Here is a 57,671-nt window from a genome sequence, read left to right on the forward strand (position 1 = left end):
TCTGTTTGTGGAGGGAAAACGCACTGGTGATAAGGAGTATGCAGAGGTTCTTGTTGCCATTACTGAATATGTCAATGCTCTGCGAAGAGACTTAATGGGACGCTGAGATAACTGCTGATGAATGCCATTATTCCGCACAAAAGACGTGACGGCAGGTCTTCCTTTGAAGACCTGATTGCGTACACGTCTGTGCGGGATGATGTGCAGGAAAATGAGCTCACAGAAGACAGCGAAATCAAGAGTGATGTCCCTCACCGCAACCGTTTCAGACGGCTTGTTGATTATGCAACACGCCTGCGTAACGAAAAATTTGTCTCCCTGATTGATGTGATGAAAGACGGCAGTCAGTGGGTAAATTTCTATGGCGTAACCTGTTTCCATAACTGCAATTCACTGGAAACAGCTGCTGAAGAGATGCAGTACAAGGCGGACAAAGCTGTTTTTTCCCGTAATGATACAGACCCCGTTTTCCACTACATTCTTTCCTGGCCTGCGCATGAAAGCCCGCGTCCTGAGCAGCTTTTTGACTGTGTGCGTCACACACTGAAATCTCTTGAACTCTCAAAACATCAGTACGTGGCTGCCGTTCATACGGACACGGATAATCTGCATGTGCATGTTGCCGTGAATCGTGTACATCCTGAAACTGGTTATATTAACTGGCTTTCCTGGAGCCAGGAAAAACTCAGCCGTGCATGTCGTGAACTTGAACTTAAGCACGGATTCGCGCCGGATAATGGCTGCTTTGTGCATGCACCCGGCAACCGTATTGTGCGCAAAACAGCACTGGTACGTGAGCGCCGTAATGCCTGGCGACGCGGGAAAAAGCAGACGTTCAGGGAATATATTGCGCAGATGTCGATTGCCGGGCTGCGTGAAGAACCCGCACAAGACTGGTTGTCTTTGCATAAACGGCTGGCCAGTGATGGTCTGTATATCACGATGCAGGAAGGGGAACTGGTGGTGAAGGATGGCTGGGACAGAGCGCGGGAAGGTGTTGCACTCAGTTCGTTCGGACCGTCATGGACAGCTGAAAAACTGGGGCGGAAACTGGGGGAATATCAGCCTGTACCGACAGATATTTTCAGTCAGGTGGGGACACCCGGTCGTTATGATCCGGAAGCCATAAACGTTGATATCCGGCCGGAAAAAGTGGCAGAAACGGAGAGTCTGAAACAGTACGCCTGCCGTCATTTTGCCGAACGCTTACCGGAAATGGCGAGAAATGGTGAGCTGGAAAGTTGCCTGGATGTGCACAGAACTCTGGCAAAGGCTGGATTATGGATGGGGATCCAGCACGGGCATCTGGTACTGCATGATGGATTTGATAAACAACAGACACCAGTACGTGCAGACAGTGTGTGGCCGTTAATGACGCTGGATTATATGCAGGATCTGGATGGTGGATGGCAGCCTGTACCGAAGGATATTTTTACTCAGGTTATACCCGGAGAACGATTCCGGGGACGTAATCTTGGTACTCAGGCTGTCAGTGATTACGAATGGTATCGTATGCGGATGGGGACAGGTCCACAGGGAGCAATAAAGCGCGAACTGTTTTCTGATAAGGAAAGTCTGTGGGGGTACACGACTGTTCAGTGTGAGTCGTTGATTGAAGATATGATCGCGGGCGGGAATTTCAGCTGGCAGGCGTGCCATGAGATGTTTGCGCGTAAAGGGCTTATGTTGCAGAAACAGCATCATGGTCTTGTGATTGTGGATGCGTTTAATCATGAGCTCACACCAGTGAAGGCCAGCAGTATCCACCCGGATTTGACGTTATCCAGGGCTGAGCCGCAGGCAGGGCCATTTGAGATTGCAGGTGCAGATATATTTGAACGGGTGAAGCCTGAATGTCGCTACAATCCGGAACTTGCTGCCAGCGATGAAGTGGAGCCCGGCTTCCGGCGCGATCCTGTACTGCGTCGTGAACGCCGTGAAGCCCGTGCAGCTGCGCGGGAAGATTTGCGCGCGCGTTATCTTGTATGGAAGGAGCACTGGCGTAAACCCGACTTACGTTACGGAGAACGGTTACGGGAAATTCATGCTGCCTGCCGTCGGCGCAAGGCGTATATCCGTGTGCAGTTCCGGGATCCACAATTGCGTAAGCTGCATTACCATATTGCGGAAGTGCAGCGTATGCAGGCGCTGATCAGGCTGAAGGAGAGTGTGAAGGAAGAGCGGTTGTCACTGATTGCGGAGGGTAAGTGGTATCCTTTGTCCTACCGGCAGTGGGTGGAGCAACAGGCGGTACAGGGAGACAGAGCTGCATTATCACAGTTACGTGGCTGGGATTATCGTGATCGTCGCAAAGACAAGCGACGAACAACGAATGCCGACCGCTGCGTGATTCTCTGTGAACCGGGAGGAACTCCACTTTATGAAGACACTGGCGTTCTCGAAGCCCGTCTGCAGAAAGATGGCAGTGTGCGTTTTCGTGATCGGAGGAATGGCGAGTTAGTCTGTGTGGATTATGGGGACCGTGTGGTGTTCTACCATCATCAGGACAGAAATGAACTGGTGGATAAGCTGAATCTGATTGCTCCTGTATTGTTTGATCGTGAGCCAGGAATGGGTTTTGAACCGGAAGGCTCATATCAACAGTTTAATGATGTATTTGCGGAAATGGTGGCCTGGCATAATGCAGCTGGAATAACCGGAAATGGACACTTTGTAATCAGCCGCCCGGATGTGGATTTACATCGTCAGCGTAGTGAACAGTACTACCACGAATATATCAGGCAACAGAAAAGCATATCCGGGGGGCATGGCGCATCTTATGCTCCAGTTCAGGATAATGAGTGGACGCCACCATCACCTGGAATGTAGGGATGAGGAGTGGATATTAAAAATCTTAACTTGTATTAGTTAAGATTTTCTTTGCTCTGACAGAGCTATGGTACTGAGATCTATATGGATTGAGGAGCAATATATGGGGGTAAAGAAAATCGTTATGCTGGCTATTTTAGTCAGCTTTGTGGCGGGATGTGCGCCATTACATCCTTCAAATTGCCATAAAACTACAGCCCTGGGTAGTTGCAGTTCAGGACGTTGGGATGATCAGGATGAATGGGGGGAGCAGGCACGGGGAATCAGGGATGCAATTAATGCTAAACTTGATGATCCGCAAAAATGGAAAAGGAAAAAATGCAGGTTGCATATGGAATTCTCCCGGGATGGCACGGCGTTAAAAATATCAACCAGTAATGGCGATAAAGCCTATTGCGAAGCGATAAAGTCAGCAGCCCATAAAGCTAAATTCCCGGCCTTCAACAATCCGGAAGTTTATAGAGATTTTCAAAAATCCGGCTTTGACATGCGCGGTTAGCTCCACGACATATCTGTAGGGCTAACAGAAGACTGTCAGGTTGGCTGATTACTACACTGGAACCTGAGGTACTTTGCCTCAGGTTATGTTGACATACTCAAAAATAGATTCTTACATTATCCCGGTAACGGCGTCCTTCATCGGCCTGCCAGTTACCATCAATGGTATTGGTACCCTCGTTCTTTCTGTCTGTGATGTTAATAAGGGCAAAATTAATCAGCATGTCTGGCAGGATCTGGGAATTCATATCAATATCCATAGAAGTGAATCTATTAAGAACGTGGGGAACCCTGGCACCATTTTTTGTGCTGCCCATATTTGTTTTCATGTATAATTCATAATCAAAGCGTTCATCCTGATTTAGCTTAACTGAGTAAAATCAGTAGATTATGATTTTATCAGTGTTGTGACTTTATTTATTATGGGGAGCTTACCCAGTATTTCGAAATTATCGGGAGAACACTTGTACCATCTGTTTGAGCCTGCAAGTATTTCTCTGTCCCATCGTCTGACCCTCTCCCCGTTTCTGAGTATGCATATCATATAGTTTTCGGGCACCATCAGTATCCGGGCTGCCAGAAGACTATTTTTAAACGTCAGGGAAGTGATATTGATATCTTCTCCGGAATTTTTACGATAAATAACAGACCATGAGTTTGTTTCCGGGCTACTAATACACATTTATTGTACCTCTGATGATGGATTGAAATCCTGAATCCTCCGCTTACTATGGTGAGCGGAGGAGATTAATAATCGCGTAAAGGTTGTTATTAAGGTTGTTATTAAAATCAGCCATACAGGTGTTATCAGAATCTTTTTTTACGACTCTCTTGTTTTCCACCTGATGGTGTCTGAGCGACATTTTTTTTATGGGGCGGGGATGCAGTTAGATCCGGTACAGGTAACAGCATCTCCAGGGGGAGCAGAGTATTCAGAATCGCCTTCACTGAAGGTATATCTTCAGGACCGGAGTGTTCCTCTTCAGGACGATTCAGTGTGATATAACATACCCGGCGTTCTTCCCTGGTTGTGTTATTGATAGTGTGCACAGCCTTTTTCCACAGTTCGTTTGCCCGGGATTCGATATCTGTATCATATTGCGGAAGCAGATCCAGTGATGTCTGCGCTGTTGCCAACCGGCGCTGGAATGTATCAATGATACGGTAAGGCTCTGTACGGTTTTTACGACGTTTACGGGATGGTTTTGCTGTCAGTACACCGATGATGCTGCTGACATGCTCCGGTGTGGGGAGCCTGCGCTGCACTGTCCTGGGGACGAGACGGCGGAGACGCTCCAGCCGGGGGGCTTCAACGGAAATATAGCGGTTGATGACCACCGGATCACTGTCGCAACTTTTCTCGCTGTCCGGAATATACACAGAGGCTGACGGCACCACATCCCCCTGGAAAACGGTAAAGAATTCACCGGCATTCAGTCTGATCAAATCCTGCACGTCGATTTTGCTTTCCATCTGGATGGTGATCTGGTTACCGTCCACCCAGGACTCACCCATCACACCATCGTGGCGCAGCAGGCTGCCCATTCTGGCCCGAGCCTCTTCACCGGCGGCATTTTTCACCGTTCTTGCCGTTTTGTCGTCACTGACAATGCGTCCGGCGAATTTGGTGCCGGCGTTCTGCATCAGTGTGGCGGTGTTGGTGGCGGAGGTCTGCCCTTCAATTCGCTCCTGATCCTGCGCCATCATTATCAGGGAAAACTCCAGTGAACGTACCTGGGTGGCCTCCACAGCAATGCGGTCTGTGTAGTAGGCACCGACTTCGTCAAGGATACAGATATAGGGGAAGCTGCCTTTGTATTTTTTGACTTCCAGGGTCTGTGCATCTGTGCCTTCCAGGCGGTAGCCCAGGTCACGGGCGAGGATCATGCTCTGCTGGGTGACGAACATACGACCGAGTGCCGACGTGGTATGGGCCGATGTGTCCAGTGCAGGGATCATCACAATCAGAATGCGGTCGCTGTGAATACTGTCGCGAATATCGATGTCGCCGGCATCTGCCGCAAAGACGTCCCCGAAGGTTTCGGCAAAGGTTGTGAACGTTTCCGAGAACTGACCGGAGAGATAAGCATGCTGTTTACGGGGCTCCTCAGTCCATGCTGACGGCGTTCTCACCAGTGACATATCGAATCCCGGAACGTCCTGCAGGTAATTTCTCAGTGGTGCGATGGCTTCTTCCGGCCACTGGTCATCAAGCCCACGGCAATAGAGTTTTGCCATACCTTCCAGCGTCATATGCTCCCGTAACATCTGCAGGGACATGGTTTTTCTTTCCCGGACGCACCAGAATTTTGTGCCAAAGACCAGGGCTTTGTTCATGGCTATCGCCCGTGACTGCCATTCTCCCCCCTGAACGTTCTGGGGAAGCATGGACTGCATGGTTTCGGCGGTGAAGGCTTCTGTGCTGAATGCGAACGGGTTCCAGGTGTTTGACTGTGGGCGGGATTTTTCGCCGCTCTGAATGATTTCACTGCGGGATTTTCCGCCGTTCATGAAGTTGATGACCTCGATATCATCCTCCCGGCCAAAACGTCGGGAGAGATACCAGATTGTCCTCGTGGTATCGTTCTGTGCCTTTCCGTCAACAAAGGTAAAGCCTCTTCCCCAGCTGAGCGGGTTGAGCAGCCAGGCAAAGGTGGTTTCTGTTTTACCGCCACCGGTGGTGGCAAAAAACATGACATGCCGGGTGAGGTCATCCATGCTCAGCCAGAGCTCACGACCGATATCATTGATACGGCGGTAACCGACATAAAAAATCCCCCGTGCGGGGGATGTTTCATCTGCTTCATACTGAAACAGGGTGGGCCAGAAGCTGAAGAGGCTTCGCCTGACCTTTCTGTCCTGGGAGGGGTCATCAAGGCTGAGCGTCATGGGCATACGCAGGGGGCATCGCCAGCGTTGCAGCGTGAATATCACGGAGGTGACCAGGGTGAACAGCAGACAGACAGGAAGGGCCAGTGGCCATATCAGGGCCGTAATGATACTGCCGGCCAGACACAGACCAATGATGTTCAGGTTGTGCAGTGCATTCCACAGCGGGTTTCCCCAGGCCGTGCGGTGTATGAGGTCAGGATTAACGTGATGCTGGCTCATTGTGATTATCCTCGGTATCTGTGGCTTTCAGGAACAGGCTGACGGTAGTGGCGTCTTTCAGGATGCCGGACGGCAGGTGCCAGCCGGTATCGGATAACACCCATGGGGTACCGCCAAAACCGAACTGGCGGAAAGCCTGGTTATTGACATCGATGGCAGCACGAGCAGCGGTCAGACACTTTTCATCCGGTGCAGCCGGTGCATCGCCGGTGGGTGCCATACCACCGTCTGCGGAATACAGCTGATGCCATCCGGTCGCCCGTTTTTGTGCGTCCGGTTCACACAGCAGTGGCGCAGTCCGGTTTGTGCTGGCCTCTCCGCCGATTACGGAGACCGGATAAATCACCACGCTGAATTCCCGGGCCAGTTGCTTAAGCGCGGGCTCCAGAAGACGGCAGTTGATGCATGCGGGGTCAAGGAAGGCGTAGAGTGTGCGTTCATGACCAGTGGAGAGATTAATGGTGAACATACCCCGGTCCGCGTTGCGTTTAAGTACAGTGGCCAGATTACGGCGGGCTTCAGCGACCAGAGTCTTTTTGTCTGCTGTTATCGCCGGGGTAGCGGATGTCTCCTGCATTTCCTGTGGTGCCGGGTGAACGATTTCATTTTTCGTCTCTGACGGGGCTACTGACCGGACAATTTCCTTGTCGATGTGTAATGGTGCTGTTTCTGTTACGGATTCTGTGACAGGTACCCTGAGAGGGGAATCGCTGTCCGGTTTCAGTAAAATATATCCGGCTGTTACCGCTGTCAGAAGTGCCAGCACTAATCCTGCACCGTATATCAGCCCTCTCATGAAGCTGGTTTTCCGGGCAGGAAGTTCTGCATATGCCGCGCTCAGACAGCTGTCAATCGCGGAGAGCATTCTGCCGATGTGATGTCCGGGACGTTCAGTATCAACGGTATCAACAAGCAGTGTTTCGGTTATTTCACGAAAAGGGGTGCTGAAGGACAGGTGCATCAGCCTGTTATTACGGTTAATCAGTGCGCCCAGTTCTGTAACCGGCAGGATGGCAATAACCTCCTGACCACCGTCAGGGTACAGGGCGGTCAGGGACAGGTGTTTATTGTTCAGTGTTGCAGTGTAGCGGATGGTCATTGTGCTTTTTCCTTGTCGGCGGGATGCCGGGTTTCAGTGGTTTCAGTGGTTTCAGTGGTTTCGGTGGTTTCACCAGTATCTGAGCCTTCATCGTTATCATGGCGGCGTGGTATCACGTCATCCGTGAGTGACCAGCGGGTCCTTATCTGACGTCTGCGATCGCGGTCTGGCTGAGGTTCGTCCCATATCAACCCCAGTCTCAGCATGTCCTGCCGCAGCCCTTCAATGGCTTCTTCCACACAGGGTTCCGGGCAGGGCAGGCCGAGACGACACGCTTCATTTTCTGCCCGGGCAACGGCCACCACGCCGGCCCCTTCGATGAAGCCTTTTGTGGTGTTTGCCCGGTGAAGGGCATAGAAGAGCGTCCGGTCAACGCCCTTGAGCCACAGCCAGTTCGGAGGCGTCAGGCGCAAATCATGTGCGTAAAGCCAGACCAGACCGCTGCGAACGTAACGGTGCTGCCTGAGCCACTTTTGTGCGCCTTCTGTTTTGATGACCCGGATAAAGGCGTTTCTGGCCAGTGAATACACCGGCGTGCTGAAACGCCCCTGGTCCCGTTTACTTTTGAGCCTGCAGGAGAGATTGAGGTTGTTCATCAGGGCTACCGCTGCTTTCCGGTCACCGAGGAAGAACTGCAGGCCAAAGATGGCAAAGAGCGCTTTTTCATGTGGGGCCATGTCTTTCCAGCTGGTCAGTGGTTGCCCCAGTTGCGCCATGAAGCACTGGCGTGTGGACGCAACATCGAGCTGCATGTTGCGGATAAGGTTGTTCTGCTCCACAAAGGCTTCGGGGGTTAGTGCGACACGGCGCTCGGGACGTTTTTGTCCGTGGAAGAGTCTGTTGTTGTCTCCATCAGCCAGAACGGGGGCGATCGCCGGTGACAGAGCTGAAAAAATATGGGGCAGTGTGTGGATATTCAGTGGCCTGCGGGTAAAACGGGGCTGGGCCGGATGGTGAAACCACATCCACAGAAAGCCGAATGTCATGGGAAGCAGAATCAACCAGAGGATCCCCACTGTCCGGGACATAACATCCAGCCACTGGCTGAAAGTGATGGTTGCCGCGTTGTTAGCAGTGATGGCCAGCAGGTTGTAACGGGGGGCGGCAAAGTTGTGAAAGGGCCCCCAGTCAATCATGCCCCACAGTGTGTGCAGGATCAGGCAGGAGGCGAAGACGATTTCAGGTAAAAAGCGCCAGATGATAATCGCAAAGAGCAGGCATATGGCACCGACGATATACCATATAGCCATTGGATCTTCGGCGGCAGACGTCTGTTGGTAAGACACGGGGATTCCTCCATCGATAAATAGATAAATTTCGGGATGAGGCTGAGTGGAATTAATGCGAACAATCGCCGGTAATGACCGGGCAGGGATGAAATAACCAGGGTATTTTCACAGGAACAGCAGAAGGCAGTGAGAGACAGGCACAAAAAAACCGACTGGTGAGGTCGGTTTTTTTGCGATTCCGGGGCGGAGTTGGTGACTCTGACCGAAAGGGAAATCACTCTACATCTAACACCATCATAGTAGGCTGCGCTTCTCTTTTTTGCAATCAGAAAAATGACTATAATCGCTCCGTTAGCTCTGTCTGGTGATGCTTCTGCCGTGATCTCCAATGGGACGATGAACGCGAGATTTTAAGTCCTGGCTGATCGAACAGGTGGTGCTGTGTTCAGTGCTCTGGCTGGAGAGAAATCACTTTACATCTAACAATGAAAGAGCTGTTGTGACAGGCAATGTAAGAGGTAACCGGCTCATTTAAACCGTCTGGTCTGTTTCCTCCGGCTCTACAAAAATAATGTCCATCATTTTTAATGGACACTATCGTATGAAACACCGGACCTGGATCACTGAAGCTTTACGTCTTCACTTTGAAGAACATTTACCCCGGGTTGTGGCCGGGCGTCGCCTGGGTGTACCAAAATCAACAGTTTGTAGTATGTTCGTGCGCTTTCGGAGAGCTGGCCTTTCGTGGCCTTTGCCCGCAGGCATGTCGGAGCAGGAACTTGATGCCTGCCTTTACGGACAATTTTCCACGGTACCAGTCGTACGTCCTGAAAGCACCGTTATATCCGAAGCCCCCGTGGTAAAAAAACGTCCCCGGCGGCCCAACTTCCCTTATGAGTTTAAAATCGCCTTAGTGGAGCAGTCACTGCAGCCCGGAGCCTGTGTGGCGCAGATCGCCCGGGAAAACGGAATCAACGATAACCTGCTCTTCAACTGGCGCCATCAATACCGGAAAGGTGGCCTGCTGCCTTCCGGAAAAAATATGCCGGCACTGCTTCCCGTGACGTTAACGCCGGAGCCGGATAATAAAATCCCGGCCCCCGCACAGGAACCAGAGCAGATAAATACACCGTCCGACAGTCTGTGTTGTGAGCTGGTTCTGCCGGCCGGAACTCTCAGGCTTAAAGGTAAACTGACGCCGGCGTTATTACAGACACTTATCCGCGAAATAAAAGGGAGCAGCCACTGATGATATCTCTCCCTGCAGGTTCGCGTATCTGGCTGGTTGCAGGTATCACCGATATGCGAAATGGCTTTAACGGCCTGGCATCAAAAGTTCAGAACGTCCTGAAGGATGACCCGTTCTCCGGACACCTGTTCATCTTCCGCGGACGTCGGGGTGACCAGATAAAAGTGTTGTGGGCTGACAGTGACGGACTGTGCCTCTTCACCAAACGCCTGGAGCGGGGCCGCTTCGTCTGGCCAGTCACCCGTGACGGCAAGGTGCACCTTACTCCGGCTCAGTTATCCATGCTTCTTGAAGGTATCAACTGGAAGCACCCGAAACGAACGGAACGCGCTGGAATCCGCATATAACCCGTTGTAAAGTGAGGATATGGACACCTCACTTGCTCATGAGAACGCCCGCCTGCGGGCACTGTTGCAGACGCAACAGGACACCATCCGCCAGATGGCTGAATACAACCGCCTGCTCTCACAGCGGGTGGCGGCTTATGCTTCCGAAATCAACCGGCTGAAGGCGCTGGTTGCGAAACTGCAACGTATGCAGTTCGGTAAAAGCTCAGAAAAACTTCGTGCAAAAACCGAACGGCAGATACAGGAAGCACAGGAGCGAATCAGCGCACTTCAGGAAGAAATGGCGGAAACGCTGGGTGAGCAATATGACCCGGTACTGCCATCCGCCCTGCGCCAGTCTTCAGCCCGTAAACCGTTACCGGCCTCACTTCCCCGTGAAACCCGGGTTATCCGGCCGGAAGAGGAATGCTGTCCTGCCTGTGGTGGTGAACTCAGTTCTCTGGGATGTGATGTGTCAGAGCAACTGGAGCTTATCAGCAGCGCCTTTAAGGTTATCGAAACACAACGTCCGAAACAGGCCTGTTGCCGGTGCGACCATATCGTGCAGGCACCAGTACCTTCAAAACCCATTGCACGCAGTTATGCCGGAGCGGGGCTTCTGGCCCATGTTGTCACCGGGAAATATGCAGACCATCTGCCGTTATACCGCCAGTCAGAAATATACCGTCGTCAGGGAGTGGAGCTGAGCCGTGCCACACTGGGGCGCTGGACAGGTGCTGTTGCTGAACTGCTGGAGCCGCTGTATGACGTCCTGCGCCAGTATGTGCTGATGCCCGGTAAAGTCCATGCTGATGATATCCCCGTCCCGGTCCAGGAGCCGGGCAGCGGTAAAACCCGGACAGCCCGGCTGTGGGTCTACGTCCGTGATGACCGTAACGCCGGTTCACAGATGCCCCCGGCGGTCTGGTTCGCGTACAGTCCGGACCGGAAAGGTATCCATCCACAAAATCACCTGGCCGGTTACAGCGGTGTGCTTCAGGCCGATGCTTACGGTGGTTACCGGGCGTTATACGAATCCGGCAGAATAACGGAAGCCGCGTGTATGGCTCATGCCCGGAGAAAAATCCACGATGTGCATGCAAGAGCGCCCACCTACATCACCACGGAAGCCCTGCAGCGTATCGGTGAACTGTATGCCATCGAGGCAGAGGTCCGGGGCTGTTCAGCAGAACAGCGTCTGGCGGCAAGAAAAGCCAGAGCCGCGCCACTGATGCAGTCACTGTATGACTGGATACAGCAACAGATGAAAACACTGTCGCGTCACTCAGATACGGCAAAAGCGTTCGCATACCTGCTGAAACAGTGGGATGCACTGAACGTGTACTGCAGTAATGGCTGGGTGGAAATCGACAACAACATCGCAGAGAACGCCTTACGGGGAGTGGCCGTAGGCCGGAAAAACTGGATGTTCGCGGGTTCCGACAGCGGTGGTGAACATGCGGCGGTGTTGTACTCGCTGATCGGCACATGCCGTCTGAACAATGTGGAGCCAGAAAAGTGGCTGCGTTACGTCATTGAACATATCCAGGACTGGCCGGCAAACCGGGTACGCGATCTGTTGCCCTGGAAAGTTGATCTGAGCTCTCAGTAAATATCAATACGGTTCTGACGAGTCGCTTACTGTAAGAGTAAACAACAGTGATTTCCTCCATTGACGGAGAAACGGATGATTAACCTGTTAATCATCGTTCTCAGGGCAGTTGTTGCTGTGGTCAATGCAGTGATAGCTCTTCTGGAACTGTTCCGGGAACTTATTGACTGATAATCCCGGAAACGTACTTAAGGGCAGAGGGGCACCGCCTTCTGCCCTTTAATAAACAGGATATTATTACCCCCACAGGACTGCCAGTATCAAAAATGCACCTGCAGTAAGCATGGCAAGTTTTTCCCATATCATGGGATTGTCATCCCTCTTTTGTTTTCTTTTTCTCATATAAATGATGGTGTTTACTCAGACGGAAGAGTCTTTCGTCTGTGTCTGTATGTCTGATTATTTTGCTCATTTGATTACGCATCAGAATGCGCTTAGCACAGAAGTTGATTTTAGCGGTTGCCAGGTTTTTATTAATAGTCAGCGTGGCGGCATGATATGCATGCCGCCACAATATTAACGCCCGGGCATAATCATGATGTACTGTCGACTCTTCCGCGGCTTTTGCCAGCTGAGACCAGGACATTCGGTGCAGATCAGCTTGTATAAGGTCCGGGGATGTCATAGCGGACTCCGGTTGCGCATGTCTTGTTTATTCTCCGGCGGGGACGCAGACGCCACGGAGAGCAAATTCCCCCACGTTTTCTTTTTTCAGCGCGGTGAAGGCATCCCGACAGGCTTTTTCAGTACGGAACGCCTGACTGTGAACAGCCAGTGTGGGTTGCCGGGCATCGCCGGAGGAGACATTAAAGGGGGATGAGAGCCAGAAAATCAGGATCCACATAGAACAGCCTTATTATTTTGTGCGTTTGTATTTTTCCAGGATGCCGATAGCCTGCAGGGGGGCTTCGTGGATTTCACGAATACATTCTGCATCATGGATATTTTCTCTGTACCGGGTTCGTTCCAGCAGTATGTGGTGCATATGGAGCATTCTGGCCAGTGCGGCGCTGAGTTCATTTATATGGTGTTCCCGGAAAACGGGACCGTCATGCATACGGCACAGGGGGATCACTTCCACATCGTCACAATGTGCCCGCAGCCATTCTTTTGTGACGGCTGCGTCATCGGTGTAAAACCATGTGCCGGGTGTACCGTTCGCCAGAAACCGGATTTTCCATGCCTCGGGGGGCGGAGGCGTCTGTCTGCCATCATTCATAGGGGTTATCTCATTCTATGGGCTGAATGCTGCTCAGAATCAGCCTGCTGAGACTGTCAGGGCTGCCGCAGCGGCGACCGGTCGTTTTGCTGTAGCATTCCCGGTGCGTGTGGCACCAGGCAGTGGGTGTTTCATGAAGACGAACGCGCCGCGTTTGTTCTTTGTGGATAAGGAGTCCGGTGTGAGTTTTGATGTTTTTCATGTGCTTTCCGTTTCTTTCCCGGTGACAGCTGTGCCACACATGACGGGGGAATGTAACCTTCGCTATCTTACTGAAAATGTGCCATTTGCAGGAACCGGCGGTCAATCCTGTATGCAGGATTTGTATCACAGTTCCGGATGAGAGGAAGACGTGTGCGACCGTAAAAAAGCCGGCATTACTGCCAGCTTTAACCATCGCAGTTAAGTAAACCAGTCGACAGACATCCCGGAAATGTCTCTCAGACATATCAGGGCGGCAGGCACTGAGCGTAAAGGGCCCGCAGGCCCTTTTGAATACGGAGTATCAGAACGAGTAACGGAAGTTAGCGTTGACTGCATTATCAACGTTGTACTTACCAAAGGCGGATTTCTCAAACTCCAGTCCAAAGCGGACGTTATCCCTGATTTCTGCATTCAGGCCAACGGACATCAGCATACGGCTGTCCTTTTCACCTTTGATGCGTTTTTCACCAGATGCATCCCGCAATACGGTTTCGCCGTTAGCCAGCAGGTCGAACTGGTAGCCCAGACCGGCACGGGCTGTCACTTTCCAGTCCTTACCAGAGAAGGATTTACCCACATCCACACCAGTTCGGCCAATCAGCGGATTGTAGTCCTTGTCCTTCATGGACAGATGCATTCCCTGGTCCTTCCATGCAAACTGTTTACCGGATACAGAACCGTAAACCAGCTCAGCCTGTGGCTCAATCCAGGCATCCTCAGTGACATGATAGCGGTAGCCCGCTTCTGCACCGGCATACCATGAATGCGTGCTGTAATCACGGGTTCCGAGTCCGGCAAAGGTTGCAGTGTACTCATTATCATGGTGAACATACTTGCCAATCAGGTCGATATAGGCACCGGAATCAAACATGGCGGAAGCATACAGGCCAGCCCCCACAGACTTCGTTTTACCACTGAAAACATCGGCGGAGGCACTGCTGTCAGTGTGTGTGACAGTGAAACCGGTAAACAAATCCAGTCCGTCCAGCTCATGTTTTTTGTCGACCCCGACCTGAACGTGCGTGTAGTTGTCACTGAAACCACCACTGGCAGAGCCGGTACCGCTCATGATGCGTGCCCATGCACCGGCTTCGCCGTTGATGTCACGCAGGTCCCCCATACGTTTGTTCAGGTTGTTGACCTCGTTCAGAAACGCTTTATAGTCAACAGAGAACAGGGCGGCGGCATTCCGGGTTGCTTCCTTGTTTGCAACCGTGTTATAGCCTGTCAGTGACCATGTTATTTTGTCATCGGTTTCCCGGGTTGTAATGACCGGCGTTACATTACTGAAACCTATCGCCTGTTCACTTCCTTTAAAGACATCTTTACTGCTGTTCCCCGGTGCACTCACCAGTTCAATATCCAGTTTTTCTCCGGAGGGTTTGTTCAGAAAATCAACCAACAGAATATTGTCCTTACCTGACAGCTTTTTGTTTACTACCAGCTTATCCGCATTTTTCAGGTCCGTACGCATGGCATACGCAGTGCCATTCGTCGTCAGCTCATCAACCGTCAGTGTATGGAATGCTTTATTCGCTGCACTTCCTGTAAAATATGTCATGCTTCCGGTATTTTTTAACGAGCGAAGTGAGGAGTCTCCTGTCAGTTGCCACCAGGTATTGTTCACAGTGGCAGATGCAGACGGGGCATGAATTGCACCGCGGTATGCCGTATTAAAACCACTCAGTAATCCGACCGCCAGTCCCCGGGATGCCTTCTCAGACAATATGCCCTCTTTACCTGATTCAGTTCCGAAGCTGATTGTGGCCTGTTTATCAGAAATAATATCACCAACAACAGATGCCTGGTCTCTGGCTTTCAGTACTGATGAATCAGACATCAGGTTAAATCCGCCATCAGCCATATTGATGGTCGGTAAAAAAGCAGCATCATCTGAATTCACTGGTGTACCGGTAAGCAGAAGGGAAGCGTCACCAATATCAATGCTTCCACTTGTAAACAGCCCTCCCTGAGCGGTCAGCGCTCCTCCTTTATGAATATTCAGGGAGCTGTTTATAAATGACGATGCATCTGAGAACAGGACTGAAGATGAAGAAACATTGATATGACTGTCTTCAGACGTAACCCCGCCACGAAAATTATCGCGGATATCCAGTGCTGATTTTTGCTCCAGAGTGATATGCCCTGTATAGGAGGATGTTCCTGCGGCAGCAGATTTCCCTTCAACACTGATGACATCATTACCTGTTCCGTCATTTTTATCAGTAAAGACTGTATCTCCGCCGATAATAACAGTGCTCTGGTTAACGGCCCTGATATTCCCGTTCATAAATGCATTACGGGACAGACTGAAGTCCGCATTATTAAGATTCAGATTGTTGAGTGAGAACTCCCTGTTCTCCCAGTCACTCTGCGATGCAGAAACAGTTTGCCCTGCATGAATAACCGGGTGTCCCTGGAAGATAAGAGCACCGTCCTGTTTTGACATATCTCCTGATATACTGACAGAACCATCAAGCGTTAAAATATCATTGCCTGTAAGCTCCGGAATGACAATATCCATATTCCCCAGGAGCTTACCGTGATAAAGATATGAAGCCTGTGCACTTGATGTCAGTTTATTATTCTTTGCCATATCAACGGCCTGATTCAGGTCTGTTCCTGCAAATTGCCATTCGCTGGTGTTTTTCAGTGACCCCATCAGCACACTGCCAAATTTGGGCTTTTTCAGCAGATAATACTGTGTCGGACCGTAAAAAGTTGTTTTATACAAATCTCCGGCTGTCCCGTGTCCCCCCTGAAAGATGGCGTTCATATCTAACGCCTTCACGCTTACAGCTATTTCATCTTTTTTCAATGGTGACAGATTTAAAGTCAATAATGACTTGTCTGTGCTGCTGTTAATAATTGCAGCCCCATAATCAACAGCCTGTAAGCGGGAGAACTCTGTGTTTTTTCCGTTTATATCTAAATATCCACCCCGGAATCCCCAGGAAACATTATCAGGTATAATCTGATTATCTCCTGAGAGTTTAACACGCGAGTTTCCCCCACTGATGTTAATGGAAGAAAAAGCCGTTGAATCGTTGTTTTTCGCTTTTTGTTCAAGGATTACAGTACCAGCCCCAATCTTCAGTCCCCCTTCATTTTTCCCTGTGCCATTAATAATAAGCGTTCCATCCCCAACTTTATGAAGGTCATCTCCGGAAACCCCGTTTATACCCCATTTTACAGTTGTACCATAATTGACAATAATGCCTCCTCCGGACCATGAACTGTCATTGCTCGTTGTTACTGTATAATCATCAGCAAACTGAAGATATCCGGCCCCCTGATTAACATTATCTTTTAAATCAATAATGCCATTTTCGCCTGTAAAATAAAGATTTTTACCTGCATTCAGATTACCATTCAGGTTACCATGCATCACAAACTGTTGGTCATCCTGCTGAATACGGCCCACGCCTTTGGCTGCATCATATGTCCATGACATATGTTCTTTACTGTTTTTATTAAATGAAATAATGGGATCGAAATCGGCTGTAATAATATTTTTAATATAATCTTCAGGTAATAACAACCAGTTGTTTTTTTGGCCATTAACACCATTATTATGCAGGGTGACTCCAGCCAGAGACCATTTTTCACTGAGAGAATCATAAGCAAATAATGGCGACCCGCTGTCACCCATCTGCCCATAACTGGCTAATGGTCCCTGTGATTTATTATAGGTGTCACCTGGAGAGCTTGATATTAAATTATTTCCTGAATACCATGGGGTGCCTACTGTTCCACCAGTTAAAAATGTTCCCGGGATATGAGTCTGTTTACCTGAGCGTTCTTTAATATACTGTGTGCCAGCGCCTGCTCTGTAAAAAGCAGTATACTGTGACGAATCACTAAGTTGTCCGGATATATTTATATCAGCAGGTGCAGCCTCTGTGATGAGTTTGCTGAACCGATGCAGAGAAAAATCAAGGCCCGAATGTTTGTTGTTCTTTACTACAGTATAATTATTTTTATCATAGCCAAAACTGGCATTGTTTACATCACCAAGGCCTCCGTGTTTTGCTGATACACCATATCCCTGCGACAACAGGGTCAGTGAGCCCCGCCGAGACACGCTGCTGAAGTCAATCATTGGCACATCAAGCGTACCAACTGCATTTCCATTTTTGTCTTTTATTTCAATTCCGGTTGCACCAGGTGTAAATACGCCTTTATTTTCAGCAAAATCACGGAAAGTCTGATATGGTATTTCAGCGCTGACCGTTGATGCCTCTGCGGGTAAGGCTGAAAGACTCACAGATAAAGCAACGGAAGCAGTCATTAATTTTCTGCCTGTTTTTCCTTTAACTTTTTTACTTAACTCTGATACAGCTATAAGCCCACCAGTAAGGCTACTATATTTTAGTGAGTAAATTTTATTCATGTTGTATCTGCTAATCTGCTGTTTAATAGATAGTTTCGTGATAATATCCACTTTATGAGTGATGTGATACATTCACCCATTTTGATATTTTAAAATCAACAAAATAACATGTCCATGAAAAAAGAAGATTCTACAAGGTGAAAAAGTTAAGTGAATCTTATGTTTTTGCCGGGGCTTTTCCTTGTGAGATAAGTATCATCTTTATCTGTTTATTTTTCATTGTGGTTACTGTATTTTCCATAAGAGGAAGGATTCATTTTTGTAATGGATGCATCGGGCAGGTTTATTATTCGTGTTTGTTTTGCTTCGGACGTTTTTTTGCTGACTGTAAACAGGGAAGATAATGCAGCAGAAAAAATACATATTACGGTAAGATGTTGTTTATTTGTAATTCTGTGTGGTCATTTTTATTTTCTTTTCGCCACAGCCATGGAGGAACAGGTTTTTTATCTGCCCACAGACCCCGCTTCATTGTTCTGGCCTCTCTCTGGTATGCCGGCAGGGTGTAATCTGTGTTGAAATCAGGATATACCCAGGCTGCACCATGCTGTACCAGCCAGCGGTTAACTTCCATGCCGTCTTCGGTATATACCCGTCCCAGAATACGCCCGTAGCGGTCTGTCTGTGTGTATGTCACGGTTACGGGCGTATTTGCCACAAGGCTTTTAAGTTGATTCATTGACCAGCGTCCAAAAGGCTGTTTCTTTTCCGGCGCATCAATATTCACAAGACGAATCCTCACGGGGTGCCGGGCCTGTAATATCTCCAGAGTATCACCGTCCAGCACACGAATAACGAGTCCCTGAATTTGAACGGCACAGACAGAACCGGAAAGCAGAAGAGTGAGTGCGAATATATATTTTATCATTTTATATTTTCCTGATTTATTTTTATGGGGATGACGTTAATATTACGCGTCGAAAAAATACATGTTTTTATCTTCTGAGGCACCTGGCTTCACGGAGGATATTTATTCCTGTAGGCTAATCACTGTGTCTGGGTAAACAACAGATATCTGGTGGCGATATGCAGGAACGTATTGATTATCATATTGAGAAATATCAGTTCAGGGCCAGGAATGAGTCTCCACGACTGATGCGTCAGTGGGCTGATGTCATGCGTGAATGCCGGGAGACCGGGGCAGGTGCCAGGGAGCGACTGCGGACAGCATTACTGAATGTTGATTATGTGACCAGTTTTGAGCTGCCGTTTCGTCTGCTGTTAACCCGGACACCGCAGATGATTGACACTCTGCGTCGGGAATGGTTGCTCAGTCAGAAAAAAGCCCTGTTCAACGGGCGGCAGCGGGGATGTGTATACAGTCTGCAGAATGACTTATCCGGCGTGCCGGATTGTTTCAGCTACAGTCTTGCGACGCGAATACGGCGGATGGACTGCTATGGCATGACGACGCGTTGTTTTACTGATATCGCCGGGCAGGTTAAAGTCCCGACGGCACGGCTGAAACTGGCGCTGGAAAGCGGGTTGCTGGTAACGGCACTGGATGGCCTGTTCTGGCTGGGAACTCAGCGAATTGCCGCTGATGTGCAGAGACTGCGTCAGTCAGGTATGGTGATAGTCACCCGGGAAGTTGAGGTATCAGACTCCCTGACCGGAACCACCAGACTGGTTTCTGCCTACACACTTTAAAGCACAGGAGGAATCTTTGTTACCGTATTCGCACTGATTCTGAAATTTACCATTGTTTACCGGGACAGATTACAGACAGGATATTTTATGCGAGATAAATCAGAAGTATTAACCGGAGCGCAGAAAAACAGATTTGGTCTGATTCTTTATATTATACTATTATCAGTTGTTTATATATTGATAACAAGACTTAATCTCACAACTACATATTATTCGCTGTATTCATCTCTGGGTGAGAATTCACAGGTGACGGAGTATTTTATAATCTCCATTGCTACCTTTCTTTTTCTGTCAGGGTTATGTTTGCTATTCATTTATTCTTTCTTTAAACGAAAAAGAGTGGTAGGAAAATTACTTCTGGCTATTCATCTCCTTTATATATCGCACTATGCTATCACTTTTGTTTATTGTCTTTATGTTGTCGGTGCTGAGTGTATGACAACCGGAAAGATTGAGTATATTTTGATTGATATTATTATAGCCATGCTTTCTCTTTCGTATGTTTGCCTTTCCGGGAGGGCAAGACATATTTTTGTTAACTAAATGTATTCTGAGTGTTTTATGGTTATGAGGCCTTCATCGGGTTATGCGAATAATCTGGTTCGGGGAGCAGTTGCTGTAAACACAGAACCTGATAATATGTCAATCTTGCTGGACAGAACAGGATGTTTTTGTGAGCTGTTTCATATAAATATCCATGCGTTGAAATGATTGTCTGTGTTTGTACAGGAAAATGACTGGCGTGTCTTGTATTAAAGAAAAATCAAAATATGCTTTTGAGAGAGCAAAACAGTTTTATTTTATGTTGTGGTGCAAAGAGTCACTGATTTATCTGTTGTTTTCTGTGCTTGTTACATGGTGCTGCGGATATACAGTGAAAAACACCCTGGGGAATGTGCTTATATTGTTCCTGATGTTGTTGTTGGGGCGGCAGAATGTTATTTCAGCAACGTGTGTCTGTATCTTTCTTTTGTTAAGTGCATGCTATGCTCCGGTTGGGATGATTTACGGGAAAATAAACAACAGTTTTATTGCGTCTGTAATGCAGACAAATATAAATGAGGCAGGTGAGTTTATCACAGGCATACCTGTTCTTTATTTTATTGTTTCGCTGGTCATTGCTGCTTTTACATTCTGGTTCTGGCGTAAGCGTGATAAAAGCCACCGGGGATTTATCTTTCTGTTGTTCTTTATCGTATTGTCAGTAAATGCATGGCCAAAACGTATGGTTACGAATGTAATGACGGGGATAGCTGAAACCAGAGAAGAAATGATGCGATATGAATCGCTGAAAAACAATCAGAAAGACTCATGGGATATTGTGAGTGTGGAGAAGAAATATAAAACCATAATTATCGTAATTGGTGAAAGTGTCAGACGGGATTATCTTTCTGTTTATGGCTATCCTTTGCCGACAACACCATGGCTGAATTCTGCTCCGGGTATATTTATTAATGGGTATTTCTCAGCAGCGCCGAATACGATAGGTTCACTCAGCAGAACACTGACGCTTGATTACACTGAAACAGGGAATCCGGGTAATAATATTGTTACGCTTGCCAGAAAAGCCGGGTATGAGACGTGGTGGATATCAAATCAGGGCTCTTTAGGGCAACATGATACGCTGATTTCTGTCATCGCCGCCAATGCGGATAAAAAACATTTTCTTAAGGAAGGGAGCTCTTCTTCCCTTCGCATTGATGATGAGGATATGCTTCAGTATGTCAGGGAAGCTGTTAACTCGTCTTCTCCAAAAGTGATTTTTATTCATATGCTGGGGTCTCACACTAATCCCTGTGACCGACTTTTTAATGATGCACAGCCATTCAGGGAATTATTCGGAAATAAAGTATCCTGTTATTTATCAACATTGCTTAAGCTGGATCGGTTTCTTCAGGCAATTTATAACATGACGACAGAGCATGGTGATGATTTTGCCATGCTGTATTTTTCTGATCATGGGCAATCCGTCAGTTCAGACAGCACCCCTGTGCATCATGCGCCAGGTTTGCGTTCGGGATACGATGTACCTCTCATGATGATGGCCAGTGATATTACTGAGCACCACCTCAATCATGTGCATATCAGTGCACGTCGTTTTCCCGAGATTTTTCAATGGATCACAGGGATACAAACCAAAAATCTGCCGTTAAGTTTTTCTTTGTTACAGAATGATTTCGCTGAAAGTGTTTCTGTATTCAATGGTGAACGTGACGTTCCGGTAATGTCTTTGCCAGAAGAGCCGATACTGACCGGAAATGCTGAATCAGAAAAATAATAAAGATTATTTATGACCGTGCTCAATGCCTCATGTGTATGAGGCATTGAACGTTTATTTCAGGCTGACACTGTTTTCAGCACATCCCTGGATCAGTGAATATGCTGACCTGTTTTTTCGCGAATATCAGCCCCCTGTAATTGTATCAATATACCTTCTCCGTTGAGCATCAGGCTGTCCAGTGAATGGATCCCACTCCTCCTCATCAGTTCGTAGCAGAGTGTACTCAGCATGGCAAGTGCAGCTTCTGATGATTTACAGTGTGTATTCAGGAGGGTAAAAAATTGTTCAAAAACATCCGGGTTTATACTGGTGCTTTGATATTCGTTACTCATAGTATTTCCTTCCAGGTCATTATTACTTCCGGATTTAACATGATGTCTGTAACCATAAAATAATGAACGTGTTCCGGGAATCCTTGCCGTGTAGTTTCCCGTAAAAATACTGTTGTGCATAACATGTCATTAGGTGGAAAACGATTGTGGCAGACTGAAAATCGATTAGAATAGCGGCGGGCGCTTGAGGCTGTATGCTGAAAGCGTTTTGTGGACGGCATGCAGCAGAAAGCCCCAGGCGATTTTTTTATCAATCAACCCAGGGCCCACTGTAATGCCTAGACAACATTATAGTAGCCCGATGACGGCCGAAAGGCAATGGAGGGGCTGCGATGCCACAACGAACGTTTTTAACAATGTTAATTGTCGTCTGTGTGACGATACTGTGTTTTGTCTGGATGCTGAGGGATTCGCTTTGCGGATTCCGTGTCGAGCAGGGAAACACAGTGCTTGTGGCAACGTTAGCCTACGAAGTTAAACGTTAACGGGCAACACGGCGGCAGGAAATCTGCCGCCGGATTGTTGCGAAGGCTGACCTCAATGCGCCTTGTTTGTCTTTTTTACCGGACGACTGCTGGTTGCTGCTGTCCGGCAGCTATTATTTTTTCCGTCCTGTGCGTCATCAATTATGACAGTCGCTCTCATTTGGTTGTCTCTGGTTAGATGTATTATTAGATATTTTCGGGGTAATTCGATAAAAGTTATCCACTTCAGCACCAGACTGAATGATATATGCAATAAGATCTAAACGATGAATCTCGTATCGTGTACGTAACTCCATCATTTCACGCCATGCTAAAATCCTTGATGTTTTCAGTTCAGCCTCTATAAGTTTCCATGTGTTTGTTGAGATGGCATGTTCTTCCAGCTGACGTAACGAGAACCTATCACTAATGACCAACCATCCCCATCCTCGAGTATGTGCCCATTTGCGACCTGCATTACTTTTTATTCTCGTGAGACTCAAGGTCATTCGGTCTGTTGGCTTCACTTCCATAAGTAGGCACCGACCATCAACTGTCGCAATGAGTAAATCTGGATAGTATTTTTTTGATTTGTTTTTAAAACAATATGGAATAGAAAATGGTTGTTCTTGATAGAAAAGAACCTGATCGCAACATTCTAATAGATTCATTATTTTAAACTCAAGCCCTGATTCGTACTGGACTGTACGACCTAATTTTTGAGAGTAAAAGAATCCAGATATGTCAGTATCATTAACCGCTCTCTGTGAACATAGCTGTTCTACGGGGGGAGGAGGTGCGATATATTTTGGCCAATGTGTATTGTCTAGCCATTTACTGAATATGAACTCAACTCTTTCTTTCTTGATTCGGGCTCTTTCCTGAGCGCGAGCGTGTGCTAATTCTGCTCTTCGTTCACGTAACCTCTGCTTTTGTAATTGTGATATTAATGAGAGCGAATTTTTTATTTCATCTCGTCTTGCTTTAGGAATGCCTGCGGTAAAAATAATGAATTTGGCGGCTAACTCAGAGGATGTAACGAAATCCCGATGAACAATACGATAAATCCATACTGCTATATCATATGGTGAATTACCTATTGAGTTAATAAGGGCTTTAAGGCAAGCTCCTGGTGTCCCTTCATAGCGAGATTTAGCAGCTAGTAAGCCAAGGGCTCGTTCCTGAAGTTGTCTTACCCTTTCACGGGAAATTCCTAATTTGACGGCAATATCTGCCAGAGAATGAGGTGAATCATCTGTGCCGAGTCGCATTAGAAGAATATATTGATGTCGTTTATTAGATAAACTTTCGATAGCGGAATGAATTAGCATAATGACATCATGTTCATCGGCTATATAATCTTTAAAATCTGTATTGGGTTGGCAGAGGGGGAGTGGGGTATTTTGTTTAAAACTATTCTTTTGTATTTCAACTTTATCATGAGCAATTGTTTTTGCAGTGCTCAATGATATTAAATTATTGATGATACTATTGTGTTCTTGGCGAGGAATCTTGTTGAAGTAATTGCTGAGATCATTCACAGTGTTTATATCGTTGAACTCAAGAAACTCAGAAGGAAGCAGGCGTTTGATTGCTCCACGTATTCCCCCGGACGATCGTTGATGTGTTTGAGTAAGTTTTTTTAGCGAGACGCCCTCCGCTATGGATACGAGAAGACGCTGTAACTCTTCAGTATTCCATGGAGTACCATGTCGTGCTGGAAAATTGCTGCGGGATTCAGACATGATTTTATCTTTATGTTTTCTAGGTACTGCCTTGAGTGTGTGGATATGATAATTATTTATAATGATATTGTTATCTTTTATAGATAACTGATATGCAGAATTGTATTGATTTTGTCTACAGTGGGCAAGACAGTGCTAAGAATTTGTGGGGAAAAAATAGAGACTCCATGCGGCGTCCTGAGATAGACGGCAGACAGGCATTCTGCCTGAAAAGAAAAAGCCGGTTCAGAGAAAACCGGCTGACGGATTACCGTCTAACAGTTGGTCGCTACCTTAAAATACTTCTGCAACAGGCACACCGGCAACTTTTTCCCACTCTTTAACCCGATACCGGATCATCTGCGGGAAACGTTCCTTGTACTCATATCCACGTGCAGCCATGGTGTGCATGGTGTTGGCCAGTGTCCTTGATGAGATGCCGGAGATTTCAAGAGGGATCATCGGCAGACTCACATAGGTGGTGTGGATTTCCAGCTTGCCGTCTTCAGCAACTGTTCGGGTGAAGTTGTGAATATCCAGACCAATCACATCCATGACATTGTTTGGGTAAATGCGCACATACAGCATGGTGCCGTTTTTAATGTCGATCCCGAAATAACAACTCTTCGAGAATGACAGTTGCTCGTAATCGCTAGTCGGCGCAAAGGGACTGCTTTCTTTTATCTTCTTAACAACCTGTAGGATTTTCTTTTTCTTTGCCTTAGTTCTCAGATATAGCCATAGTGAAGGAATTATTAATAGAAACCAACTGCCACAAGTATATAGATATGCTTGAATATCTGTTCCTATATATGGTTCTGTAAGCATCATGCCGGTAAAGCCTAGAGAACATAACAATAAAAAAGGAATGCCAAATATAAAGTAAGTGTTGCGAATAAGATAATAATATCCCCACCAGGAAGGATATCTGTTTTTTGTTGTATTCATAATGAACCCCCATATTCACCTGAATGTATTTTAATCTCTTCAGGTGAATATGGCAATACTGTTTTGTACTCTATTGTTTTATTCCGTCCTTATCATCTCCATTAATATTTTTCAGTTTTTCTTCACGAACGCCAGGTGTTCTGCGTATATTGGTGTTTCCGCCGGCAATAATATCTTTGACGGAAGAAACCATATTCCCCAGCATATTAACGCCGTCACGTCCACCCAGAAAATTAATCACATGGTCTGGCAGATAAGCCTGAAGTGCAAAAACGCCCGCAACCAGTGTGGTACAGGCGCGGGCATAAATCATCAAAAATCCCGCCATGCTGAACACCCCCGTCACAGAATTTATCTGGACATTAATTAGTGCTGCAGCGTACAGAGCATTCAGTATGGTGCCGCCAGCCACGATGGCGACCGATGCAAAAAAGAACCCGAACACCATCAGCAGTGGCCTGATCATGCTGTCTATCAGGTAGATGTAACCGTAAGCGGCCCGACTTCCTCTGTCCTGACTTGTTCCTAGGTGGGTTGCGGCCCACAGGGGGCCGGCGGCGCATCCAATCAGTACACTGACTATCCAGTTACCGATGCCGGTCATCCAGAAGATAAACGGAATAAACGGCAGGTAAATGGATAACGAAAAACCGGCACAGAACAGCAAAAACAGCAGGAAGTAGAGCGGTGGTGCAGCTGCTTCCAGAAAAGCCTTTGCGGCATCAGATAAGCCGCTAACAGCATTGACCAGTCGACCAAAAATGGAGTTGCTGCCGGCAGTGGAAAGCACCCTGACGGTGGTATAACCCGCCCAGATGGTTTCGGTTGTGACCATGGTGTAATCACCAATATTTTTCATTTTTATCAACGGGTTTAGTTGATTAGTTGTAGTACCTGTACCGCTCAGATAAGTAGCTGTCCAGTTAGTCATTCTTGTTAGGTTAAATCCTATCAGTTTTAAGATTGCTGATTGAGGATCTTGAGTATTAGATGCCTGGTATTCACTGGCTGAGGTGGCTGTTCCCAGTGCAGGTGTATATGGTGAGTTTTGCAACTGTGCCTGGTAAGCTCCTTTTACTTCCTTCAGGAATTCAGTATCCCCTGCTTCGCCCTGCGATGAAACTCCACTCACAGTGGGGGCACGGTCGGCCAGTTCTGCCAGTCGCTGGTTGGCAGTGGCAAAGGTCTGGTACCAGGCCCCCAGGGCAACCCAGCCGTAGGTGGTCAGGTAGGATTTCAGCTGCTCCCTGCGCTCAGTTTCTGCGTTATCTGTTGGCAACGCCTTCTGCACCGTTTCTTCATACCTGTTGGCAGCCTTCTGAATACGGCTTTCAATATCCGGCAGGTTGCCGTTACCCGTGTCGCGTCGGGTCCGGTACGCTGACACAAATTCCTGTGCTGCGCTGTCCAGGTCACGGAGCATGGTATCCATGGCAGACCGTTGTGCCGTCAGGACACCCTGATACTCCGTTTCAATGAAGGGATTGAAAAAATAGTCCAGTGCGGACTGGTTGTTGCTGCCATTCCCTTTCACGGTGAGACTCACACTCCCGCAGGTGGCACTGCCATTTGAAACGGTGACGGTATACCTGCCGTTCTCTGTCCGTGAGGATTCGCTCATGGGGGGCGTTGATGAACGGGCAGTACGGTTAAAGTCATCGAGGCCTGCATTCATGGCGTGTTTGCACAGCGCCATCTCCAGTATTCCCCGTGCTGCCGTGCGGGTGGAGACATGAACTGGCTGTACGGTCATTGAATAGCCTTCAGCGATGTTTTCTGCAGCCGTCTGAACCATGATATTGGCGGAACCAATGCCCATGATGGATGCGCCCCAGAGCATGACCAGTTGTGCCAGGCTCCAGCCGGAAGCGGTGGGCACAATCATCATAAAACCGCTCACAATACTGAGCATTCCGACGACGTCCCGTCCGTTGTTAAAGACATTGCCCTGGTGGCCGGTGCGGACAACATGGCGGATTCCAATAAACAGGAACCAGACTATCCCCATAATGGCGATAATTGCGTTAAACACCATGAACAGGTTACCGATAATGGTGTTGCTGCTGGCTGTCAGGGGATTTGTGACCACGTCGCCAAAAATGGTGACCAGTGCCTGGCGCGACAGGTCATCCGGATTGGTGGCGGCGCTCACAATGTCCTGATAGGTGACGAATGCCTGTGCAGGTACGGCAGCCAGCGCCAGACCCGCACTCAGTGCTCTGGGTATGATTTTCACGATAACTCCGGAACCGAAGGGATGCAGGGCATCAGCCTCCGGAATGAGGAAAAGGAATTGCAGACCGGACGGTCAGTACTGCCGGTGGGTAATGGCCAGCCATGTGGCCTGTTTCCAGCCGTGCCGGGCCTGCAGGTAATCGGGGAAGGTGCCCTGTTCGTCCTCGCTGACCCGCCGTTCATTCAGTTGCCAGAGGCGGTATGACACAATCAGGGTTTTTGAGGCACACAGTGCTGCAATGGCACTCATCAGTAACAGGCAGGCCAGTATACGTATCAGGGTGATGGCCGGAAGCGCTGTGGCAGCAAGGGCCATGCCGCACAGCAGAAGTACCGGTATCATCATCAGCCAGAATCCTGTCCGCCAGAACATCCTGCGACGTCGCAGACGCCGATCCAGTTCGTTGACCGTAAGGCCGCTGGCCCTGACGGCTTCTTCCCAGGTCATACAGACCGGACTCTCCGGTTGCCGGTCGGGCATGAGGCGCTTCAGGCGCGTTTTATGCTGGCCCAGCATATGGCGGCAGCTGCGCAGCATCCACCGGGTTTCTGCCAGTGGTGCGAACAGGTTTATCCCGATGTCACCGATGCGGCGGAGACGGGGGGCCGGTTTTTTTTTGTCGGTGCTGTTGTCGTCTTTCATCTTACGCTCCCCTGGCTCATGGCCTGTGACAGTTCACCGAGACGCTGTCCGTAATACTGTCGTGCCGCCAGTGCCAGCTGCTGCCCGGCGATAACATTACCCTGGCGTATCTGCTCTTTCAGGTCGTTCATCTGCCAGTTCAGCAGGGCGGTAGTGCGCAGCAGTTCACGGAGAAGGTTATCGCCTTCCATGCCCTGCAGATCCTGCTGCCAGTCGGTGTTTGCATAGCGTCTGCCAGCTTCAAAGGCCTCAAACTCCCGCTGGCTCATGTGACCACGGGTGCGGGCCTCTGATGATGCGGTCCGGTCAAAATATGCCGCAGCGGATGGTGACTGCAGGGCTTCAGTCAGCGCTCCACGGGTGGCCTCATTAGGGGTACTGTCAGCTATCAGTGACAGTTGCGGATGAGAAGCGGCATCGATGATGCCGTTGTATTCATTCTGCAGGCCCACATACGTGCGCCCGGTCTGTGTTCCCACTTCACCTTTCCCCGGGGCACGACCCGCTGACGGTCTGGCGGTGTTTTTCATGTAAGCCGTGGCAGCATCAATCTGTTTCTGATCCCAGGTGAGGGCGGCAGGGGTATCTGCTGTGCCTGCACCCTGATAGAGCGATCGCACCTGGCTGTCTCCGCCCGGCAGCTCGCCCACGGCAGGGCAGACATCGGTTCCGCCAAAGCGGGCATATTCAGCTTCCGTGCAGTAACCGGCATGAATGCCTGCACTGTCATATGCCTCGCGGGTTGGTGAGTCTGCTGCCCGGGAGAGACGTTCACGGATTGGTTTACTGCTGACGCCTCCTCCCTGACTCAGACGTGCAGCCGCAGACGCTGCTGCACGGCGACTTTCAGCTGCAACTCCTGAGGCGGATTCACTGCAGATGGAGTCCGGCACGCTGAAGCTCTTCCGGGCTTCCTCAAGCCGGCGGGTTTCATTACTGAATATCATCTGCTGACGGGTGGCCTGCCCATCCTGTGCGATGACAGAGGCCAGCTTCTCTGAACTCTGGTTGATGGCTGTGCCGGTGGCTGTCTGCATACGGACCATCTCTGCCATCACGCCCTGAATGGCGGCCAGCTCCGGCATGATTTGTGTGGTGACAGGCTGGCTGGCCACTACGGTCACAGGATAGGCGTGGGTGGACGGGATAACCGTACAGCCTATCAGGAGTGCAAGCAGTGTGGTTGCTGGTTGTCTTTGCATTCTTTTTTCTCCGTTTTCAGGGGATACAGGATGTCTGGTACGCGGTGACTGTGTGATTCCGGCAGCGGAGCCAGCGGGAAGCACTGGAAGCGACGGGTGATCCATCCCTGACGGTTGCGGTTATCGATGAGCGTGAAGGTACGACGCTTCACGCGTTTCAGCGTCGGGGTATCGGTTTCCATTACCGGCCAGTCTCCCGCCGTCAGTGCCGGTGTGCCGGGGCTATCCGGCCACAGCCAGGTGTTGTCGGACATCAGCGCCGTGAGAGGCGAGGGCAGGAGCCAGTGAATGACATGCTGTATATCAAAAGGAGGCCGCTCCGGCACGTTGACCTGCCAGGTGGCCGTTGTTATCAGCGTGCCTGTCTCTCCGGGCAGAGGCAGGCGAACGCCACTCATTTCCCCGTCAGCCCGTCTGTCACTGGCGAAAATGACCCGGGGATTGGGGGAGGGACGCAGCGTGAAGCAGGCGGACGGCAGGGTGAAGCTGAAACTGTCACCGTCCACGCGCAGCGTTTTCAGGAAGACCTGTCCCCGTGCAGGACGCCGGCAGCGGGGAGTGATGTGTATGCTGTACATCAGAGGTGATATCCCTGCTTACGGATGAGTTCTGCAGCCAGATCATGGATGACGTTTTCACTGTCATGTGTACGGGCGCGGTGTTCTATCAGTGAGGTGGCTGAACCACGGGGAAAGTTTTCTGCCAGGATCTGGCGTGCCCGCAGTGACCCGAGCTCCTGCGTCAGCGCACGTCTCAGGGCGCTGTCTTTGGGTGAGGAATTCAGTGCCCACAGCTCCAGTGGACCGAGAGTGAATTTCAGGATCCGGGCCAGCGTACCGTTTTTTACACGGAACACAGCCAGTACCGGGACACCGCTGCCATCCGGTGCAGCCCCTTCCGGCATTTTCAGGAAGCGCCGCAGGGTGACTTCAGGGACACCAAAATTATCCCGCAGAAACGGAATTTCGTCAGGGCGGTAACGCAGCAACCAGAGGGTGTTGGCGGATTTGAGAACTGCCGGTGGATAGTCCTGCAATAGCTGGGTGCTCAGCACTGTGCGTATCCCGAACTTACGCTGCTCCAGCTCCTGGGTGTCCAGGGCTTCCCAGATGAAATTGATCCCTTTTGCATTGTGCAGTTCGTCATAGACTTTGGTCTTGACCTCCTGATCAAGCTGTTCAATGCGGCGGAAAATCACCTCATGGTAGCGTGGGTCGAGATTTTTCCGTATTTCCTCCTGATACTGCGGCAGGACAAAATCCCCGCCGGCGATTTGTCCTGCCAGCAGGTACATGATGCCGGTGCGCAGACGCCCGGCAGGTGTCTTGTCACCGGCCACATTGTTCAGATCAACGGCCACAACGCGGGTGTCGGGGCTGAGCATAAACCGGGTACAGCCGGACATCATCGGGTAGTCACTGTGTCCCTGATCGAGGGCACGGCGGATGTAGTCCAGTAACAATTCTGCTGAGTTATCGCGCTGAACTGTGCCGAACACATCCCGGATGGATGGCTGTCCCAGCAGGGCGGACATTTCAGCCAGCAGGGGCATGGCCTGGTAGTGTGCCCGCTGGGCTGCGGGGATATTGCCAGCCATATGCAGCATGTCCCTGATTTCAAACCAGGTGGCAGCATTCCACCATCCAGCGTCATGTTGTTCTGCGATGCCACTCTCTTCCAGGGCGAGATCCACAAGGGGCTCTGTTCCTGCACGGTACAGTCTGGGGTTGTTTTCGCCATACTCCCTGAAGGCCAGATCCACCAGGTTGCTTATGATTTGCCGGGTGTCACCGGGATTACAGGGCTGACCGGTGCCGGTATCCACGCACAGTGCGCAGAGTACAGATACCATGAAGTTCTTTTCCGGGGTGGCGGGTTTTTTAGCACCGTACATCACATCAAACAGGTTACGGGTGTGTTCCGGATCATTGCTCAGAATGATCCCCACGGCTTCGTCCTTTCTCTGCTCCGGCAGGCTGTCACGGATAAGCTGTACCAGTCCCTGTGCACTGAATCCCTTGTCGATATAGGCAATGAAAGGCAGGTTCTTCTGGGCTGAGGCTATCTGGATCTCCGACAGTGCGTTGATGAGTACCGATTTGCCCAGACCGGGTGCGCCGGGCGTCAGTTCCGTGTGCTTGTTCTGTTGTGACGATGCCAGCGCGACCTCCCATGCAGAGCCGTCTTCGGTGTGCATCATCAGATTTCCCTGTCCCCGCCAGACAGAGCCGGCTCTGTTCAGGGGAAACAGGGAAAGGGCGTGTGAAAGGGGCGGGTAAAGGGGGACTGGACCGGAACCGTGGGAGGCCGCCAGAACCGTGTTCACCCAGGCACGTCTCGGATCACCGAAGGTGGTGGTGGTGCCGCATACTCCCCAGCCTTCCAGCGCAGATTTCAGGAGAGCCTGGTTGCGGGTACAGACTTCCCGGCTGTTTCCCCATGTGGTGGCAACAATAGTCATGATACAGACCGGATCATGTTTGTTGATGTCATTCAGCATCATCACCGAGTCATACATGGGCCGGAGAGGGGAAATAAAGCTGCTGTAGGTCAGCAGGGTTTTCTTGACCCCAAGCGCCTTCATGCCGCCGGGCATCAGATCCATCCGGATACGCCAGGGGATTGCGTGGGGCACATCCCTGACCAGCTGGTTGAATGTCCGCAGATTCTGGGGTGGCAGGGTAATGGCGACCATACCGTGCCAGAGGTCACCGGCCTTTATCAGGCTGCCGTGTGTTTCAGGCTGTGTGGTGAATAACTGCAGATTCAGCGACGGTGCGTGGAATACAGAGGTATCCTCGCCCTGTCGCCAGCCGGCAGGACGGGCATCTTCAGGCAGATGAGGCTGCCATACTGCAGGTGTGCTGTTGCGCTCCAGTTGACGGCGGATTTCCCGTCCCACTTCATGAATATCCATCAGGCGAACCAGCAGACCATCAGAATCATGTGTCAGGGCCTGCTCCAGCGTGTCCAGAAAGGCGTCATGCCGTATTTTGAGTGCGGAAAGTGTCCAGCGCCATGGATCCTGCGCAAATCGGGCTGGCGGAGCGTGTTCAGCGAGTTTCCTGATACGGGTCTGGTGGTCCTTGCGATCGGTCCGGCTCAGCAGTTCTTCAGAGCTCCAGACGGTCAGCCAGCAGCGTTCCCGGACAAGCCAGGGGGTGAGCGTGGTGACTTTTTCATCCAGAACGTCCTGAAGCAGGATCCCCGTGCGTGCGATGGATTTTCGCTGGGGTAAGAGCATGGCTTCGATTTCATCCCTTCCACGCTCCGGATCGCGTTCGAAAACAAAACTGATTTTGTGACCGGTGTTTTTATAGGCAGTGTTCATTCGCTCTGCCAGCGCTGTAATCAGTGATTCCAGTGTGCCGGGGGCTGTCAGGTCCGGGTTTTCATCCATTTCTTTCAGGGCACCGCTGATTTCAAAGACGGAAAGGTAATACCCCTGTTTTGTGGTGGCAATGTAGGGGGCTTTCAGCCAGGGGCGGCGTTCGCGGTCCTGCTGGTCCAGACCGATGACGGTGTGCAGATCACAGTAATCGGGGAAGAATGCGGAAACGGAATACCGTGACAGGGTACTGATACAGTCTTCAATGGCAAAAATAATGCGGTTGATATTCATGGCAGAGGTGGCTCCGGAAGACAAAATAAATCGCGGGCTGCAACTGTATTCAAATGGGAACGCTATGCGTGTAAGTTGTGCAGAGTGAGTATTGCTGTCAGGATGTTTTTTGCTGAGAATAGTGTAGTTTCCCCGGCAGGGAAATTTAAAGTCATGATTTGTCCTCCAGGTTATGTGTAATGTTTTCCGTTTTTAATATGTTTCTTGGGAAATGAGGAAATAGAGTGAAGGCTGAAAATAAAATATTAAATCTTTTTCATGCGACAACAATGAGCAGAGGTCTGCAAATAATAAAAGATGGGAAAATAAGAACTGATGCTCCTTCTGTTATATGCTGGTCGTTAGAGACGACACCAGGATGGATTTATTTATCGGATCAACTTGATAATGCGGTGCATTGGGGGAATAAAATAGCATGCCTTTCAAAAGATGAATTATTTTTCTATATTTTCAGAGTTCAGGTTCAGGAAGAAAATTGTTATCCTGATACAGATGATTTGCAATATGTGTCGTGGTTATCTCCTGAGGAGGCAGAAAACACAGACCTGTATACATGTCTTTCTCTTTGCCATTCCTGCCGAACTGACAAAGAACTGTATACAGGTTGTGAAATATCAGATTATGCAGTCCTTCCTGCAACAACACTGTATACTGACAATTCAGGACATCCTCAATATGATATTGTTAATACGCTTAAAAAACATATAGGCAAAGATGAGTATAATCAGTATGAATCACTTCGTCAGCGTATTGAATGGGTTTGTTTATAAGTGATCTTATTAAGATGTACAACAATAGATTTTCTTCTTTTGTTTTGTATAAATACCGGAGGAATATAAAAGAAACGGAGACTGCAGAGACAGAGATGAAGTTGTTTTCCCCGTTTCCTTAATGAAAATTCAGTCAGGGGTGTGGCCGGATAATTATGCCGCGCACTTAATTCCCTGTTGAACTGAAGTATTCCGGCAATATTCAGCAGTACGCCGGCCAGCCTGCCGTCATCATCCCGCAGGAAACGACGGAGTAGCCGGTGCTCTTCTTTGGCGGTACTGTCAGTTTTTCCGGCCAGGTGTGCGTGGATGAGTGTTATAAGCGTCTCCGGGGATATGCGGTGAATTTTCATCATTCTTCTCCTGATTTTGTCGGGGGCACACCCGGATAGATAAACTGCTGGCGGCGAATGAAAAAATCACAGAAGGGCATATCCGGTAATTCCGGGAGACCGGATACGGCAATATCCATCCATGAGAGATAGTTATCGACGCTCACTGTGACGGTGATGCTTTTATGGGTACGGGATCTTTCATGAATTTCTGCAGCCAGAAAGAGCAGCCAGCCGCCGTTAAATGCCGGGTGGCGGAGAATGAACCGGGCAATTTCTTTTTCATCTCCGTCAGGCGGAATATTGTCAGTCAGCGTCCGTATAATAAAACGCCGGAATGAATCTGCAGTGAACTGATATCCGGCAGAGTGTGTATCCATTTTTGTTCCTCTGTAAGTTGAATGTGTGCCGGCAGAATGTCATCGGTACCGGTGTGTGTCACATGACGTACTTTTTGTCAGGAAACGAATCCGGCAGCAGAATGAGCGCCACCCCGTCCATTTTCTCCCTCAACGTTTTACGCTGTGCCGGCGGCCAGCGGCGCAGTGCATCAGCAAAATCCGCCGGACGCCAGGTGCGAAATTTCTCCTCAACGGCCAGGCGGTTCTGTACCAGGGCATTCAGTACGGCCCGTCCCTGTCTGACTCGCTTACGCTCATCGCTGAAAATTTCCTTCAGTGCCCGTGCATTGAGAGCAACTACCGAGGCCGGATGCAAATCAGGGAGCCAGACCATCACCCCCTGTGCGGCAGCGTAGCCGTTCAGGCAGTGCCAGGCGTGGCAGAAGGCACAGAGATGAAAGGGCGGGCCTTCCGGCTGCAGCAGTTCACTTTCATTTTCGCTGAGTGCATCTGTTGTGACGATTTGTGACTTTTCCACATGACGCAGGGCCAGTCGCCTGGCCGACAGGCGGGCCTGTGCCAGGGACCGCTCCGCATCCTGCAGGGTTCGGGTGTGTTTCTTTTTTTCGTCAGCATTTTCCGGTACCGGATGTTTTTTCAGGCGCATCACCCGGGTGAGGTTTTTTTCCAGCAGGACGACCGTATCCCGGCAGGTGTCAGCCATCTGCTGTAATGGCCATGAATCCTCCAGAATGAAGCGGTGAGTGACGGTCCTGCGACAGCAGGGACAGCGTCCGGGTGTTGAGAGCACTGGTGGTGGCAGCAGGGATTCACCGCTGAATACCGTGTCCGGTTGCGGGAGCGGGAAAAGCCAGCGTTCCCGGACCGGGGCGATGAGTGGCGGTGTTTTGTTCATACGTTTTTCTCTCTGTATACAGGGTGACGGCAGCCAGAATCAGTGCTGCGATGGCGGTGGAATAACATTCTGCAAACACAAACTCCTGATTATCCCGGTTGTCGCGGGCAATCACGTTGCCGTGCTCTGTTCTGAGCAGGGTGAAAGGGGGCAGCTCACAGGACATGGTCTGGTCCTCCTCATTGTGTGAAGACGGCACCGGTTTCCCGGTGCCTTTGCGGATTAACTGATTGAAACCGGAGAAAGACCGAGCGTTTTCTGTCCGCTACCCATCAGTTCCGGTACGACGGCAAGGCAGAGGCCGACCAGAATTGACAGCAGGCAGGCCAGCCCGGCACCGGGTTTTTTACCGATTTGTTTGAGGCCAAGCAGGCCGCCGATAAAGAGCACCAGGCCAATAACCTGACCGATAGCCACAAATGAACTGCTGGAGCCTTTTGCACCATCGCCAACGGTTTTGATCATATCGAATAGGGTGTTTGCCATCGCTGTGTGGGGCAGCAGTATCACGGGAAGCAGAAGTAACAGGCGTATCAGCCGATCACGGCAGGCCACCAGGCATAACTGAACATAAATAAATGCAGCGCACAGACGCGCCGCCATGGCACGGAATCGTGACATATAGTCTCCTTAACTAACAGACTGAATTACTGAAAAAGGATGTGGATCAGAAGGCGAGACCAAGACTCGCCAGAGAGGCATCGATGACGCGATCGATAAAAACCAGCAGAACGCCGGCAACAAACTTGACGTTTCCTTTGCTGATGGACTCACTGCTGCTCAGGGCGGTATGCCCGTCCAGCAGGGATTTACGCCAGATGGAAATGCCGTTCATGGCAAACCCCACTCCGGCCAGTTTTACCAGTGAGAGCATGGCATTGGCGGCACCGGCAGCGGCACCAAAGGTGGTTGGTTGTACATAAGCGATAGGGCCGAAGGAATCTGCCCTGAATCCCATCTGGGTACCCCCGGCATTGATGAAGGATGGCAGGGCGACCAGCATGCCGCAGATGACGATACCGGCGATAAATTTTCCCGGTCCCATACTGTGACGCCCTTCAGCCCGGGCACGCATCAGATGACCAATCAGGCCGATAATCCCCAGCAGCTCTCCCCAGGTGAAGAGAAACTCCATGCCTGCACTGAATATACCGCTGGCAAAGTTCTCTATGGCTGTCAGGGCATCAATGCTCATCATCGTAATGTACCGGCAGAGGTGATGACTGAGCGGCTGGACGGTTCAATCCGGGTGATGGTGATATTCCCCAGCCTGTCACCTTCCCGTACTGCCCAGGCGCTACCCTGCCAGCGGATCCAGGCCATTCCTTTTTCCACCGACATGATTTTCATGCCCTGCAGGCGGGAAGGCGGGGTTTTCGTTGACTGGCCGTTATTCCCGGTCGGGATTTGCAGTGGTCCCTGCATCTGCAGGGCATGCACCTGCTTACGGGTTTCATCAAGCAACTGACGGGTTTCCTGTGCCCAGGCCTCATCTTTCCGTATGGTGTCGCCAAGGGTTGTGATGCTCTCTTTCAGCATGGTCAGGGTACGTCGGATTTCCTCATCCCGTCTGTCCAGCTCTGCTTTCAGGTCACGGGCAAGCTGCTGCATGTCTGCCTGTGGGGCGACAGGAGGTGCGGACATAGTGTTTCCGCTCCCGGTCTCCGTCATGGGCATGGGCTCTGCCCAGCTTTCGGCTGCGGGCGGTGTGACCGCGAAGCCTGCATCTGCAGGGGGCTCTGAGGGTGTCCGCAGAAACTTGTACCAGACTGCGGCCAGGATGATGAGGACACAGCCGGCCCAGACTGGCAGGCTGTATCCCATATACTGGCGTTTCAGGAAGGATTTGCCGGATGCCGGTGTCGTTGTTTCGCCAAAACTGCCGGGATCTTCATGTTCGTTTTTCATGGATGACTTTCCTGTTGTATTCCGTAACGTTGCCGCATTTCGTTCTGTTTACGCATGACAGCTGCCTGGATCCTGTCAGACGCCTGACGCTCTGCTTCTTCCTGGGTGAGCGGGCGTCCGGAGGGCGGTGGCACAGAAGGGGCAGTGCCGGAGGAGGGGGGACTGATATCGTTGCTCATGACCGGCTCAACAAACAGAATGGAGACAACCTCTCCGCGTGACACTGTCACCTGCCGGTAAGGTTCGCTCTCCGCCTGGCGGGTCAGCAACTGACTGCCCCGTTCGGCCATGCCGCCTGCAATGACGCCAGCCAGCGCCTCGCCATCAGGCATTCCCACCCTGCCGGTAATGCTGCCGTAGTTTCCCTGAATGACCTGTGTGTTGGCGTCTTTGTAAAGACTTCCGACACTGCCCACCCCACCGAGCACAGACGGCAGAACGATATGCTTAAACCAGCGGTGGTTCACGTCGCTGGCCACGGATGACATGCCGGTATGTTCATTCAGGGCATATGCATTGACTTTCAGAAACATGCCCCGCCACATCATCCGGTCAAAGTGGATATCCATTCCCTTGCCGGCGAGTCTGGCGTCCTGGCTGTAGAGGACTGCCCCGGCCCATGGGCCGGCAGGTACGGAGGCCACCACGCGGGAGACAGCATTGTCAGAGTCCACTTCCGTATCAATGAAGGCAGGTACGCGGGTCAGTGCCGGTATCAGCTGTATCCCTGTACGAGCTGCCGGGGTTGCCAGACTGGCCTCCTGCAGACGTGGTTGTGGTGATGTGCCGGTACCGGGTGGTGAGGCGTGTGAGCTTATCCCGGGAGCACCAGTGGTACCCCACATTGCAGCCGCCACTACCGGGGGGCGGGCGTCAGGATGCTGTGTGTTGATGCGGGCAAGCAGTTTTTGTAACGCTTCCCGCTGTTTTTCCCGGGCTGTTTGATCTGCCTGAGGGGGCGTTGATGGTTGACCAGAACCCTCGGCCTGGTCAGCAGGCTGAGTATCCCTACTTTGATTCTTTCCGTGATCAGTATCCAGTCCCCTGGGCAGACTGGCGATGAACGTCTGGTTATTACGTAATGCTTCTGCGGCCCCGCGCTCATTGTCAGCACGCAGTAAATCCCGGTAGTGCTGTGACTCCACCACGGTCCGCCCGCTGCCTGTTGTCGTGCTGTTGATATTGACTGACGAGAGCGATGCGCTGTTTTCGGGGGAAAGCCAGGTGAGCAGCAGGTATCCGCCCCCGATGATAATCACGCCCCCGAGAACCAGCAGGGCTGACAGTTTTTTGCCGGACTTTGCGGCTGTGTCCTGTTCTGCGCTCATGATTTACTCCAGTTCAGGGGTGACGTGAATGGACTGACCATTCACGGAGAAGGTGAGTAAGGGAGTCACCGGCAGTTTCCACAGACGCGTACCGTCAGCAGATGCCAGCGTCTGTTCAAATTCATCCCGCAGCATGGCCCGCGATCGCACGAGCAGATCATCGCCGTGCTGCCAGATGGTGGTGTCCGGAACATTTCCGGAGAATTTCAGCCGACGCACGGTGGGATCATCGGGAGGAACACCGTCCAGAAAGGCCTGCAGGGTGGCATCATGCAGGGCAATCTTCTCTGATGGTACGGCTACCACAGGACTGACAGGTCCCTGACGGGGAATGCGCAGATCCAGACGGCTGTCGATCTCCTGACTCAGGGTATTGGTGTCGGTTTCACCACTGGTGATATTCAGAATGACCGGTACAGACAGTCCTTTGAGGTAGACCGTTACATTCCCTGCAGCCCAGGCGCGCAGGGGAGTGACGGAGACCATATTGCCGTTGAACTGCACATCAAAGTGACCGGGTGCCGCGTTATAAGGCGGATCCGACTGAGGCCACGGGGAGCCGTTGATGTCCGTGAACGTTACCACGCTGACGTTATGCAGTGCGGTTCGGACAAGCGGCAGACTGGCCCCGGGTGACAGATTTACTGTGAGGGAGCTGATACGGGGCACCACACTGGTGACAGGTGCGCTGATGGCCCGTTCGTTATCGGCCATTCGTCCCCGCAGTTCCCGAATTTCACCTGCATTCAGGGGGGAATCCAGTGATGCGGCTTCCTGAACAAGGGGAGAGGCAGGTGGCGGCAGGGGGCCTGTGAGTTGTGTGGCAGGCGGGGGGCCGCCTGCGGGGGCGTTCCCGGGAGCCTGTCCTGTCTTTCCGCCAGCCTGTGGGGTTCGTGCGTTCTGCCAGCTCGGGTTATCTGCAGCCGTGACAGTGCCGCACACAATAAGCAGTGCGCCAAGAAGATGATGTATTTGCATGATATGAGTCTCAGGTTCCTGATGCGGCGTTACGGGAAACCATCTGGCTGATTTCCATGCCGCCGGGTTTGATTCGTGGGTCAACGCGCCGGACAGTAATTTCAAAGGTGAAGGCCTGCTCGGGGCGGGTGCTGCTCTGACCGACCAGACGCATCCTGACCGGATACTGGAATTTCCAGAACCAGATGCCGTTTTCCATCTGGCCCTGATTCACCAGCGTGCCGGCCCCGATGGTGGCCGTGAGGTTAAATTTCTCCTTTTTAATGGTGTCCAGAATGTTGGAGGCCTGAAGAGCATTCACATAGCCGGCAAAACCGGCTTCGGAAAAGCGGGGGGCCAGTGTCGTGATTTGTTTCCTGTAGTGGACAAAATCCAGATTAAAAGCTTCGCTCAGCGTCATGCTGCCAAACGTCATGACGTCGCTCTGACTCCAGGCTGGCTGACTGGTGGGGGCCAGGCGGACCAGCCGGCCATTGTCGGTGGCAAAGTATTCACGCGTTACGTTGCTGTTATGCCAGTACTGTATGATATTGCCGGTCAGACTGATGACGAGAGCTGCGCTGCTACACAGCAAGGCCCTGACAAGTCCGGGAACCAGTGCGGCCCGTTGTTCTGACTGTGCAATGGTACTGAGCGTTTGTTTATAAATATCTCCGCTGTTATCTGTTTCCGGAGAGACAGGGGATGTGGGGTGTGCTTCGCTCATGGGGCTCCTGTTCAGAGGTTATAGTCTTTCCAGGGGTCGATATTCCCCGGCAGATGTTCATTCACCCGATCCACGACGGCATCACAGACCTGGTTTTCCAGATCGCGAAGGATTTTGTCCAGACTGGGGAATTGCGGAAGAGTGATGCTGACGTCCTTAATGCGGGACAGGCAGGACTGCAGGGAGGAGGCGACGTCGTTTTCTCGCTGTGACCATGCCTGGCTGGCTGTGCGCGCCCGCTCCCAGGCTGCTTTGCTGCCGGCTTCGGCAGCGGCCCCCGCCCGGCAGGTGGCGGCACCTGCCACCGGTGATGCCAGGGTGATGCCGGTCAGTATGACCAGCAGCGTTTTTTTCATGTTCATGGTCGTCCTTACCGGCTCATCGGCCGGGGCTGTGGGATTGTGCCTGTTGCAGAGTTTTTTCCTGCCTGTCCTCCGCCTTTTGGCTGTCAGACCACTCTTTCCAGGTCTGCTCAAAACCCAGAGAGCGGAAAAGCTTGTCCGGTTGCTCTTCCGGTTTGTGGATGGCGGCAAACAACGGGGAGTCCTGTTGCTTCAGGTGAAACTGCATTATTTGTGGGGACGGACGCTGATGATTATTCTCATCATGGTTAACAGCTTCACCGTAACCGGCAAACTGCAGACCGTTATCCGTCAGGGCATTGATGACCAGCTGACGGTTGTCAGCTGACGGGGTGGCCAGTGCCGGGTAAAGGGTGCCGTTCAGGCGGACCACGCCCTGCAGATGATCATCTGCGCTGTGGACCAGCAGAAGATTCAACTGACGATTGTCCTTATCGGCAGAGGCGATGGCTGGTATCAGTTCATTGGGGGCATTACCAGCGAGGGGGAGTCGCATTGATTGATCCTGAGGTGCTGATGCAGGTTGCCTGTCTTCACCAATGTACAGATTATTGGGAGGATTTTTGGGGGAGCGAACTTCCTGCATTATCTGTGGCCAGTGTTGTTGCATCTGTAACATCACCTGGCTGAATGTTGCCATCGGAAAATCCAGGATATGCTGACCAGCATGAGGATGGTCATTATCGACGGTAATGCCGTTACTGACAGGAGTCATGGCCCAGATATTACGGATACGATCCCGTGTTTCACCGGACAGCCGGAATGTTTCTCTCGCCTGCAGCGTCAGTGTGACGGGGTTGCCTTTCTGGTGGTTTTTGACCAGTTCTTCCAGGCCGTTTCCCCAGTATTCCCGTTTGCCACTGCGGTTGGTGAGCTCCACAAAAAAGCAGCGCCCTTTTCCGGGCGCATACTCTTTTTCTCCGTAGTTTGTCAGGACGGCAGTCACACTTTCACCGGGTCTGAGTTTGCCGGGGGGCTCTTCCTCCGGTGTGTCGGGTTGCTGTGGCTGTGCACTGACAGCGACGTTTCCTGCTGACGATGACGGGGCGGCTGGTTGTTCCGGTGTGCCGGCCCGGGGGGCTTCAGCTTTTGCCGTGACCGGCGCTTCCGGATGCGGTGTTTCAGCCGTACTGCCTGCAGTTTGCTCTGTTTCTGCTTTCGGTGACACAGGGGGGGCCGGTTGTGCCATTGTTGTCTCTTCCGGTGACAGGCGGTTGAGTTCCGGCGTGGGTCTGTGGGTGACGATGGCATCATGCGCCATCCCTTTCTCCTGGCGGAGTTTTTCCAGCGCAGCCCTCTGGACCGGGAGTTTCATGCGAACCTTGATGTCATATTCGACAATCAGCTGCATGGCTTTTTGTTTAAAGGCATCACTGCCGGTCAGCTCGATAACGCCGCCATAGAAGTTGGTGGCCACAGCAAGGGCAGCCAGGACCTTTTTGTCATCAGTGCTGGCACCATCCACCATTTCCAGACGGTTGAGTTTATCCAGGAATGCCGGTTCGCCGTCGACGCGGCAGAGCGCAGTATTGTCGGGTAACTCATCGTATGTAAGATTTTTAATAATCTCGTCCAGGTTGTGCCGCTGCGGACTGTTGGGCCGGCGGGGCGCAAAGATAATCGTGTCCGGTTCTGCTGACGATGTGTCTTCCGGGCTGGTTTCAGGTGGTGACGGTGGTGCTGCGGCCTCTGTCGCAGTTTCGGCCTCCGTAAGCTTGTTCTCCTGAATAACGGGAGGTTCGGCGGTACGTGATTTTCCACCGGTCAGAAAACGGCGCAGGCGGCTGAAAAGCGATGCTGTTTCAGGGCGGGCTGTTTCATTCGCTGTGCTGGTCTCAGTGGCAGACACTGGACGCTCTTCCTTCGGTTTATCTTCTGCCGTTGGTTCAGGGGTTGCCTGCTGTACGGGCTGAATTTCTGCAGGTTCAGAAGGTGAGGCTGTTTCTGCTGTATCGGTGTGGTGAGCTGTGGTCATCACAGTAACATCAGCATTGAGGTCTTCCGCAACTGTGTCCAGGTCGTCATCGATAGCGGCAGCGGCACTCTCTTCACCTGTATCAGTGGCAGACATAACGCCCTCTTCCTGAGGTTTATTTTCTTCCGTTGGTTCAGGGGTTGCCTGTTGAACAGGCTGCATCCCGGCAGGTTCAGAAAGTGTCTTTGTCTCCGCGTTGTCGGTGCTGTGAACAGTGGCATTCCCCGGAGCATCAGCATTGAGGTCTTCCGCAAATGCGCTCCAGTCGTCAGCGCTGCCCATGGAGACCTGCTGTGGTTCTTCAGGTTGCGTTGTGGCGGTGTGCTGTGTCCCGGTTGCGTCGGAGACGGATGTTTCCGGTGTGTCGTAACTCCGGAGGGCAGTGGTGGCGGAAGAGGTGTTCTCTGCGTCATTATCAGTAGCAGACACTACGTTCTCCTGTGGTTTATCTTTAGCCGATGGTTCAGGACTGGCCTGCTGCACTGGCTGAATCTCTGCAGGTTCAGAAGGTGAATCTGTTTCTGCTGTGCCGGTGTCGTGAGCCGTGGTCGTAACTGTGGCGTCAGCATTGGGTTCTTGTGCTAATACATTTCGGTCGTCAGTGGTGGCGGCAGAGGTATTCTTTGCGTTGCTGTCAATGGCAGAAACAGCATTCACCTGCGGTTCATTCGGGGAGGCTGTCCCTGCAGTTACCGACTGCAGGGATGCATATGCTGCATAGTCATCTTCATATGCCTGATTGTCTGTCTCTTCTGCAGGGATGTCATAAGGATGATTCTGTTCCGACACTGCCGGTTCAGGGGCTGTGCTCTGTCTGTTTTCAGGGTACACTTGTGGCTTCTCATCTTTTACCGGTGTGAATATCAGGTTGCCGATCACGATAGCTTCACGGCGGTCAGTAGTGTCATTGTTGGGCGTGGGGATACCGATATATTCTAACTGTGCGTTCATGGCTCGCTGAAAGGCGTCTCGTCCCCTGCTGGCGTCCAGGTCATTGAAATCGGTCAGTCCCTGTGCTTTTTCCGCCTCCGTAAAGGCCGGAATAATGACTTCGCCATGCGTGCTTGCGGCAGCTTTTTGGGCACTTGAAACACCTTTGTTAATTTTCCGTTGATGGTCGTTGTCGGCACAGAAGACAAAGGGGCTGTCAGTCCAGATTTGGCGGGCATTTTCTGCCACGTCAATCATATTGCCGGCATCAACTGTCATCAGAACCGGAAGGCCGGTGGCTTCGTGCAGGGAGGCTGCAGTTGCGTAACCTTCCGCAAATAACAGGGGACGGCCATTTTCCGGGGTTCCGAAGGTGAACCAGTTACCGGTTTTCTCTGAGTCTTTCAGAATGCGGGCATCCTTCCCGCCGGTGACAGGAATACGCTGGTATGAACGTATTTCTCCCCGGCTGTTACTGAAAGGGATGACGAGTTCATTCTTGTTATTCAGACGGACGCCCGGTGCGGCAAGGATCCCTTTTCGGGTCAGGTATTCATGCTCTGTTGCCTGTGGTAACTGGTTAATATAGGAGCGGGCATACCGGGCCTGTTTGTTGTACTGTTGCTGCAGTTTACGTGCGTTATCATCGCGCTGTTGCTGAGCGAATGCCCGCAGATGCAGTCTGGCCAGAGGATCGTGTTGTTCTCCGCCGGAAAATACCCAGTTTGTGGGACTGTCATCGGCGCTCCGGTAGTCGCGGTACCAGCCGGCGGGGCGCCCATCAAGATAGGCCTTGTATGCGCCACTTTTGGCCCCTTTTTTGTCATCCCGGGTGGCGACTCTGTGTATGGCGCCATCCATCTGTGGCAATCCCTGAATAACCAGTCCGGCGTTTTCCAGGACCTGAGCAAATTCGGTGACCGGATCGCCGGCATCCATCGACAGTTCCTGCGGCCGGGGTAACCAGCGCTCCAGCAGTGAAAGTTCGGTACCCGCCCGGGCATACCAGAGTTTTTTTTCTGGATCCCATGCGACAGCTTTGCGGCCATTTAACGGGGGGACTGCATTTTTTACGGCTTCTGTCTCCTCAGGCGGGACAGCAAGCCAGGTACGATATCTGGACTTCATGTCGTTCTCCGGGGATTAAATATGAGGGCGTTGTGATACGCCGGGATGATGGACAAAAGAGGGCTATTCTGGTCCGTGCCATTCACGGGGTAATTCTGTGCGGTGTCGGTACCACCAGGGACGTCCCGATGCCTGCTTACCCTGAAGCAGGCTGTACAGACGTATACAGAGGGTGCGGACTGTCCAGCCGGAATATCCCAGGAGCATAAAAAACAGCAGAATGCCGCTGCACACCCAGAATGTCGTTTTTGACGGATACGGAAACAACAGCAGGTAAATCATGGTAAACGGCAGGGGGACACCATAAATGTTGAGCGGTGGTGTTACATCCCGCCAGAAGCCTTCGCGTTTCATCGGGGGAACTCTCCGGCCGGGATGAAGAGCGCTGCTTCTGATTTCTCAATGCGGTCGTTCTGATACATGGTCAGAACCTGATCCCTTATCCGCCGTTTTTCCTGACGAATGATTTCGTCAATGTAATGTCCCCATGTTGCATGGGATTGTCCGGAGAGCGTATTGCGCAGTTCGTCAGTTATGACGATGTATTCCCGGACAGCCTGCCTGCCGCCGTCATTTGTTCTGACCAGTACCTGCACCAGAATGAACTGTACGAGGGAAAGCGTGGCTGCAGCCATCGAATCCCTGATTTCAGGAGGAAACAATCCCAGCAGGCGGGCAAAGGTTTCTCCGGGTGATTTTGTGTGCATGGTGCCGATACAAAAGTGTCCGGTATTACCCGCCTGGACTGCGGCATCTGCTGTTTCATAATCCCTGATTTCACCGATACCAATGATGTCCGGATTACGGCGAACGGCAGAGCGAAGTCCTGCAGCAAAACTTTCCACATCGCGCCCGATTTCGGCCTGATGGGGAGGCAGAAGGTCATTCTCTCCGCCCAGAATGTATTCCACCGGATCTTCATAGGTCACTATTTTGCGATCGGGGAAATTTTTCAGAATGTGGCGATACAGTGCCGCCGCCAGTGTGGATTTCCCGGAGCCGGTTTCTCCGCAGATGAAGCCCAGGCCGGTTTTTCTGAGCATGGCATCCAGCAGATCCGGTTCAATATTCATAGTGAGGATGTCCGGAATATCTGACGGGATCACCCGCATGGTGACGGAAATGGCTTTTTCTTCTGTTGCCGATGTTCCCTGTATCAGGTGGCAGCGCAGGCGAACACGCTGACCTCGCTGCAGGCCATAGCGGCCGGAGGCATCTCCGCTGACCTGAATGGTACGATCCACGGGATGACCTGACAGAACCCGGGGAAGAACCTCCCGCCCAAACAGCTCATCACTCAGTGCCATCATGATGGAAGACGGAAGGGGATTTACGGATGAGCGAACCCGCCGTCCAAAGCGACTGACGGATACCGGTGAACCGCCGGTCAGATCAATATCACTGACGCGGTGGCGGGCACACCAGGCAAAAAAATGGCGAAACTCTTCTGCCGTAAAACGGGAGAAGGGGAAGGTACCGAAGTCATCTGGTGATATCATTTTTCTCTCCTTCGGTGCTGACAAGAGGGCGCCAGCGCGATTTCTGCAGCGTAAATTCAGCATGTGTTTTCAGGCGGCGGACGCGATCGCCAGTGATGAGTTTTTGCCCGTTGCCGGTAACCGTCTGCATCTGCTCTGTGACATCTGGACGTGTGATCATGCCCTGACGCCACAGAAGGGCGTAAAGCATCATGCCCCGGTAATCACGGGTCAGGCGCTTCTGATTAGCTTCCAGTGTGAGATCTGCGTTGAGGCGCCCTTCCTGCCATCCCTGACGTAAGGCGTTTTCCCATAGTCTGCGTTGTGCCCGGTCTTCCGGCACAACCCGGCCTTCAGTGCCTGGTGTGGCGGTGGTTGAGAGTCCTTTCAGCAGCCAGTCACGCCATCCAGGTGGATTACTGACAAAGCGTTCCGGGCGGAGGATGGTCCAGACACGGGAGGCTGTTCTTATCTGGTCCGGTCTGATGTGTGCAACATCCTGCGCTTCATCGATAACAGGAGGCAGCCAGCCTTCCTTGCTGATGAGAGGCCGGAAATCATACAGGGCATTCAGGGTACTTTCCCGGGCATTCAGTGCCTGAATCAGTTCCCATGAGCGCTGTGCTTTTCCACCACGGAATCCCAGCGTTCTGCCGGCATCCGTGAGCATCTGACGACGGGTATCTGAAATACCATCATCCTGGTTTCCGGAGGGCGTCAGCCATGCACGGATATCCGGGGGCGGTGCGTTTTCTGTCATGACGGCAGAAGAACGGTGATGCTGTCCGGCACAGCCTGTAAGCAGGAGAGCAGACAGCAGGAGACACAGGTGTGTTTTCATTTTTTCTCCGGCGTCATAAAAGACAGATGTAAACGCCCGGCTGACTGCGAGAGTGTTGCCCGCCAGGCAGTCTGGGCTTCAGTGATACGAAGGACATCAGCAAAGGTCATGTCGCGGACGTGCAGTGAGACGGGTAAGGGGAGACGGACGCCGCTGTAGCTGAACTGCTGGCCGCGCAGACGGGCCAGTTCGTTGAGCAATTCCAGGGCATCGCCTTCCCAGTCAAAGGAAACACGGTCGCTGTGAGCCTTCAGACTGCCGCCGGACTGACGCTCCGGAAGGGCTGCAGAGTAAATTCCCTGCCCCCATAGCTGATACTGCGCATGCCGGGCGACGGCGACATCAGAGGCAGCACCATACTTTCTGGTCGGAGCTGTATTATCCGGGGGGAGATGGCAGCCGTTCAGGCAGAGTACGGCGAGACATCCCGCAGGTATCATACGGTTCATGGTGTATTTTTCCTGAGCAGTGAAAGAAGAAAGCGTTGTGGGGAGGATTTACTGGTTCGTGTTTTTGCTGAATGGCTGGAGCACCTCAGAGGGAGACAGTGCTACCCGGATACAAATATCGTTTGCTATCACGACATTACATTCGTTAGCTGTCGGATCCCGGAACGGTTCCACCATAAAGGCTTTGTTTTCGATATGCGTTTTATTTTTGTTAAACATGCATTTCCTCATGCGAAAATGATATGTCAGATAACAGCCAGATCAGAGGCAGCACTACAGGTCTGGCTGTGTCGTTTGATGGTCGGAAAACGCGAGGATGCAGGTCTGGATACCCCGGTCAGTACCGGGGCAGAGATGATCAGAATGTGAACTGCAGTTGTGCAACGGCACCGTAGTTGTTGTCTGTGCCTGCTATACCCGCCACATCAATATGGACGACATCAAATGGTGAGATACCCAGCCCGGCGGTGAACGCACTGCCATCATTGCTGGCCAGATTCTGGCGGTAGCCTGCACGTAACTGTGCCCATTTCCAGGCATTAAATTCAGCACCAATGGCAGCAAACTGACGTTTACTGTCTGATGTGAAGCCACTGGCCGGGGTCAGGTCAACATCCAGTGCTGTAGTGAACATGTCGTTGTGCCAGGAGACACCGGCAGTCACCTGCGGGCGGATCCTGAAAGTTTCTGTGACACCGTTCACTTCCTTTGTCTCAATACTGCGGGGGAGCAGGTTCTGTGCGACCAGACCCAGTGTCCAGTTGTCATCCAGGTCCATGCTGGCCCCGATATCAGCGTTAATGCCGTTTCTGGTGTTGTGGTAACGGTCGCCTTTGAAAGCGCTGCTGTCGTAATTTTTAACCAGCACGTTGTAGTTAAACAGGTCAACACGCTGGAATTTTGGTGTGAAGCCCAGAGACCACTTTTGTCCGGCCGTTTCCAGTTCAGTAGCCAGAGCAATACCCACATCGGTGACCAGTGCGGCACGGGCAAAAGCCTGAGAGGTCAGTCTGTCTTTATCCACATCCTGACCGTTACTGTTTGCAATGCTTTCCAGATAGTTCAGGTCGGCATCACTGACTTTACCGTCGACACTGATCGTACCGTAGCTTTTCAGCATCAGAGCGGCAGCGAGGGTGTCACCGGGAAGAGTCGCCACAGCAGATGTTCCCACCTGTGCGTCAGCATGTGTGTGACGGAAGTCCTGAAGTCGCGTCTTCAGACGTGCAGCAGTCTGCGACACGTTGCTCTGACTGTCGATGGCACGATCAAAGGCTTTCCAGTCATCACTGATTTTGTCTGCGTTGTCACTGATATTACCCGGATCGGACAATTGCCCACCAACGGACGGAAGCAGAAGACTGAAGTCATCTTCCGGACCGGCTTTTGTCAGCAGGGCCGGGTTTGCCAGAGGTGCCACACCGTAGTGAGAGGAGGCTACCCCGGTTCCCCCCATTGCATCATTGCGGGCTTCAAAATATGAAGTTGCGGCTGTTGAATTAAAGGAAAATAAAACAGCAGATGCGATGAGAGTTCGGGTAATGTGCATATTCATCATCATTTCAGTTTCCTGGTTTGAGGTGTTTTGGGTACAGCAACGGTATGACACGACTGTGCCATTAAAAATTTATTGGTTTTTTCTCTGCGTTATTACCAGGGTAATAACGGTATACTGAATAACTCAGCAGGTAATATTTTTCCTGTCATCAGATATTCTGCCTGTGCCGGACGAAGCGTTACGGTCCGGACGGATGTCTTTGCATATAAATTGCGGGCAGTGTGAAACCAGTTTTCTTTTTCCTTATTCATTCTTACAGGTGATAAAGAAAGTACAGGATAAATGATGGCTTTATTAATTTCTTTTTTCTTGCGGAACAGTACACCGCAATATTCCTGTGAATGAACACCGGCAAAAGGAAAACTGTGCCAGAGAATAATATCCACATTATCGCTGGCTGAAATAAGCTGGCAGAACGCATCCTGTGTTGCTGGCCACTCACCGGCACGGCTTAAAGGATAACGTACCCTGCCGTTCAGCCATTCCGGGTTGAGATAAAACCAGTCAGCCAGAGCCGTCAGAATCTCTCCTGTCAGATAATCTGCGAGTTTGTCCGGGTCACGGAAAACGGCAGGACGGATATTCCAGGGAGCCAGTAACGTTGTCATCGTTGTTACGCAGACATCATGTGCCTGCATGATGTGTTCTGTCCGGCAGATAAGACGGTGAACGATGTTTTCAGCCGGGAGAAACATTTCAGTTAATGCATCTTCGACCAGGATACGCGTCAGGTCGGATACAGAAAGGGAGAGTTGCTCGCTCATTATTCCGAGTGCTTCTCTGACGCCCTGCGGATAACGGATCTGCAGGGGAGTGGACTGCAACTGGCGGTTATTGAGCAGAGCTTCGCTAATCCGGGCCCTGTCAATGGAGAGCATCATGCGGGCAGCAATGCCTGTGCTGTTGGGTTTCATTTCACCTCCGTGCGGTTCATATGTTAAGTCTAAAGAGCGTGTTTACTGAACGGAAACGAGTTATTTCGATCGTTATGATCGAGTGTGTTTCAAGAGTGCTTTTAACTCTGTTTTAAGCGTGAATGAAAAGGATTCGGACAGGACGTGATTTAGCATGCCGCTGGTCTGGCATTATGCTGCAGAGCAGACGGAGTCAGGAGATTGAAAGTATTTCGTTATATAATCTTTTCCTTTTCGGGATGAAATCAACGAGGTTCGTATGAAAATTAAACAGCATAAAGAAAAACTGGAGATTATAAGGGATATTATTCGAGAGACGCTGTTGGGTAATGCTGCTCTTATTGTTCTGGCAGCCATGGTTCCGGTTGTACTGGTGAAACCATGGGATTCGATGACATTTATTTTTATGGGGGCCGTGTGTGTTTCTTTTGCAGTCATTCTGTTCTGGCTGGTTTATATAGTTTGTTTGTATATAGGAACGCTTGTAAAGAATATTTTTATAAGGATTTTTGCTTTTTCTATTTGGGCCCTTTCTGCTGAGGGGGCAATTATTTATAACATGATAAAGATATTATCATAGAAAAGTTGTTTATATATTGGCTCTATGTAAAAAGAATGGTACCTCTGCCAGAGTCCCCGGCGTTATTTTTATGTGTTGGGGCCATGAATGTTTATTTGGCATCCCTTATCTCGCCCATCAGCAGGCGGATACGCAGCCAGGTGTCATGATCCAGAACAGGTGATGGTGTTACCATGCAAGCACAGTGCCCGGTGACGAGCGTATCAAGGAAGCGTTTTGCATCGCTGGCACTTTCATATTCACCAGTATGGATCAACATCCACCTTTGCCCCAACGCTGATTCGGTGTGAATTGGTTGCGAGAATGCGATTGTGTAAACGTCTTCAATTGTTACGATACGATTATTATCCGCAGTGGCTGCACGGGAGGATAAGTGTTTCATAAAGGGTCTCATAGCGTTAATTTTGAACAAAAATTATTTGTTCAGGAGGAGGATATGAAAATACTGTTCGCTTTTGTCATGAACTGGCTGTTTGTTAACGGACAAATCATGACCCGTTCATCAATGTTTGCGGGTAGCTCGCCTGGTGTGGGGACGCGTTCACCCCGCTGAGCAGCCTGGGCCAGTGCGCGCAGCAACAATACGCTGGCGTGAGATATTGCCAGTTCCCGGGTTTCAGCACGGCTTTCAAGGTCGAAATCGTGCAGTGTCACAATGAACACTCCGTTTCTGTTTCTGACAGTTGCAGGGTAGGGAACAAAATAAGGGGAAATTTTGCTGGTCTGTTTACGCCTTGCATCGAGTTTACTGACCAGGTGATATGCCCGGAGATGTGTGTACCGTTTCAACATGTTCAGGGAGCGGTGACCGGAAATGGCTGCAATCTCCATAACGTTCAGTGTGCCGAGCTCGAACAAACGGCTGATGGCCTCATGGCGGAGATCGTGAAAATGCAGATTTTCTATTTTCAGATCCAGAAGAGTGGTACGCCAGGCGCTTTTGAAACCGGACGAGGTGTAACTGAACACATTGCCGTTTATCTGTTGTGGCAGAATTTGCAGGTAGTTACGTGCTTTCCGGGAGAGTGGGACATCGCGTGGTGAGCCATTTTTCGTTTCAGGAAGATGCGCCACGCCGTGCTGCAAATCGAGGTGTTCCCAGCGTAATGAGAGAATTTCTCCCTGGCGCATTGCTGTTTCCAGAGCCAGATGGAAGATAACGTAGAGCTGCGGATTTTTGTCCCTGAAATAGCGGGAAAGGCGGCGTTCTTCACCAGAAGTCAGTCGGCGGTCGCGGCCATTACTGATTTTCGGTTTTCGGACCAGTTCAACAGGATTCATACGGCATGTTCCCCATTCCACACGGGCGATATTGAATAATGATGATAAAAGGGCAAGTTCAAGACGGACGGTATTTCCGGTGATTTGACGCCCTGTTCGTGGGTTAATTTGAGCTAAACGCTGATCCCGGTAACTGGCGATATCAATGGTAGTGATTTCATCCATATAGCGATCGGCCATAGGGTGACGTTTAATCACATTGACGCGATAAAACTCCTGCAGATGACCTTTTTTATGGACGGAAACAGTCTTCAGGTATTTGTCCAGTGCCCGGCTGAGGGACATTTTGCGAGTTTTGTTTTTTTGAAACATATCTGCCTTCCACGATAAAAACGGGGAAGGTAGGAGGCTGGATACAGAAATGCAATACTTTCGTGCCAATCCGGTATGTGGGCAGGTTTTGAATCCTACCCTGTCGGAAGCCCTATACCGTGGCCATCAGCCACCCCTCCACAAGGCTACCTGGTGATGAACGGGCAGTCATTTTCATGTTCCCGGTATCCTCAGCTTGCCCGTGCTTATCCCGGGTGTAAGCTGCCGGATTTGCGCGGTGTTTTTATCCGTGGCTGGGACAACGGACGTGGGCTGGATGGAGATCGGAACAGACATCTCCTGAGTTATCAGGCCGATCAATCCGGTGTCTATCATGAGCGTGGGGGATGGCTGAAAGGGCATCACAGCGGTATGCCTTACTGGGCCCAGGGAAGCACAACGGAAATGCGCCCCAAAAACATTGCCTTTAACTACATCGTCAAAGCAAGCTGATGCATTTAAGGCGTATTAACTTTTAACTTACAGCAACGTATTTTGACCCAGACCATGCTTCCCGAATACCCCGGTTTACCTCTGTACGCTCTGAATCCTGCCGCACCATAGCCTGCTTTGCCGTCACAGACGGCAAAGCCGTTTGAGCCACTACCCCAGTTCGCATAAACCGGTTTTCTGGAGTCTTCTTCTGCGTCATAACAGGCCGAATAATCAAAAACCAGTGCATCGCTGATATTATTCTTCCAGACACCGGATTGGCACGCTGGCTACTGCCTGACGCTTAATTAAATACCGGCCCCAGGTATATTGAGACACGTAACAGATATCGTTCCACCTGACTCATAATTACCCCACGCATAATTATTGACATACCAGACATTATTTTTATCGGAATAAACCTGCTGAAAACCACCGAAAGGAGAACCATTAAGATACGTCCATGCACAATATGCATGGACACCAAGTCTGAAATTACGAATATTTTTTCCGATGTTATAGGTCTGCGTTGTGAATTTAATTTCAGTTGACCGCCAGACACCGGATTGGCACGAAAGTATGGCCCCTGTACTGGTGCGGCCTACAAGTCCGTCCGGTGAACACTTTGTGCCTGCCGTAGCTGTTTTATCAAGCTGTAAATACTCCCCGGTTGAAAGACGACCGTCAGACCGGACTGTACCACCACTGACTTTCCCCCCTTTGATTTCCCCGGTGGTTGTGATGCCTTTGCCATTAACCGCGCGTATCCACTGGCTGTCCGTCATGGTGAATCCACCACCATGTGTGATATTCATCCATCCCTTATTGTTTCTGGTGATTAGCCAGCCGTCTTCACTCGTAATATCACCTTTCAGTGTGGCACTCTGACCATTGATATTGCCGGTGTTGTTTATGTTATTCCCGCCCATATTTATTGCAGTATGCATCTGATTCAGTTCAGGACGACCTGCTACCTGAAAACGGTAGAGACGGTCACTTTCCTGCAGGTCATCACCGCTCATGACGACGGCGATGTGACCTGTCGAACAGGTAAGTCCGTAGTCTCCCGGTTTATCTGTCCAGGCTCCGAATGCGCCTGTTGCCGTTCCGTTTTTGCTGATAAATCCACCCAGCCCCGGCAACTGACCCGCCACACTACGCAGCCCTTCTTCTTTGATTGTCTGCCCTCCAGTTGAGCAGGTCAGGGCTTCCAGACGCCCGGTGGTCTGGTTACGGCGGATACCGGTGATATAACTCTGACCAAACGGAGAATGGTTAAACCCCTGTTTCAGATATCCCTGACGAATCAGATCATCAGCCGTGAAATTTGCCGGAAGGCTGCCGCTATGCAGACGGGCATTGTTGTCGGCAATATAGTTTCTGGCTGCGGTATTGTAGGCATCTGCATGATATGCAGCACTCTGGTAAAGCTGCTCATTCAGCCAGTTTTCAATTTCTGAATAAATCATTGGTGTGGCGATACCGATCACAATCAGTCCGGCCAGAATTTCAAACAGAACAAAACCTTTATCGTCGTCTTTTTGCATGGTGTTACCCTCCGGTGTGAAAAATGGCACCAGGAAAAAAAGTGAAAATGTACAGTGATGCACAGATAAACGGACCAAATGGGATAGCGGCCCCTGTATTACTGCGCGGGAACAGCGACATACAGACCATGGTGCCGGTGGCGGCAATACCGATGATCCACGGAGTGCTGTTGGCAGATGACCACATGGCCACACCTGCAATCAGAAACACGTCCCCCAGTCCCAGCGTCTCCACTCCCTTGCGGTATGAGGTGTAGCGCCTCAGGAGATATAACAGGAGAAACCAGAACAGAGCACAGGCAAGCGCAATAGCAGCATCGCCCTGCCATAAACGAAACGCCACACCCAGCATCAGGAATGTGAGGGTGAAGGGACGGGGAAGACGGCAGGAGGTTGCGTCAGTTAGTGTCATCAGTGTCATGCAGCCTGCCATCAGCAACAGAAAGCAAAGTCCGGTAATGTCTGTCCCCCGGATGATGTGCGTAATGGTGGCGGTGAGTGCCAGAACAACACAGAGCAGGGAGAGGTGACGTGGAAGCCGGAGGGTATGCACCTGCATGAGATAATGTCCGGCCACTCTGATGGCAAGTAACTGTATGGTCAGCGTAGCGGAGATCACGAGTAAGATGATGAGGAACATGGCTCGTATTCTCCGTTATTAACGTCCCTGCATATATGCGGCATAAATCAGCCGGGCATATTTCATTCTGCGGTGAGTGTTATTTTTATTAAATCCGGCGTTGTAGCTACCGAGACACTCCCAGTTCACACCACACTGCTGAAAATGCCGGGCAAGGATCCATGCACCTGTCTGTATATTCAGGCAAACATTACTGAGCAGTTCATTTTCACTTCGGATAATTCCCATTCTTTTCAGTCCGGGAATATGTGTGGAATTAATCTGCATCAGGCCATAATCTGTGCTGATAATTTTTCCGCTGGCATTTCTGTTATGATTGATGGCCCGGGGATTCAGGCTGCTTTCTTTACGGGCAATTACTTTCAGTAGTCCGGGATCGATGGAGTAACGTTTTCCTGCCTGAATAAAGCAGCTATCCAGTGTGTTACTGTTTACGGCGGCAGTCGCCGGGAGACAGAATAAGAAAAGAGATGAGAGATAAAACCATTTCATGATTATGTGCTCCGGGAAACAGCACCCCGGAGGGAGTGCTGTGTGGCAGGGCATTAGCTGTTGGTTTCCAGCTTGATATTGTTTTTATCGCTACTGCAGACGGTAACGGGATCCACCGTGTTCGGGGCTGTGTTCATAATTTTGGTAAATATGGACGAACTGCGCAGGCTGTTAATCAGCTCAACACAGTTTGTTTTAGGAACATTATTACTGGTGATAATGTAGCCATATTTGTCTGCTGTGGCAGCAATCGTGACATCACCACCCCATGCGTTTTTGGCTTTGTTGCCTCCTGCAATCATATCAGCAGGCAATGCACCGCTTTCCGTCAGGGTTTTGATATAATCCGTTCCGGTATATCTTCCCTGGAACTTGTATTGCTTCATTTTGGTTGCAATTGTCTGCAGGTTTTTCAGTTCGCGCTGGTTGTCACTGGAGGCCATTGTGCTGGACATCTGGCTCATCGCGAGCGCGACAACTATTGCGATGATAATCATTGCGCCGGCAATTTCTAATAATGTTAAACCTTTATCATCTTCTTTATCTTTTTTTAAAGAAAAATAAGAAGACAGACGTGCTCTGAAGTTCATATATGACTCCTGTATTAATGGTTATTACGTTAATGAAAGTATATTGAAGGGCGTTTTAGTGTGACGGCAGGTATTATTGCTTGAGCATATCGCTGATACTGTATATCGCGCTAATCATGTTAAGAATAAAAAAGAATACAAAACCTCCTGAAATACCGGTGATAATTAATCCACTTTTTCTGACGCTATTTTTTGCATCTTCCAGCCACTGTCCGGCATAGGTATTCATTGCAGATACGCTGTCTTCCCTTTCAGAATTTAAGAGAAGTTTATTGATGCATATTTTTGAAGGAAAATCATAGTCAGAATTGCGCATGGCGGTGGCCAGATTCTGACCGGATAATACATTTTTTCTTATTGCCTGAATTCTCTCCTTTAACCATTTATTATGCTCTGCACTTTTTTCAATTCTGAGCAGCGCCTGTGAAAGCGGAATATTTATCTGCAGCATTGACGATATGCTGAACAGATAATTCACACCATGAAAAGTCTGATAGAGCGACCATGGTGGCAGTTTGTCAAGAAGCCTGCGTCCCGGGCCGGTATAGCGACTGAGTGAGAAGCGGATGATGATGACAAGCGTGATGATGGCACCACTGATCCACAGACCATAGCCGATGACAAGCTCTGACATGGCTGCAAGGACTTTCATCTGGAATGACCATTTCTCCTCCGGTGCAAAAGCGCTGACAATGGGGATGAGGCGGGTATGTGCGTTGTACATATTCTCCACACAGAGTGAAAGCAGCAGAAGGGGATAAAGACAGAGTGTGATGAGACTGCTCACCATTTCCCGCCGTGCTTTCATGGTTTTTGCGACCTGGAACAGGGCTTCGGCGATGTTCCCGCGTTCTTCACCGTTCCTGATCAGTGCCGCTTCTTCCGGGGGAACCCATGTGGGCAGGGCCCCCGACAGCATACCGCTGGCTTTCAGGGAGGCAATACATTCTCTGGCCAGAAAGTACATGCCGGATGTTCCTTTTCGGGTGCCAAAGTCAGTTTCGACATTACAGATAAACTCCAGGGCGCGCAGTGACGGCGTTCCGTCACGTATCATTCCGCCGAGGGACTCATAGAACTCGGCACGCTTAAGACCGAAGGTTTTTCTGGCTGTCCAGCTGTTCAGGGCAGACAGATCCAGTTCAGTACTGTTGAGTTTTTCCAGAAATTTCATATCAGCGCAGCAGCGTATAGCTGTCCTCATCAATGGGAGAGATGTAATGGGCCGCCAGAGGGTCAACCAGTCCGCTGTTGATTTTTCCCAGCAGATGCTGATTACGCGTCATTCCGCCCAGTTCCCTGTGCCAGTAGGTTTTGGCTTCGATACGGCCTTTTTCCCGGTATAACTGAAAAAATCTGGCGTCAGGAGAGATGACTTCTGCAATCACTGTACGCCCTGTGACACCACGCCAGCAGTGTGGACAGCCTTCATGGTTTCTCAGATATACCGCATCAGCATTACAGAAGGTTTCCACCAGATGTCGCTCATCCTTTGTACGACTGGATGCTACGTCATTCCATGGATGACGACAGTGGGGACATATCAGCTGAACCAGACGCTGACTGAGCAGTCCGATGAACAACTGCGGGTCTGCAATCATCCTGGCCTGAACACCCTCCATCTCAAGGCGTTCGAGGATGTTAATCGGGTCGTTCGCATGGATGGTGGTCAGCATCAGATGCCCGGTCATGGCGGCTTTTATTGCCGTAATGGCGGAATCGTGATCGCGGATTTCACCGTTCAGGATGCTGTCAGGATCAAGACGCAGTGCTGACTTGATGGAGTCCACCCAGCCCCGGGTGGTATCCATAACGGCTGTCTGAATTGCTCCGGGGATACGGCCTTCCGGCGGGGATTCAATCGTGAACAACCTGCGCCGTGGCAGAAGAATACCGCCGGTGTTGTTGAAGCCGTATTGTTCAAGGTATGCCGCAGAGGCGGTTCTCAGCGTGGTGGATTTTCCCGAGCCGGTGGGGCCAGAGAGGGTGATAATGCCTTCAGGGCGTTGCAGG

The 57,671-nt window shown here is 50.8% G+C and carries 56 protein-coding genes and 2 pseudogenes (2 of these 58 cut by a window edge); 15 read left to right on the forward strand and 43 right to left on the reverse strand.

What is annotated here, in order from left to right:
• The 3 genes from mobA to QUE74_RS28975 form a co-directional block, all read left to right on the forward strand.
• Window positions 1–106: the 3' end of a plasmid mobilization protein MobA gene (gene mobA, locus QUE74_RS28965; protein ID WP_001291058.1), read on the forward strand. 227 nt of this gene lie to the left of the window's left edge; only the last 106 of its 333 coding nucleotides appear in the window; its start codon lies beyond the left edge, outside the window; its stop codon occupies window positions 104–106.
• Between the two features lie 11 nt (window positions 107–117).
• Complete coding sequence (locus QUE74_RS28970) at window positions 118–2,829, forward strand: relaxase/mobilization nuclease domain-containing protein (protein ID WP_000991386.1); 2,712 nt, start codon at window positions 118–120, stop codon at window positions 2,827–2,829.
• 67 nt (window positions 2,830–2,896) lie between these two features.
• Window positions 2,897–3,328 carry a cell envelope integrity TolA C-terminal domain-containing protein gene (locus tag QUE74_RS28975; protein WP_001335086.1) on the forward strand — a complete coding sequence of 144 codons (432 nt, stop codon included), beginning with the start codon at window positions 2,897–2,899 and terminating at the stop codon, window positions 3,326–3,328.
• A gap of 97 nt (window positions 3,329–3,425) precedes the next feature.
• Here QUE74_RS28975 and QUE74_RS28980 read toward each other — a convergent pair whose 3' ends face one another.
• The 4 genes and pseudogenes from QUE74_RS28980 to trbA form a co-directional block, all read right to left on the reverse strand.
• Complete coding sequence (locus QUE74_RS28980; protein ID WP_032072127.1) at window positions 3,426–3,656, reverse strand: hypothetical protein; 231 nt, start codon at window positions 3,654–3,656, stop codon at window positions 3,426–3,428.
• Between the two features lie 478 nt (window positions 3,657–4,134).
• On the reverse strand, window positions 4,135–6,438 hold the full coding sequence (gene trbC, locus QUE74_RS28985) for an F-type conjugative transfer protein TrbC (RefSeq protein ID WP_286332282.1): 2,304 nt from the start codon (window positions 6,436–6,438) through the stop codon (window positions 4,135–4,137).
• A pseudogene (locus tag QUE74_RS29765) lies at window positions 6,419–6,961 on the reverse strand (DsbC family protein); the annotation flags it as partial. The pseudogene QUE74_RS29765 and the gene trbC, both read right to left, overlap by 20 nt.
• A gap of 572 nt (window positions 6,962–7,533) precedes the next feature.
• Entirely contained in the window at window positions 7,534–8,823 is a 1,290-nt protein-coding gene (gene trbA / locus QUE74_RS28995) for an IncI1-type conjugal transfer protein TrbA (protein WP_000121923.1), read from the reverse strand.
• A 514-nt stretch (window positions 8,824–9,337) separates the two neighbouring features.
• Here trbA and tnpA point away from each other — a divergent pair.
• The 4 genes from tnpA (at window position 9,338) to dqlB (ending at window position 12,124) form a co-directional block, all read left to right on the forward strand.
• Entirely contained in the window at window positions 9,338–10,015 is a 678-nt protein-coding gene (gene tnpA, locus QUE74_RS29000; protein WP_001339397.1) for an IS66-like element accessory protein TnpA, read from the forward strand.
• A complete protein-coding gene (tnpB, locus tag QUE74_RS29005; protein ID WP_000624622.1) occupies window positions 10,015–10,362 on the forward strand; it encodes an IS66 family insertion sequence element accessory protein TnpB in 348 nt (115 codons plus the stop codon). The genes tnpA and tnpB overlap by 1 nt, the downstream gene beginning before the upstream one ends.
• Before the next feature lie 19 nt (window positions 10,363–10,381).
• A complete protein-coding gene (locus tag QUE74_RS29010) occupies window positions 10,382–11,953 on the forward strand; it encodes an IS66-like element ISCro1 family transposase (RefSeq protein WP_000381395.1) in 1,572 nt (523 codons plus the stop codon).
• A gap of 75 nt (window positions 11,954–12,028) precedes the next feature.
• On the forward strand, window positions 12,029–12,124 hold the full coding sequence (gene dqlB / locus QUE74_RS29015) for a DinQ-like type I toxin DqlB (RefSeq protein WP_000609150.1): 96 nt from the start codon (window positions 12,029–12,031) through the stop codon (window positions 12,122–12,124).
• Window positions 12,125–12,605: 481 nt separating this feature from the next.
• Here the strand turns inward: dqlB and QUE74_RS29020 are convergent, their stop codons facing one another.
• Together QUE74_RS29020 and QUE74_RS29025 are read right to left on the reverse strand one after the other, a co-directional pair.
• A complete protein-coding gene (locus QUE74_RS29020; protein WP_000264906.1) occupies window positions 12,606–12,797 on the reverse strand; it encodes a hypothetical protein in 192 nt (63 codons plus the stop codon).
• 12 nt (window positions 12,798–12,809) lie between these two features.
• The gene (locus tag QUE74_RS29025; protein ID WP_000997721.1) at window positions 12,810–13,172 is read right to left on the reverse strand and encodes a hypothetical protein; all 363 of its coding nucleotides are present in this window, start codon (window positions 13,170–13,172) and stop codon (window positions 12,810–12,812) included.
• A gap of 181 nt (window positions 13,173–13,353) precedes the next feature.
• Between QUE74_RS29025 and QUE74_RS29030 the strand changes: the two genes are divergently transcribed.
• Window positions 13,354–13,515, forward strand: a complete 162-nt coding sequence (locus tag QUE74_RS29030) for a hypothetical protein (RefSeq protein WP_001317521.1) — start codon at window positions 13,354–13,356, stop codon at window positions 13,513–13,515.
• 162 nt (window positions 13,516–13,677) lie between these two features.
• Here QUE74_RS29030 and QUE74_RS29035 read toward each other — a convergent pair whose 3' ends face one another.
• Both QUE74_RS29035 and QUE74_RS29040 read right to left on the reverse strand, forming a co-directional pair.
• Window positions 13,678–17,769 (reverse strand): autotransporter outer membrane beta-barrel domain-containing protein, encoded by a 4,092-nt coding sequence (locus QUE74_RS29035; protein ID WP_072004513.1) that lies wholly within the window; start codon window positions 17,767–17,769, stop codon window positions 13,678–13,680.
• Between the two features lie 364 nt (window positions 17,770–18,133).
• Window positions 18,134–18,637 (reverse strand): thermonuclease family protein, encoded by a 504-nt coding sequence (locus QUE74_RS29040; protein WP_000598957.1) that lies wholly within the window; start codon window positions 18,635–18,637, stop codon window positions 18,134–18,136.
• Window positions 18,638–18,795: 158 nt separating this feature from the next.
• Between QUE74_RS29040 and QUE74_RS29045 the strand changes: the two genes are divergently transcribed.
• The 3 genes from QUE74_RS29045 (at window position 18,796) to QUE74_RS29055 (ending at window position 21,697) form a co-directional block, all read left to right on the forward strand.
• The gene (locus tag QUE74_RS29045) at window positions 18,796–19,419 is read left to right on the forward strand and encodes an ECs1377 family protein (protein ID WP_001158020.1); all 624 of its coding nucleotides are present in this window, start codon (window positions 18,796–18,798) and stop codon (window positions 19,417–19,419) included.
• A gap of 87 nt (window positions 19,420–19,506) precedes the next feature.
• Window positions 19,507–19,962, forward strand: a complete 456-nt coding sequence (locus QUE74_RS29050) for a DUF2569 family protein (protein WP_001205146.1) — start codon at window positions 19,507–19,509, stop codon at window positions 19,960–19,962.
• Window positions 19,963–20,161: 199 nt separating this feature from the next.
• Window positions 20,162–21,697: a phosphoethanolamine transferase family protein gene (locus QUE74_RS29055; protein ID WP_001317519.1), complete on the forward strand. Its 1,536-nt coding sequence runs from the start codon at window positions 20,162–20,164 to the stop codon at window positions 21,695–21,697.
• A 92-nt stretch (window positions 21,698–21,789) separates the two neighbouring features.
• On the opposite strand, the gene QUE74_RS29060 is transcribed toward QUE74_RS29055, so the two are convergent.
• Window positions 21,790–22,032 carry a hypothetical protein gene (locus QUE74_RS29060; protein ID WP_000064387.1) on the reverse strand — a complete coding sequence of 81 codons (243 nt, stop codon included), beginning with the start codon at window positions 22,030–22,032 and terminating at the stop codon, window positions 21,790–21,792.
• Window positions 22,033–22,364: 332 nt separating this feature from the next.
• Here QUE74_RS29060 and QUE74_RS29065 point away from each other — a divergent pair, with 332 nt between their 5' ends.
• A complete protein-coding gene (locus QUE74_RS29065; RefSeq protein ID WP_001597021.1) occupies window positions 22,365–22,517 on the forward strand; it encodes a Hok/Gef family protein in 153 nt (50 codons plus the stop codon).
• Between the two features lie 137 nt (window positions 22,518–22,654).
• Here the strand turns inward: QUE74_RS29065 and QUE74_RS29070 are convergent, their stop codons facing one another.
• From QUE74_RS29070 to QUE74_RS29100, 7 genes are all read right to left on the reverse strand, one after another.
• Entirely contained in the window at window positions 22,655–24,241 is a 1,587-nt protein-coding gene (locus QUE74_RS29070; protein WP_000004565.1) for a TnsA endonuclease N-terminal domain-containing protein, read from the reverse strand.
• Window positions 24,242–24,514: 273 nt separating this feature from the next.
• The gene (gene excA, locus QUE74_RS29075) at window positions 24,515–25,168 is read right to left on the reverse strand and encodes a plasmid IncI1-type surface exclusion protein ExcA (protein ID WP_001098361.1); all 654 of its coding nucleotides are present in this window, start codon (window positions 25,166–25,168) and stop codon (window positions 24,515–24,517) included.
• A gap of 70 nt (window positions 25,169–25,238) precedes the next feature.
• Entirely contained in the window at window positions 25,239–27,404 is a 2,166-nt protein-coding gene (locus QUE74_RS29080; protein WP_000691804.1) for a DotA/TraY family protein, read from the reverse strand.
• Window positions 27,405–27,476: 72 nt separating this feature from the next.
• Entirely contained in the window at window positions 27,477–28,046 is a 570-nt protein-coding gene (gene traX, locus QUE74_RS29085) for a conjugal transfer protein TraX (protein WP_000650755.1), read from the reverse strand.
• Window positions 28,043–29,248, reverse strand: coding sequence for a conjugal transfer protein TraW (gene traW, locus QUE74_RS29090; RefSeq protein ID WP_001189539.1), 1,206 nt, complete (start codon window positions 29,246–29,248; stop codon window positions 28,043–28,045). The genes traX and traW overlap by 4 nt, the downstream gene beginning before the upstream one ends.
• Window positions 29,209–29,826, reverse strand: coding sequence for a hypothetical protein (locus QUE74_RS29095; protein WP_000286861.1), 618 nt, complete (start codon window positions 29,824–29,826; stop codon window positions 29,209–29,211). The genes traW and QUE74_RS29095 overlap by 40 nt, the downstream gene beginning before the upstream one ends.
• Window positions 29,826–32,870, reverse strand: coding sequence for a hypothetical protein (locus QUE74_RS29100; RefSeq protein WP_001024760.1), 3,045 nt, complete (start codon window positions 32,868–32,870; stop codon window positions 29,826–29,828). Before QUE74_RS29100 ends, QUE74_RS29095 begins: the two co-directional genes overlap by 1 nt.
• A 224-nt stretch (window positions 32,871–33,094) precedes the next feature.
• Between QUE74_RS29100 and QUE74_RS29105 the strand changes: the two genes are divergently transcribed.
• Window positions 33,095–33,640: a hypothetical protein gene (locus tag QUE74_RS29105; RefSeq protein ID WP_001369268.1), complete on the forward strand. Its 546-nt coding sequence runs from the start codon at window positions 33,095–33,097 to the stop codon at window positions 33,638–33,640.
• Here QUE74_RS29105 and QUE74_RS29110 read toward each other — a convergent pair.
• The 19 genes from QUE74_RS29110 to QUE74_RS29200 all read right to left on the reverse strand — a co-directional run bounded on the left by QUE74_RS29110 (window position 33,613) and on the right by QUE74_RS29200 (window position 49,784).
• Complete coding sequence (locus QUE74_RS29110) at window positions 33,613–33,993, reverse strand: hypothetical protein (protein ID WP_000690882.1); 381 nt, start codon at window positions 33,991–33,993, stop codon at window positions 33,613–33,615. The two genes, QUE74_RS29105 and QUE74_RS29110, sit on opposite strands and share 28 nt — an antisense overlap.
• The gene (locus QUE74_RS29115; protein ID WP_000379509.1) at window positions 33,993–34,352 is read right to left on the reverse strand and encodes a hypothetical protein; all 360 of its coding nucleotides are present in this window, start codon (window positions 34,350–34,352) and stop codon (window positions 33,993–33,995) included. The genes QUE74_RS29110 and QUE74_RS29115 overlap by 1 nt, the downstream gene beginning before the upstream one ends.
• Window positions 34,353–34,410: 58 nt before the next feature.
• Window positions 34,411–35,229 carry a conjugal transfer protein TraT gene (locus QUE74_RS29120; protein ID WP_072148514.1) on the reverse strand — a complete coding sequence of 273 codons (819 nt, stop codon included), beginning with the start codon at window positions 35,227–35,229 and terminating at the stop codon, window positions 34,411–34,413.
• On the reverse strand, window positions 35,144–35,395 hold the full coding sequence (locus QUE74_RS29125; RefSeq protein WP_001277575.1) for a hypothetical protein: 252 nt from the start codon (window positions 35,393–35,395) through the stop codon (window positions 35,144–35,146). The genes QUE74_RS29120 and QUE74_RS29125 overlap by 86 nt, the downstream gene beginning before the upstream one ends.
• Before the next feature lie 56 nt (window positions 35,396–35,451).
• Window positions 35,452–35,850, reverse strand: coding sequence for a DUF6750 family protein (locus QUE74_RS29130; RefSeq protein ID WP_000086067.1), 399 nt, complete (start codon window positions 35,848–35,850; stop codon window positions 35,452–35,454).
• A gap of 46 nt (window positions 35,851–35,896) precedes the next feature.
• Window positions 35,897–36,427, reverse strand: coding sequence for a conjugal transfer protein TraQ (gene traQ / locus QUE74_RS29135; protein ID WP_000987022.1), 531 nt, complete (start codon window positions 36,425–36,427; stop codon window positions 35,897–35,899).
• Entirely contained in the window at window positions 36,424–37,137 is a 714-nt protein-coding gene (traP, locus tag QUE74_RS29140; RefSeq protein WP_000787006.1) for a conjugal transfer protein TraP, read from the reverse strand. Before traP ends, traQ begins: the two co-directional genes overlap by 4 nt.
• Window positions 37,134–38,465 carry a conjugal transfer protein TraO gene (traO, locus tag QUE74_RS29145; protein WP_009453278.1) on the reverse strand — a complete coding sequence of 444 codons (1,332 nt, stop codon included), beginning with the start codon at window positions 38,463–38,465 and terminating at the stop codon, window positions 37,134–37,136. The genes traP and traO overlap by 4 nt, the downstream gene beginning before the upstream one ends.
• A 3-nt stretch (window positions 38,466–38,468) precedes the next feature.
• A complete protein-coding gene (locus QUE74_RS29150) occupies window positions 38,469–39,443 on the reverse strand; it encodes a DotH/IcmK family type IV secretion protein (protein ID WP_001165565.1) in 975 nt (324 codons plus the stop codon).
• A 10-nt stretch (window positions 39,444–39,453) separates the two neighbouring features.
• Entirely contained in the window at window positions 39,454–40,149 is a 696-nt protein-coding gene (locus QUE74_RS29155; protein ID WP_001287261.1) for a DotI/IcmL family type IV secretion protein, read from the reverse strand.
• An 11-nt stretch (window positions 40,150–40,160) separates the two neighbouring features.
• Entirely contained in the window at window positions 40,161–40,511 is a 351-nt protein-coding gene (locus tag QUE74_RS29160) for a hypothetical protein (RefSeq protein ID WP_001056365.1), read from the reverse strand.
• A gap of 16 nt (window positions 40,512–40,527) precedes the next feature.
• Complete coding sequence (locus QUE74_RS29165; RefSeq protein WP_021554958.1) at window positions 40,528–44,544, reverse strand: LPD7 domain-containing protein; 4,017 nt, start codon at window positions 44,542–44,544, stop codon at window positions 40,528–40,530.
• Window positions 44,545–44,607: 63 nt separating this feature from the next.
• A complete protein-coding gene (locus QUE74_RS29170; protein WP_000817799.1) occupies window positions 44,608–44,898 on the reverse strand; it encodes a hypothetical protein in 291 nt (96 codons plus the stop codon).
• Window positions 44,895–46,043, reverse strand: coding sequence for a plasmid transfer ATPase TraJ (traJ, locus tag QUE74_RS29175; protein ID WP_000625246.1), 1,149 nt, complete (start codon window positions 46,041–46,043; stop codon window positions 44,895–44,897). Before traJ ends, QUE74_RS29170 begins: the two co-directional genes overlap by 4 nt.
• The gene (locus tag QUE74_RS29180; RefSeq protein ID WP_000848138.1) at window positions 46,027–46,863 is read right to left on the reverse strand and encodes a type IV secretory system conjugative DNA transfer family protein; all 837 of its coding nucleotides are present in this window, start codon (window positions 46,861–46,863) and stop codon (window positions 46,027–46,029) included. The genes traJ and QUE74_RS29180 overlap by 17 nt, the downstream gene beginning before the upstream one ends.
• Entirely contained in the window at window positions 46,860–47,312 is a 453-nt protein-coding gene (locus QUE74_RS29185) for a DotD/TraH family lipoprotein (RefSeq protein ID WP_001081198.1), read from the reverse strand. The genes QUE74_RS29180 and QUE74_RS29185 overlap by 4 nt, the downstream gene beginning before the upstream one ends.
• A gap of 48 nt (window positions 47,313–47,360) precedes the next feature.
• On the reverse strand, window positions 47,361–47,531 hold the full coding sequence (locus tag QUE74_RS29190) for a hypothetical protein (protein ID WP_000482367.1): 171 nt from the start codon (window positions 47,529–47,531) through the stop codon (window positions 47,361–47,363).
• Window positions 47,532–47,670: 139 nt separating this feature from the next.
• Window positions 47,671–48,873: a conjugal transfer protein TraF gene (locus QUE74_RS29195; RefSeq protein WP_000980151.1), complete on the reverse strand. Its 1,203-nt coding sequence runs from the start codon at window positions 48,871–48,873 to the stop codon at window positions 47,671–47,673.
• A gap of 89 nt (window positions 48,874–48,962) precedes the next feature.
• The gene (locus QUE74_RS29200) at window positions 48,963–49,784 is read right to left on the reverse strand and encodes a hypothetical protein (RefSeq protein ID WP_000804090.1); all 822 of its coding nucleotides are present in this window, start codon (window positions 49,782–49,784) and stop codon (window positions 48,963–48,965) included.
• A 259-nt stretch (window positions 49,785–50,043) separates the two neighbouring features.
• Here QUE74_RS29200 and QUE74_RS29205 point away from each other — a divergent pair, with 259 nt between their 5' ends.
• Window positions 50,044–50,364, forward strand: coding sequence for a hypothetical protein (locus tag QUE74_RS29205; protein ID WP_000695052.1), 321 nt, complete (start codon window positions 50,044–50,046; stop codon window positions 50,362–50,364).
• 91 nt (window positions 50,365–50,455) lie between these two features.
• Here QUE74_RS29205 and QUE74_RS29210 read toward each other — a convergent pair whose 3' ends face one another.
• Together QUE74_RS29210 and QUE74_RS29215 are read right to left on the reverse strand one after the other, a co-directional pair.
• Entirely contained in the window at window positions 50,456–50,746 is a 291-nt protein-coding gene (locus QUE74_RS29210) for a hypothetical protein (protein ID WP_000681898.1), read from the reverse strand.
• A gap of 41 nt (window positions 50,747–50,787) precedes the next feature.
• Window positions 50,788–51,957 carry a site-specific integrase gene (locus tag QUE74_RS29215; RefSeq protein WP_000486835.1) on the reverse strand — a complete coding sequence of 390 codons (1,170 nt, stop codon included), beginning with the start codon at window positions 51,955–51,957 and terminating at the stop codon, window positions 50,788–50,790.
• A 51-nt stretch (window positions 51,958–52,008) separates the two neighbouring features.
• Here QUE74_RS29215 and QUE74_RS29220 point away from each other — a divergent pair.
• A pseudogene (locus QUE74_RS29220) lies at window positions 52,009–52,410 on the forward strand (phage tail protein); the annotation flags it as partial.
• A gap of 287 nt (window positions 52,411–52,697) precedes the next feature.
• Here QUE74_RS29220 and pilV read toward each other — a convergent pair.
• From pilV to QUE74_RS29250, 6 genes are all read right to left on the reverse strand, one after another.
• Window positions 52,698–53,936: a shufflon system plasmid conjugative transfer pilus tip adhesin PilV gene (gene pilV / locus QUE74_RS29225; protein ID WP_032072136.1), complete on the reverse strand. Its 1,239-nt coding sequence runs from the start codon at window positions 53,934–53,936 to the stop codon at window positions 52,698–52,700.
• 4 nt (window positions 53,937–53,940) lie between these two features.
• Window positions 53,941–54,576: a prepilin peptidase gene (locus tag QUE74_RS29230; protein WP_000478596.1), complete on the reverse strand. Its 636-nt coding sequence runs from the start codon at window positions 54,574–54,576 to the stop codon at window positions 53,941–53,943.
• An 18-nt stretch (window positions 54,577–54,594) separates the two neighbouring features.
• On the reverse strand, window positions 54,595–55,068 hold the full coding sequence (locus QUE74_RS29235) for a lytic transglycosylase domain-containing protein (RefSeq protein WP_000870986.1): 474 nt from the start codon (window positions 55,066–55,068) through the stop codon (window positions 54,595–54,597).
• A gap of 53 nt (window positions 55,069–55,121) precedes the next feature.
• Window positions 55,122–55,658, reverse strand: a complete 537-nt coding sequence (locus QUE74_RS29240; RefSeq protein ID WP_001011156.1) for a type 4 pilus major pilin — start codon at window positions 55,656–55,658, stop codon at window positions 55,122–55,124.
• A 73-nt stretch (window positions 55,659–55,731) separates the two neighbouring features.
• Window positions 55,732–56,832, reverse strand: coding sequence for a type II secretion system F family protein (locus QUE74_RS29245; RefSeq protein ID WP_000670135.1), 1,101 nt, complete (start codon window positions 56,830–56,832; stop codon window positions 55,732–55,734).
• Window position 56,833: 1 nt separating this feature from the next.
• Window positions 56,834–57,671, reverse strand: the 3' portion of a protein-coding gene (locus QUE74_RS29250; protein WP_000886638.1) for a GspE/PulE family protein. The gene runs 671 nt beyond the window's last position; the window shows 838 of its 1,509 coding nt (coding positions 672–1,509); the start codon falls outside the window, past its right edge — the gene reads right to left on this strand; its stop codon occupies window positions 56,834–56,836.

This window comes from Escherichia sp. 10290, from assembly GCF_030295155.1.
Classification (GTDB): Bacteria; Pseudomonadota; Gammaproteobacteria; order Enterobacterales; family Enterobacteriaceae; genus Escherichia; species Escherichia coli_F.

Bases quoted from the DNA above. Each gene is read 5' to 3' on its own strand.
- QUE74_RS28970 (WP_000991386.1), top strand. From the start codon at position 118: ATGAATGCCATTATTCCGCACAAAAGACGTGACGGCAGGTCTTCCTTT.
- QUE74_RS28975 (WP_001335086.1), top strand. From the start codon at position 2,897: ATGGTACTGAGATCTATATGGATTGAGGAGCAATATATGGGGGTAAAG.
- QUE74_RS28980 (WP_032072127.1), bottom strand. From the start codon at position 3,656: ATGAAAACAAATATGGGCAGCACAAAAAATGGTGCCAGGGTTCCCCAC.
- trbC (WP_286332282.1), bottom strand. From the start codon at position 6,438: ATGAGCCAGCATCACGTTAATCCTGACCTCATACACCGCACGGCCTGG.
- tnpA (WP_001339397.1), top strand. From the start codon at position 9,338: ATGTCCATCATTTTTAATGGACACTATCGTATGAAACACCGGACCTGG.
- tnpB (WP_000624622.1), top strand. From the start codon at position 10,015: ATGATATCTCTCCCTGCAGGTTCGCGTATCTGGCTGGTTGCAGGTATC.
- QUE74_RS29010 (WP_000381395.1), top strand. From the start codon at position 10,382: ATGGACACCTCACTTGCTCATGAGAACGCCCGCCTGCGGGCACTGTTG.
- dqlB (WP_000609150.1), top strand. From the start codon at position 12,029: ATGATTAACCTGTTAATCATCGTTCTCAGGGCAGTTGTTGCTGTGGTC.
- QUE74_RS29020 (WP_000264906.1), bottom strand. From the start codon at position 12,797: ATGTGGATCCTGATTTTCTGGCTCTCATCCCCCTTTAATGTCTCCTCC.
- QUE74_RS29025 (WP_000997721.1), bottom strand. From the start codon at position 13,172: ATGAATGATGGCAGACAGACGCCTCCGCCCCCCGAGGCATGGAAAATC.
- QUE74_RS29035 (WP_072004513.1), bottom strand. From the start codon at position 17,769: ATGAATAAAATTTACTCACTAAAATATAGTAGCCTTACTGGTGGGCTT.
- QUE74_RS29040 (WP_000598957.1), bottom strand. From the start codon at position 18,637: ATGATAAAATATATATTCGCACTCACTCTTCTGCTTTCCGGTTCTGTC.
- QUE74_RS29045 (WP_001158020.1), top strand. From the start codon at position 18,796: ATGCAGGAACGTATTGATTATCATATTGAGAAATATCAGTTCAGGGCC.
- QUE74_RS29050 (WP_001205146.1), top strand. From the start codon at position 19,507: ATGCGAGATAAATCAGAAGTATTAACCGGAGCGCAGAAAAACAGATTT.
- QUE74_RS29060 (WP_000064387.1), bottom strand. From the start codon at position 22,032: ATGAGTAACGAATATCAAAGCACCAGTATAAACCCGGATGTTTTTGAA.
- QUE74_RS29065 (WP_001597021.1), top strand. From the start codon at position 22,365: ATGCCACAACGAACGTTTTTAACAATGTTAATTGTCGTCTGTGTGACG.
- QUE74_RS29070 (WP_000004565.1), bottom strand. From the start codon at position 24,241: ATGTCTGAATCCCGCAGCAATTTTCCAGCACGACATGGTACTCCATGG.
- excA (WP_001098361.1), bottom strand. From the start codon at position 25,168: ATGAATACAACAAAAAACAGATATCCTTCCTGGTGGGGATATTATTAT.
- traX (WP_000650755.1), bottom strand. From the start codon at position 28,046: ATGAAAGACGACAACAGCACCGACAAAAAAAAACCGGCCCCCCGTCTC.
- traW (WP_001189539.1), bottom strand. From the start codon at position 29,248: ATGCAAAGACAACCAGCAACCACACTGCTTGCACTCCTGATAGGCTGT.
- QUE74_RS29095 (WP_000286861.1), bottom strand. From the start codon at position 29,826: ATGTACAGCATACACATCACTCCCCGCTGCCGGCGTCCTGCACGGGGA.
- QUE74_RS29100 (WP_001024760.1), bottom strand. From the start codon at position 32,870: ATGAATATCAACCGCATTATTTTTGCCATTGAAGACTGTATCAGTACC.
- QUE74_RS29110 (WP_000690882.1), bottom strand. From the start codon at position 33,993: ATGAAAATTCACCGCATATCCCCGGAGACGCTTATAACACTCATCCAC.
- QUE74_RS29115 (WP_000379509.1), bottom strand. From the start codon at position 34,352: ATGGATACACACTCTGCCGGATATCAGTTCACTGCAGATTCATTCCGG.
- QUE74_RS29120 (WP_072148514.1), bottom strand. From the start codon at position 35,229: ATGAACAAAACACCGCCACTCATCGCCCCGGTCCGGGAACGCTGGCTT.
- QUE74_RS29125 (WP_001277575.1), bottom strand. From the start codon at position 35,395: ATGTCCTGTGAGCTGCCCCCTTTCACCCTGCTCAGAACAGAGCACGGC.
- QUE74_RS29130 (WP_000086067.1), bottom strand. From the start codon at position 35,850: ATGTCACGATTCCGTGCCATGGCGGCGCGTCTGTGCGCTGCATTTATT.
- traQ (WP_000987022.1), bottom strand. From the start codon at position 36,427: ATGATGAGCATTGATGCCCTGACAGCCATAGAGAACTTTGCCAGCGGT.
- traP (WP_000787006.1), bottom strand. From the start codon at position 37,137: ATGAAAAACGAACATGAAGATCCCGGCAGTTTTGGCGAAACAACGACA.
- traO (WP_009453278.1), bottom strand. From the start codon at position 38,465: ATGAGCGCAGAACAGGACACAGCCGCAAAGTCCGGCAAAAAACTGTCA.
- QUE74_RS29150 (WP_001165565.1), bottom strand. From the start codon at position 39,443: ATGCAAATACATCATCTTCTTGGCGCACTGCTTATTGTGTGCGGCACT.
- QUE74_RS29155 (WP_001287261.1), bottom strand. From the start codon at position 40,149: ATGAGCGAAGCACACCCCACATCCCCTGTCTCTCCGGAAACAGATAAC.
- QUE74_RS29160 (WP_001056365.1), bottom strand. From the start codon at position 40,511: ATGAACATGAAAAAAACGCTGCTGGTCATACTGACCGGCATCACCCTG.
- QUE74_RS29165 (WP_021554958.1), bottom strand. From the start codon at position 44,544: ATGAAGTCCAGATATCGTACCTGGCTTGCTGTCCCGCCTGAGGAGACA.
- QUE74_RS29170 (WP_000817799.1), bottom strand. From the start codon at position 44,898: ATGAAACGCGAAGGCTTCTGGCGGGATGTAACACCACCGCTCAACATT.
- traJ (WP_000625246.1), bottom strand. From the start codon at position 46,043: ATGATATCACCAGATGACTTCGGTACCTTCCCCTTCTCCCGTTTTACG.
- QUE74_RS29180 (WP_000848138.1), bottom strand. From the start codon at position 46,863: ATGAAAACACACCTGTGTCTCCTGCTGTCTGCTCTCCTGCTTACAGGC.
- QUE74_RS29185 (WP_001081198.1), bottom strand. From the start codon at position 47,312: ATGAACCGTATGATACCTGCGGGATGTCTCGCCGTACTCTGCCTGAAC.
- QUE74_RS29190 (WP_000482367.1), bottom strand. From the start codon at position 47,531: ATGTTTAACAAAAATAAAACGCATATCGAAAACAAAGCCTTTATGGTG.
- QUE74_RS29195 (WP_000980151.1), bottom strand. From the start codon at position 48,873: ATGATGATGAATATGCACATTACCCGAACTCTCATCGCATCTGCTGTT.
- QUE74_RS29200 (WP_000804090.1), bottom strand. From the start codon at position 49,784: ATGAAACCCAACAGCACAGGCATTGCTGCCCGCATGATGCTCTCCATT.
- QUE74_RS29205 (WP_000695052.1), top strand. From the start codon at position 50,044: ATGAAAATTAAACAGCATAAAGAAAAACTGGAGATTATAAGGGATATT.
- QUE74_RS29210 (WP_000681898.1), bottom strand. From the start codon at position 50,746: ATGAAACACTTATCCTCCCGTGCAGCCACTGCGGATAATAATCGTATC.
- QUE74_RS29215 (WP_000486835.1), bottom strand. From the start codon at position 51,957: ATGTTTCAAAAAAACAAAACTCGCAAAATGTCCCTCAGCCGGGCACTG.
- pilV (WP_032072136.1), bottom strand. From the start codon at position 53,936: ATGCAAAAAGACGACGATAAAGGTTTTGTTCTGTTTGAAATTCTGGCC.
- QUE74_RS29230 (WP_000478596.1), bottom strand. From the start codon at position 54,576: ATGTTCCTCATCATCTTACTCGTGATCTCCGCTACGCTGACCATACAG.
- QUE74_RS29235 (WP_000870986.1), bottom strand. From the start codon at position 55,068: ATGAAATGGTTTTATCTCTCATCTCTTTTCTTATTCTGTCTCCCGGCG.
- QUE74_RS29240 (WP_001011156.1), bottom strand. From the start codon at position 55,658: ATGAACTTCAGAGCACGTCTGTCTTCTTATTTTTCTTTAAAAAAAGAT.
- QUE74_RS29245 (WP_000670135.1), bottom strand. From the start codon at position 56,832: ATGAAATTTCTGGAAAAACTCAACAGTACTGAACTGGATCTGTCTGCC.